Source organism: Palleniella intestinalis, from assembly GCF_013166595.1.
Lineage (GTDB): Bacteria > Bacteroidota > Bacteroidia > Bacteroidales > Bacteroidaceae > Prevotella > Prevotella intestinalis.
Genome location: NZ_JABKKG010000003.1, coordinates 115,343 through 173,013 on the forward strand (window position 1 = coordinate 115,343; position 57,671 = coordinate 173,013).

Genomic DNA, 57,671 nt, shown 5'->3' on the forward strand with positions numbered 1-57,671 from the left:
ACTGGCGTACACATGCGTGGTATGGAATGGGAGAATACCATCCATTCGCACTATATGTGCCTTTGTATCAATGGATGTTGTTCTTGTGGCTGAAGCTTATAGGTTTCTCATTGATAAAAGTCAGACTATTTGAATTGCTAACAACGGTTATTCTGGGATGGGCGGTTATAAAAGTCGTGGAAGTGTTGCGTGGATGTAGGTCAGGAAACACTTTCCTGTTGACATTTTCCATTTTATTTTGGTTTTTCAAGGGGATGTGTGCAACTTATCGTCTTGGACGTGTGGATATGTTAGCAGCGCTGATGGCTGTGGCATGCTTCTACTATGTCATAAAATACTATAAGTCAAATAAAGGTGCTATTGGTATAGTACTATTCAGCACACTAACTATGCTTGCCGGTATTCAGGCTGTTATTTGGCTGTTCGCGGCATTCGTATTCTCTTTGTTTATCCTTAGGGCGTATCGTAAGATGCTAAAAATTGCATTGTACTCAGGTGTCGGATTCTCAGCCGGATTTGCTATCGCTTGTATATGGATGTGGGTATATGGTTTCTTGTCACCGTTCTTGTGGAACACTTTTGGCTCTTCCGCTACATTCCTGAAAGTGAAGGATTTCATAAAAGTACATATTATGGGAATGTCTGCATCTGCACAAGAAATCGCTTCTCCTTCATTTTCGCTTGTTGACAAAATAATGGTTGTTTTTGCCGACCACTCAATGGCAACCCTCGTGTTTGTTTCGATTGTCTTGTTTTTGTTAAACAATTCCATGAAATCATTCAGAAATAATAGGAATTACCCCCCCCCATTTTTTAGTACTGTTTGGTATTTTTGCTATCGTGTTCTTTAATCTTGCAGGGCGTTTTTCCGGATATTATTGGTGGGCTTCTATTATTCCTATGATTGTTTCTTTGTCACTATGGGCAGAGGAGAAGAACAAGATGAATCGCATAATTGTCGGAATAGCCTCAACGGCATTTGTACTGTTGTCATTACCTGTATTTGGAAGTCCCTTTGATAAACAATATAGCAATATAACAGATTTCATTCGAAGACAGAAATTCAAAGATACGGACAGGATTGCTTCACCAATGATGACATTTTATGAAATGCAATCATGTTGTCCCAATACTTTTTACTATAGTGCATACTCCAAGGAACGGATTGGTGATTTGGATTATATCATAGTACTTGGAGACGGAACAGACGAATACAACAAAAGTGGAATGGAAGATTATTTTCATACTTTGAAAGAAGACTCCACATTAAGTATTGAAAGAGTAGATTCATGTGTTGCCCCATCTCTGATTTTGTATTCGGTCAAGAAAAGAAACAAGAAATGAATATTTTCAACAACATAAAAAGCGTAAGTTGACAACCAAATGAGCCAGATAGCAAATTTTTTCACATTGTTCTGGGTTGTGTATTTCCCAACATGCATAGCATATAATGACCTGCCGGGCTTCATGTATGTGGATGAGGTGATGACGGTGATACTGATGCTGTACACTTTCCTGAACAGTGGCAACTGGTCGACAAACAAGAGACCATGGAATGAATATTACGCCTTTCTGGGCATATTGATGCTCTTTACAGTCTATGGACTGACAATAGGACGTAATCCTGATGGAGTATGGCTGGACTTTATCCAGGAGATACGCCCTTACTCAGTGATATTCTGTACATGGATTCTCAACCCTCGGTTTACGGATAAGCAGAAGAAAATCATGCTTGGGACAATGGTTGTCACACTGTTTTCTTGGATAATAGTCCATCCGGAGACAGTCAATGACGCAAATGCTGAGTTTCCAGTTTTGGGACAGTTGGCGATATGTACAGGCATGAGTTGGTTCCTTTTCACGGAGGAAACGCAGAAGAACAAGTTTATAGCCCTTGCGCTGGTTTGCACAGGATTGTTCGCTCCGAAGTTCAAGTTTATGGGCGAGGTTGTTGCGTTTGTGGGTATGCTGTTCTTTATCAAGAAACAGCTTGATTTCAAGTCGCCGAAAACGATTGTGATACTATCGTTGTTGATGACAGCGGTGCTTTATGTCACTTGGGAGCGTGTCGATGCTTATTATGTTTCCGGTTGGAATAATGAAGTGAAGTTGGCGCGTCCGGAGACATACAAGGTTGCATGGGCTATTCTTTGGGATTATTTCCCTTTTGGCTCAGGTATGGGGTCATTTGCATGCAATGGTGCCTGGAAATACTATTCTCCACTTTATCCCGAATATGGCTTGGATGAAGTCTGGGGCTTGAATGCCGGTGGCGGTTTCATTTGTGATGCCTACTATCCGACGCTTGCACAGTTTGGTATCGTAGGAGTGTTGTTCTTTTTCATCTTTTGGAAGCGACGTCTTGTCGCATTCAGCCAGATAAAGGACATGAGATATTACAAAGTTGCAATGATGTCGTTTTTCTGTCTTGCCATGGAGCAGACGGCAGACTCTTCGTTTCTCTCCGGCAAAGGAATGGGATTCTGTATGTTGATAGCCTTGTGCCTTAATGCCAATGACAATATGGAGGAGGAAGAGGATGACGACGAAGAAGAGTGTGAGGAGGAATGTTTGGAGGAAGACGATGCTTTGTGTTGTAAGTCTGTATCATGACAGGATAAAGATTCTACCGGACAATTGTTAAAGAGAGATAGATAAAAATAACCACTGACAAAGGAAAAAATGGACGTAAGTCCAAAATGTAATGTTAAGGATACTTATTAATTCATACGCCTGTTGCCCGGGGATGGGTAGCGAGCAAGGAATGGGCTGGAACTGGATTCTTGCTATAGCCAAGCATAGCGAGTGTTATGTCATTACTGAAGGTGAGTACCGCCCGGAAATAGAAGCATGGATGAGCTGTGCTGAGAATGCTGAACTCGCTTCAAGAATACGTTTCTATTATAATGAGGTGACACCGGAGATTCGCCGCAGATGTTGGAACCAGGGTGATTGGCGCTTTTATTTCAGTTACCGGAAATGGCAGCAGAAGACAGCGGAGATAGCAAGAAGGATAATCAGTGAACAGCATGCAAAGGGAGAGGACATAGACCTGATTCACCAGCTGAACATGATAGGATTCCGTGAACCGGGCTATCTTGCCGGGGTTTCGAAATGTTGTGAAATACCATTGGTATGGGGACCGATAGGAGGCATGAAGCTGTTTCCTATGGCTTATGCCAATGGAGCAAAGGTTAAGCTGTTCCATACAGTAAAGAATGTCGTGAACCGTTTGCAAATGGTGTTTTACCCACGTGTCCGTAGGACATTGTACCATGCATCCGTCCTAATCAGTTCTATCCCTGCCAGCTATGTTGCCATAAAGAAATATTATGGCAGAGAGTCCGCCCTTATTCCTGAGACCGGATTCTATACATGTGACATGGACAATAATGCCACATGTCCGTCACGTTTCAAGGGAGAAATCCTGAATGTAATATGGGTAGGAAAGTTTTCATACAGGAAGCGACTTGACATAGCTTTGAATGCAATGATCTGTGCAGACAATCCAAACATCAGGTTGCGTATATATGGTACAGGCAATGACCGCCAAGTTGCCGAGACCAAAGAATTCCTTAAAGTGCATGGATTGTCAGGAACTGTGGAGATGATGGGGCATGTCAGGGCAAAGGATGTCCATGAAGCAATGCTTGAGTCAGATGTGTTCATGTTCACCTCTGTTGACGAGGACACCTCAACAGTAGTCCTTGAAGCCATCTGTGCAGGACTGCCGGTTGTTTGCTTTGACACTTGCGGTATGGCATCGGTTGTGGATGAAAATGTCGGTGTAAAAATCCCGTTGACATCTCCGAAACAGTCGGCAATGCATTTTGCCGAAGAGCTGAACCGCATGTATCGCGACAGAAGCCTTCTTGACAGATATTCCCAAAACTGCAAGAATAAAGCCGTTGAACTGTCATGGGAAAGGAAATCGGAACAGATTGTAGAACTGTACAAGAAAGCTCTTGAAAGTAAAGAGCATTGAACTTATGGGAATATTTGATATACTTCATAAGATAAGCCTTCTGCCATCATATATTTGGGACAGGATATGGGCACCTGTATGGAAGCGTTGCATGAAAAGTTGTGGCAAAGGTGTGTTCATACGTCCTATGTCAAGCGACATAAAGGGCTTGTGGAACCTTTCCATAGGCGACGGCACATCAATCCCCAAAGGAAGCACGTTTTACTGTACCGACGCACCATTGACGATAGGCAGGAAAGTCATCTTTGGTCCTCATCCGACAATCATTACAGGCGACCATCGTACAGACATCATTGGTAAATATATCATTGATGTGACACGAGAAGAAAAGCTTCCGGAGAACGACCGGCCGGTTGTTATAGAAGACGATGTATGGGTAGGAGCCAATGTCACAATCTTGAAGGGTGTGACGATAGGGCGTGGCTCTATTGTCGCTGCCGGAGCGGTGGTTACAAAGAGCTTCCCTCCTTATTCTGTTATTGGAGGTGTGCCTGCACATCTCCTAAAACGCCGTTTCTGTGATGAGGAGATTGTGAGGCACGAACAGAAATTGAAGATCAAATGAAGAAAGTCCTTGTCGTTGGCTCTGCACGCCAATCTGCAGGAGGTGTCTCGACTGTCATAAAGTTGATGGAGAAGATGCCTGTATGGAATGAATATTCCTGCTATTGGCTGGGCACACAGATACAGCGCAGTTATCTGTGGAAACTCTTTTATGCTGTCCGTTCATGGTTTGTGGCACTGTTTATTATATGGAGATACGATATTGTACATTTCCATACAGTGCCTGACAGAATATGCCTTATGATACAGATGCCGATTTTCCTGCTTGCACTCGTTGGCAGGAAGCGCATCATAATGCACATTCACATGGGAAACCAGTTACGCAGCCATACAGACAACCGGCTGTTCCTGTGGCATCTTAAAAAGGCTGACTTGATAATCCTCCTTGCCAAAAAGTGGGAGAAGCTTTTCAAGGAAGAATATCCTTGCATAAGAACAAGAACCACAGTATTGTACAATGCTTGTGAGGAAGTTCCTCCTGTTGCTCCGGCAGAGAAAGAGAAACTAATCATCATGGCAGCATATTTCACAGATAACAAAGCTCCTGAACTGTTGCTGCAGGCATGGCATAAACTGAAGGACAAATATCCGGATTGGAAAGTTCGGATGCTTGGCAATGGCGAGGTGGAGAGATACAAGCAAATGGCAGAAGAAATGTCTTTGTCTTCTGCAGTAAAGTTTACGGGATATATCACAGGAAAGGCCAAGGACGATTATTTTCGCAAGGCATCAATTTATTGCATGTGTTCCTATGAGGAAGGTTTCCCTATGGTTGTGCTTGAGTCTTGGGCTTATGGCATCTGTGTCGTCACAACACCGGTCGGCGGTCTGCCTGATGTGATAGAGGAGGGAGGGAATTGTCTCACCTTCCCATTTGGGGATTCAGATGCTTTGGCTGAGAAACTTGAACTTCTGATTACTGATGAGCAGCTCAGGAATGACATGATGAAGAATGCTCGCGAATTTGTTCTGAAGACATTCTCCACAGAGAAGATAAACCGTGACATCTGTGGGATATATAAACAGTTGCAGTCTTGAATATAGGCATATATGTGTAGTATGGTTCTGTCTTTGTTTTGCCATATTCCAATATCCAAGTAGACTTGAATTGAATTTTTATTACAAAAAACTTGCGAGAAAGGATGAATACCCTTACCTTTGCATTATAAATATGCCAATATTGGCAAAAATATGATGCATAATATGGAAATAAAAAGAGACAAATATCTCCAACAGTTGATAGAAAGTCGTCAAAACGGTTTTATTAAAGTGGTAACTGGAATCCGCAGATGTGGTAAATCATATCTCTTGAATGTTTTGTTTTATCACTACCTGTTAGAAAATGGTGTAGCAGATGACCACATTATCCGTGTTGACCTTGAAGACCGTATGAACAAGGATTTGAGAAATCCTGATACGATGCTCCATTATGTTTATGATAGAATTAAAGACAAGGATCTCTATTATATCATTATAGATGAGGTTCAACTGATGGATGAATTTGTTGATGTATTGAACAGTTTCCGCCATATAAGAAATGCAGATACATACGTAACAGGAAGTAACTCCCACTTTTTATCATCTGATATTCCTACGGAGTTTCGTGGTCGAGGAGAGGCTATTCATGTAAATCCTCTTTCTTTTTCAGAATTTTACTCTGCTATAGGTGGGGACAAGCAGGACGTATGGCGCGAATATTATACCTATGGTGGCTTGCCTCTTATTCTTTCTTTTGACACCGAACAAAAGAAGATAAACTATTTGAAGAATCTGTTTGAGACTGTCTATCTGGCAGATATTATAGAGAGGCATAAAATTAAGAATGACAATGAAATGCGTGAGTTGGTGCTTATTATGGCATCATCTATAGGGACACCGTGCAACCCAACAAAGTTGTCGAATACTTTTAAGAGTATTAAAAATGTAAAGATTGGCAGCCAGACTATTTCTAATTATCTCACTTACTTATCAGAATCTTTCCTCTTGAATAAGGCAATACGCTATGATATAAAGGGAAAGAAGTATATCAACACGCTTTCTAAGTATTATTTTGCAGACATTGGTTTGAGAAATGCAATTCTTGATATGCGCCAGCAGGAGGAAACGCATATCATGGAGAATATAATTTACAACGAACTGATTGTCCGTGGTTATAGTGTTGATGTCGGAATTGTGGAAATAAAGAAGCCTGACAAGGATGGAAAGTGGATTCGTATCCAATTGGAAGTGGACTTTATAGCAACTCTTGGCAGTAAGAAGTATTATGTACAATCAGCCCTGTCTATCCCCAATAGGGAAAAGGAAATACAGGAATCTCGTTCGCTGACAAACATCAATGATTCTTTTAAGAAGATTATTGTTGTCAAAGACCATATTATGCCTCGTCGCAATGAGGAAGGTATACTGACTATTGGATTGTTTGATTTTTTGCTCAAAGAGAATAGTCTGGATATATGAGAAATAAACTCTCAATGCCGTTCTGTTCTTTTATGGGGTATTTGAAGAATGTTGTTAAGAATGGAATCTAACCAACAACTATTTCGTATATAAATAGAGCATATTGCTCCGAATATAAAAACTTATTCCAATGAAAAATAAACTCAGTATCGTTATTCCGTGCTACAATGCAGAGAAATACATAAGCAAATGCTTGGATTCTTTGCTCGTTGCAGCTGACAAAGTCGGCAGAAAGAATTGCGAGATTATTGTTGTAAATGATGGGAGTACGGACAGCTCTCTTGATATACTGCAACAATACCAAAACGACATTACCATTCTGACAACTGTAAACCAAGGTGTCTCCGCCGCACGCAATTATGGTATAGCGAATATCCAAAGGGGGGGGGGAGTACGTTTGGTTTGTTGATGCGGATGATGAAGTGGATGAGTATAGCCTTCTGTATATTCATGAATCATTGCGCCAGAATCCCGCAGATTGTGTTTTCCTTGGATATGAATATGTCTGGGGAGAAAAACGGGCGCAAGTAGCCAAAAAGGAACTCTCGCCAAGCGAATTATTCTATGTCTTGAGTGGGAGTGAAATAATTGAAAAAGTAATGATTCCTTTATTTTGATTGTCACAAGCAAATGTGGATAGATTTTTTGAAGGCTTATCTCCCTATACAAATGATTTCTTTATATGTGGGTATGTGTGCCGTTATGTCCTGAAGCGCTCAATATTGTTAGAGAATAGTTTATCTTTCAGGTCGGATATGAAATTGGGAGAAGATGCTATGCTGTTTCTCCGATATTTGTATTATGTTAAAGAGATGAATGTTATAAAGGAAGGTCTTTATTACTATTATGTACGTTCAACAGGTGCATTAGAGAGCTTAAAAGCAAATCCAAGTTTGTTGTTTCAATGTAAGATGCAGTTGGCGGAGGAAAGGCATAATATAAATGAGTTATACATGCAGAAATATGGTAAGGATTTGTCGCAATATTATGATGGCTCGTTATTGTTCTCAGCTTTGGAGATGTGCATTAAACTTTCACGTGAGGGATATTCTGTGAATTATGGGTTGTTCAAACGTTACGCATCTTATCCTCCAGTGAGGAAGGCGGTGGCGAGAATCGACCTTACAAAAGCTCCTTTGAAGTACAAACTGCCGATAAAACTTCTTCAGCTTAATTGCTTGCGCCTACTGTACTCTTTAATGTATATAGCTCAAAGAATAGGGTGCAAAATCAATGTATAAGATAGTATGTCAAAGTCAAATGTAAAGAGATTGCTTTCTGCAATGAGCAGGGAGGAAATAATCGAAATGGTCCTCGAACTTTATGATGCACGTAAAGAGGCTAAGGAATATCTGGATTATTATGTCAATCCTAATGAGAAGGCAAAATTAGAGGAGTATAAGACTGTCATAAAGAATGAATTCTTTCCAAAACGCGGAGAAGAGAAGTGCCGTTTCAGTGTTTGCAGGAAAGCCATTGCCGATTACCGCAAGCTCCATCCCTCACCGGAGAACCTTGCCGACCTGATGCTTTTCCTTGTAGAGCAAGCCACAGAATTTACAGCCACGTATGGAGACATGTGGGGACAGTACTATACCTCTGTCGAGAATAATTTCGATGCCGCAATGAAGTTCATCAGCAAGAATAATCTCGTAAGGAATTTCCTTCCAAGGATTAACCAGGTATTGGAATGGAGTTCACAATGCGGATGGGGATTCGGAGATTCGATGCCTGGCATTTTCTATGCCTACTGTAAGGAAATGTATGACGACAGGGAATAGATGCAGGTGTATCTGTTCTGAAAAAGTTAGTCCACAAAGCTGACAGACATTATCTTTCATTCGTTATTTATGTATTTGTTTCGTAGTAATGGCTATACATCATTTCATACTGACACGTTTCAATCTTACTCTTTGGACAAGGGACAAGAATGGCAGCAGCATAGACCGTAACGAATGGTTGCGGGAAAGGCTGAAGTTGTTCGAGACCTATTGCCTGCCGTCTGTAAAGGCACAGACATGCCGGGATTTCACATGGGTATTGTTATGTGAGAAAGAAACCGGCATTAGTGGGGATGATAAATGGATAGAGGAAAAAATGGAGGAATACAAGCGGTTGTGTCCTCAGATACGTCCCATATGGGTGCGGAACAAATATGGCAGGGCTTTTGCCTCCATTTTCCGTAATGCTACCATCAAGTTGTTGCGAGAGCGAAGTCTGCAGAATGATGACCTTTGCCTGACAACCTATCTTGACAATGATGACATGCTGCATCCGTTGTATGTTCAGTTCGTACGACAGGAAGCCGCAAAATCAGGCGTAGGCACTGCCATCTCTTATGACTACGGTCTGCAATATTTCACAGAACTTAACCTTGCGACACGAGTGTCCTATCCGAACAATCATTTCATGACCTTTGTCGAGAATGTCCGCAATGTCCGTACATGCTACGGTTATGGCAGCCATTTTCTTTTGGAAAAGACCAAGGTCATAAATGTATGCCATATCAAAAACATAGGATGGCCTATGTGGGTGGAGGTTGTCCATGGCTCGAATGTGGACAACGATGTGAAGATGACATTTGACACATCTGTACTTGATACTGGAAGTGAGATGGCACGCGAGTTCGGGCTTGATGTTTCTGGATGCAGAAGGAAAGATTATTACAAGCGTTTTGTACAGCAGGTTATACGGCGTCTGCATGATAAGATTATACCAAGGAAATGGGAATGAGCAGTATTTGCTTTTCTAATGGAAACGGTTACTCAGTGAGAAGAATTGAAAGCATCTTCTTTGAACTGTTACAGGTCGCTATCGGCTGCCGTACAGAGCTCTCCTGCGTATTGACGGCGGAAGAGTGGGAGCGACTGTATGCCATAGTGCAAAAACAGGCAATGGTGGGAATCGCTTTTGCAGGTGTGGTGCGCCTGCCCCATGAGCAGCTGCCTCCACGCAATCGCCTTATACCGTGGAAAGTGCATGCCGACAAACTGGCATTACGTAACAAAAGGGCGAATGAACTCTGCCGTATATTATATAAAGGTGTTGTACAGGCCGGTTTTCATGCCATGATATTGAAAGGGCAGGGCAATCTTTCCTATTATCCGTCACATTTGCGTCTTTCAAGGATGCCCGGCGATATAGATATCTTTGTGTACAATGACACGAAACATTCTGTCCGTGATGTGATAGAATATTGTACCGCCCGCAGGAAAGGGCAATTCGTATATTATCATAACCTTGACTGGCCTGTGTTCAAGGACATTCCTGTTGAGGTCCATTACAGACCGACCTGGCTGTTCTCACCGTTTAGAGACAGAAAACTGCAACGGTGGTTCCGTTCTCATCGTTCTATTGTGGAATATGACGGGTATGGTGTGCCGACAGGAGAGTTCAATGCTGTGTTCCAGCTGATACATCTCTACAAACATGTCTTTGAGGAGGGAATCGGTTTGCGCCAGCTGCTTGACTACTATTATGTCTTGGAAAACCTTGACATCGGCAAATCCGGGAAGGATAGCCTGTGTCATACATTGGGGACACTTGGACTTGAGAAATTCGCCGGTGCGGTTATGTATGTCATGCAGCAAGTGTTTGCTATGCCAGACGAAAAGGCTTTGTTCCCTCCCTATGAGTCGGAAGGAAAAATGCTGCTTGCAGACATCCTGAATGGAGGGAACTTCGGCAGATATGACACTGGTAGGGTATGGAATCTGCAACCGGATTCGGACATCATGACGCGCATGCGATATGCTTGGCAGAAATTACGGCATAATTTCAGGTATCTCCGCAGCTATCCTGAGGAGGTGCTGTGGGAACCTCCGTTCCGCCTGTACCATTGGATGTGGCGCACTTTCCGTTTGTGGCGCTTCTGATATTTTGGTGCGGCTTGTGTGTTTATGGTAAATATGTCAAAGAACGCTTTTCTTTTGCAAAGGTACAATAATTCACATGCTATTCCAAATCCCAATGGGGTATAAATAGGGGTATCAAAGTATGCAAACAAGACATATGTTGCCGTTAGAGCATATTTTAGATTTTCAACGGTTTGGCACAACCGTTTGAGAAATAAACATTTAACTGAGTATTTGAGAAATGCAGGTAACGACTTGGCAACAGTGCGATTTTCAGCGTTTTGCGGTGCTATGCTGTCAAATAACTCTTTCAGTTGCAAAGATATTATTTTTTATTGGAATATACACTTTCTCAATATAATATTCGACAAAAAAGTCTCTAACAAATATCAGCAGTTCTATTGGAACGTATCCTTTCATGCCCAAATCTGATATCGTGAGACCCCACTATTAGTTTATTCTTGCCAGATACACAATCAAGCATGGCTGATTTGGACGGTTGCGAGGCAAGAGTTTGAAGAAAAATCACTAATTTTGCAGTTGAAATTATGTCTTGGAAGGAGACGCCGGATATTGCCGCAGCCCTCAATTGGACACTTTTGTGAATATGAATTGGATTATTCTCGTCATTGCCGGCTGCTTTGAAACCGGTTTTGCATTTTGCCTTGGCAAGATGAAGGGATTGTCAGGCATCCCTTGGTTGCTTTGGGGAATGGGGTTCTTGTTATGCCTGACATTGAGTATGGTGCTTCTTTCGCGGTCTGTGCAGACAATCCCCATTGGCACTGCCTACCCCGTATGGACTGGAATAGGCGCGGTAGGCACAGTAATAGTCGGCATCCTCTGCTTCAACGAACCTGCTACATTTTGGCGGCTGTTTTTTATTACCACGCTGATAATCTCAATTATCGGTCTTAAATTCATGCATTGATATGGAAAGGAAAATGCGACGTTTTAAACAGCAGTTATCTGAATCGGAAACTATCGAACTGCTTAGAAGTACGACTGCGGGTGTTCTCGCACAATGTGGCGAAGATATGCAGCCGTATGGTGTGCCCTTGAGTCACGTTTATGACAACAGAAAATTGTATTTCCACTCTGCACTGAACGGACACAAACTCGACTTGATTGAAGAAAACTCCAACGTGTGTTTCACGGTTATTGTGCAAGATGAAATTCATCCCGAAACATACACCACATATTATCGCAGTGTGATTGTATTTGGGAAAATATCTATTATTGACGATGAGGAAGAAAAGCGCAAAGCACTCGAATTGTTGGGACAACATTACAACCCCACCGATGCAATAGGTTTGCAAAAAGAGATTGCAAGCGGATTCCACCGTTGCAAGATGCTCATAATGGAAATTGAACGCTTAACAGGTAAGCAGTCAATAGAATTGGTTAAGCGATAATTATTCGTTACCCACTATGTCGGGCTTAATCGTCTCGAATAATAAACTTTCCAGTCAAAGGGGTATTTTCTTGGGCTTATTGGGGAATTTTCAGCGTTGTTTGCAATGCGGCACGGAAAATTCCCTAATAAGCTACGGTATTTTCCATGCAAATACCTGTATGGGGTGTCTGTGATTAGACCTGCTTCAGTCCGTTTACTTATATACTTTATGGCATTTGGTGAATGGTGGTGGTTGCCATTTCTTGGATGACCGCCTTTGCCCGTTGCCTACGCTCGTTTTTAAGTGCAATCATTGTAACTGCTGTATAGACCAACGGGATGCCCCTCCCTATGATTAGGGAGAGGGTGGCAAAGGGTTTCGGGCAGACCGAAACATAAACTTGCTACTCTCCAAAACAAAGGAAACCGATTTTGAGCAACTCAAATTGTATGGACAAGGAACAAGCGTTAGGGAGCCAAAATTAAGGCGAGAATCCATCCGAAGCGAAAGAGCAATGCAGCATAGCCATCCAACCTTGAAACCGTCAAGTCCGTATGCCTACTTTGCAAATGGAAATAAATGCATTTCTTCTGTGTTTCTTCTGCTATGGGAAATTATCCTCATATATTTTCCCTGTGAACTGATGATGGATGAATAATCCGATGATTTGATGAATTGTATATTCAATCCATTGTTATTAAATTACTTATATCCTCATCGAGCTCTCATCAAACCACTTGCGAAAAGAGAAACTCATCATTTGCAGGTCGGCTTGCCTTGTCTGTCATCTTTCTCCTTCTTTTCATCGGTAAAATACTTCTGATAAGTATTTGATGAGAGCATAAGTATCTATATTTCAATATGATTATATTCTTATTCATCAATTCATCAAAAATAAAAGTATATTTTTCCGAAAAGCATTGCTCTTGGTTCGCTTCATGCGCACCGTACTAACAGCTCCATCCACCTCTGAATGGCAGTGTGAGCAGGTATGTTTTTTCTTTTCGCCGGTACATAATCTTTTCCAACAGCATATTACGGACTTTCGCAGCTCCGAATGTATTGATATGGAAAGCAAGGGCGACAACCATATCAAGATTGTAAATATCCAAACCGCAGCCGTTCGCCAAATGCAGGTGGCGTTTTGCTTCGTATTCTTTCAGAACTCCGCTCTTATGAACAGCCCTTATCCCTGCACGGACTGTCGGGGCGATAACCCCGAACAGTTCCACAAGTTCAAATTCGGACATCCATATATTGGCGGTATCGGTCGGCAGGGCGATATTGCCCTGCCCGTCCATTGTAATGACGCTTCTTCTCTCTTTCATCGGTATTCGGTTTTATAGGTTATCAAATGACACTGCAAATACTTTTCTCCATATCCTCCAGCTTGTGCGACAGGGTTTCCATGTTCTGACTAATCTTCTGGTTCGTTATTTTGGCGTATATCTGCGTGGTCTTTATGTTGGTATGCCCTAACAAGCGGCTGACGGTTTCAATGGGCACACCATGCGATAAAAGCACGGTTGTGGCATTCGTATGTCTTGCAACGTGTGTGCTTAGCCGTGTCTTGAAACCGCATTGCTTACCGATTTCTTTCAGTACCTTGTTGCAACTGCCGTTACTCGGTACTGGGAACACACGGTTATCCCTTGTCAGCCCCTTGTACTTCTCGATTATTCGCAGGGGAACTTCCAACAGGCGGATATTGGATTCCGTGTTGGTTTTCTTTCTTCGGGTAATAATCCACAGATTGCCGTCAAAGAATGTTTGCAGGTTATCGGTGGTTAGGTTCTTCACATCGGAATATGCCAACCCCGTGAACACCGAAAACAGAAACAAGTCCCTTACAAGCTCGTGTGTCTTGTTCTTCATCGGAGCGTCCATGAGCGTCTGTATCTCCTGTTGGGTAAGATACCCCCTGTCCACACTTTCGGGAGAGTTGATATACCCTGCAAAGGGATTGAACGGCAGACGTCCGTCCTTCCTCGCTATCGAAATGATGTGCTTCAACACAATCATATACCCCCACACGGTATTGGTGCGGCACTTCTTCACCGTGCGCAGGAAATACTCGAAGTCATTGATGAACGTGAGGTTCAACTCTTTTAGGGGAATATCCTCACGCCTGTAGGTATGGGGCAGAAACTCCCGAATATGTTTGCAGACCGTTTGATAACGGTTAAATGTCCCTTTGGCTCGGCTGTGTCCGACTTTCTTCGCAAACTCGGCATTGTGCTGCTCAAAGAGTTTAAGCAAGGTCTCCTGCTTGATACCGATACCGAGATAGGCATCTTTCAGTTTGGTAGCGGTTACATATCCGTCCGTCTGCATCAGTTCTTGGTATCGGCGGTTCACCTCCACCCGAATCTTGTCAACGGCACGGTTGATTCTCTGCGCTTCGGCACTCTTGCCCGAAGCACGGCTGTTCTTCACGTCCCACAAATGGGGCGGAACTTCCATCTTGCAGCTGAATTGTTTAATCTCTCCGTCCACCGTAAGGCGGCACATAAGTGGCAGGTTGCCGTTGGGCTTTGCACTGCCTTTCTTCACGTAGAATAAGACCTTGAATGTACTTCGCATAACTCACATTTTTTTTGTGACAAAATTAGTTTACTGTGAGTTACCGACAGCTACGCAGAATTACGCAAATCGCAGAAAAACAGATGCTTATTCTGAAAGTTCACACATTGCGGCAGTAATGATGTGGTAACTGAACTCTTGCGCTGTGTGGCTTTTGGATGTCTTTAAACGACTTTTTCCACATCAAAAACAAAAGCGTAACGACCACTCTTTCAGTTGAATCGCTACGCTTTTTTCAAATTTGCTTTTTGGCTATCTGTTTATTTTATACTATAGCTTTATTCTGCAACAGGTCTCCGCAATTTTGATAGACTTCATCAAAGATTTCACGGCAACTCTTTTCGCTCATCTTCGTTTTCATGCCTACCGCAATAAAATCTTTTAGTGCGGGGAAGCCTGTTTTGTTGACAGATGTAGCGTGCTGACCATTATAGCCTTCGGTACATAATGTGAGGTCATAAGCCGGAGCCAGCTGCCATCGCCATTTGCCTGTGGCGTCCTTGCGTATCAGGAAACTGAAGTTCTTGCAATGGTCATCCTTGTTGTTGGTCAGATAGTTGAACACCATACGACGATACATCTCTTCAACATCCTTGGGGTTCTTGGTCAGGTAGCCGGTAAGTGCCAACAGATTGGTATAGTCAAGCACAGGTTCAGAGAGTGAGATGCAGAGCAATCCTCCTGCTGTTGCCGTATGGATTCGTTCGCCGTCATTGGTTAGGTCGAAACGCCGTGTGGTAAAATACTTTCCTGCTGTTAACCTGAAATCCGGCACATTGATACCACAACGTCGGGCAACCTCGTTGTAATGAAACTCTTGCACTCCCATGTCCTTCGGGTCGTATGTATGACGGAATTTGACCAGCCAATGACCTTCATTGTCTGAGAAAACAGCTTTTGGGCGGCATCCGCCACTGTTTCCACTGTTGTAGAGTAACAATCCCGCATCTGTGTCCTGCTGCTCTTTCAGCACCTCCAATGCTTTTCTTTGCAACAAGTCAAAGTCTGTGCTCTCTTTGCCGAGAAGTGTTCCTTGCCTGCCTTCGGTGATTCCTGTTGCCGGGTATTGATCAAACATGTTTGGCATCGTTGTAGCTTCGCCTGTAGGTTCATAGCAAAGAGCTCCCATGCCATTGTTTCCCACCAAGCACAATCGGTCAATGGAAGTCAGACTTCTGTCATCGATACCTTCGTGTAGCAAGGCTCTGTGAAGCAGATATCTGCCATATCCATCAGGAAGACTGTCTTCAAAAATGCCAAAGTTTCCATAGAAAGGTGTAGGATTGGCAATGAACAAACCGGGTTTCAACGGCAATTCAAGTGGGGACAGGCTGAATCCCTCTGTTAGCCATGCTTTGTCATATTCAAAGGCACACAGCCGGTTGTCGGGAGTCAATGAGAGTGTGCCGACCGCTTTGTTGTGATATTTTACTGTAAGTCTGTCAATCATAAATTCGTTTTGTAAGCCCTGCTTTTGCCGGTGTTTTTGCGAATCTGTGTCAGTTCTTCCATTGTGGAATATTTGGGTTGGCTGAAAATGTTTTTAATCTCCGAAGTGTAGTCCATAGCCATTGCCAAGGCAATCAGGTTTTTTAGCGAGATTAATCCCTTCTGTTCAAATCTGACGATGTTGCTCATTGCAACTCCTGAACGTTCCGCTATCTGCGCGCGAGTCAGGTTCTTTTCAATTCTGCGTTTGCGGAAATCATCGGCTAACCCTTTGGCAATGTCGTCGGCATTGTCAAATGTGTAATTCTCTAATACTGATAATATATTGTTCATATCTATTGTGTTTGTATGGATAAAGATAAAATATTATCAGTTGCAAAGGTAATTATTTTATTTCAAAATTGAGTGCTTATCTTGTGAAATCAGATGTTTTGGTGCATAATTTAACTATTCTTGGTTTTTGGTAGACATTGAAAACTACGTGAGTGCGATGAATTGGCAACTATTCTGCAGAATTATAAAAACGCTACCAAGGCACCGTGAAACGGTGGCTCTTCGTTAACCGCCTATGGAGCGAAGCGACATGGGCGGCAACCTCAGTACATCAGCTTGCACCGTAAGACGGTGCCTCATGCCGTAAACACGCCCATGACAATCCCCTTTCGTGTGAGGCACCGTCTTACGGTGCAGAATTACTCGCCCTGAGACACCCTGCATGTTCGGCTACGCCTCCATACAGGGTTAACGAAGAGTCACCGTTTCACGGTGCTTTTTATAGCATTTTTTTTGGGTATCAGATAACGCAAATTCATCGAACTCAAGTTAATAACTGCAAACAACAAGTACCCCGGCTATCATCAAGTCATGATAGTCGGGGTACTTGCTTTATAATGTCAGCCACAGCTTTTGCATTGTTTCCTATGCGAGAATGCCGTGACGACCATGCTGTTAAAGCCTGTCATTGATGACTGTGCGTATCTTGTTGGCAAACTCGTCGTATGTTCCTGACGGCTTCACGATAGGGAGATACTCCACATCGATATGGCTTGTGTTCACAAAATGCTTGCCGCGAGGCAGAGCATCGTAAGCACCGCGGATACATACCGGCAGCACAGGGATGTCAAGCTCTACGGCGAGGATGGCAAACATCTTCTTGAACTTTCCTATCTCACCGGAGTGGGTGCGTGAGCCTTCAGGGAAAATCACCACGTTCTTGCCCTGTTTCAGCACCTGAGCGAGTTTCAGGATGGAGTTTTTGAGATTCCTTTTCTCCATAAGGATGATGTTGTTGTGGCGGGCAAGGTATTTCACAACCGGATGCTGCACATGCTCCTCTGTGGCGTAGAAATAGTAGTCTTTTATCCTGGAGAAGTCAACTCCCGACATCACGAGCGGCCCGTCCATGAAGCTCTGGTGGTTGGCTGCAAGGATGAACGGCCCTTTCTTCGGAATATTCTCTGTGCCTCGCACTTTCAGACTGTTATAGACCTTGAATGAGCCTTTGAACATCTTGCCGGCAACAGGCAACATCGGCGATGTCTTTGGCAGTACAAGGTTCATCACTGTGTCATCGTTGAGCAATGTCTTCCAGTCGGTCTCCTCCATGACAGCCCTTGTCTTGTGGTGCGCGATGTGGTCTGCCATAGCCTTGATGTTAGGGAAATCAGCCATTTTGTCCGTCATCACGGTCATGCCGAAGCTCTGCTCTATGAAGCCCTGAAGGCTGACTTTGTCAAGGGAGTCAAAGGCAAGGTCAGTCTCGATGTGGGATTCCGGGTGCACAGGGAGCTTCTTCTCAGCCTCGATGTATTTTTTCAGAATCATGAATTCCTCGGAATAAGCAACCTTCTCTGAAGGATTCTGTGCTTCTGCTGACGAGGCTTTCCTGTCGGTGCACTCCTTTACAATGTCCTTGAGCTTGTACCTCTGAATCTTGTCCAGTCGTGTCCTTGGTATGTCACCATGGTAGACAAGGATGCGCATCACCTTCTTGTAGTTCTCCACGGTAAGGTTGTAAGGTTCGATTACCTCGCGTTTCAGCGTTTTCTCGATGTCACTGTCTGTCTTGCCCTCAGCCCACAGCTCCTGTGGTACTATAATGGCAAGGAGCATATCGTCCTTTTCCGTTACGGCGCACTCCTTTACCTTGTCGGTGTACCTCTCTATATAGAACTCTATCTCGTTAGGCTGCACATTCTTGCCGTTGGAGAGTACTATGATTTCCTTCTTTCGTCCTGTGATTACGATACGGCCTTTTTCGTCAAAATGTCCAAGGTCGCCTGTATGGAGATAGCCGTCCTTGTCGATTACCTCGGCAGTCTCTTCCGGGCGGTTGTAGTAGCCCGGCATGAGGTTAGGGCCTTTTGCGCAGATTTCTCCGTCGATGATCTTGCAGTCCACCGTAGGCAGAGGCAGTCCGGCACATCCCGGAATGATGTCATCGGGGCGTGTGAATGAAATCATCGGAGCTGTCTCTGTCATGCCGTAGCCTTCAAGGACGTCAAGGCCGAGAGTGCGCAGCCCCATACCGATTTCCTTGTCAAGGGCGGCTCCGCCACACACGCAGTAGTCGAGATAGCCACCCATTTTCTTATGAACCGACTGGAATACGAAGCGTGACAGACGGCGGCTGTTGGCCTTGCGGCACATGTTGAACAAGCCGCGTGTGACAGCTTTCTCGTCGATTTTCTTCTTTATGCCAACATAGAGCATCTGCCACAGGCGCGGAACACCGATGAAGATGCCCACTCTTCCACGGCACAGCGTGTCCATAATGTCAGGACCTGTCATGGAAGGGCATATCGCCACACCTCCGCCACACACTATCGGAGCCACGAGAGTGCCGATAAGTGGGAACACATGGTGCAGAGGCAGGAGAATCATTGTCCTGCGCTCGGTGTTGAAGATAGGCACATCCTTGGATACGCTGTCGATGTTGGCATAGATGTTCTTGTAGGTAAGCATCACACCCTTTGGCGAGCCTGTCGTGCCGGAGGTGTAGATTATTATGGCAACGTCGTTTGATTGAGGGTTGGGCGTTAACGATGATGTGTTGACAGGGGCACTGCTGACGCTTGCCTGCTCATGGTCGTCAATGATGATAATCTGCATTTCAACCGCTGCCTCGTCCATTGCTTTGCGCAGTGTCTCGACGTGTGACAGTGATGTCCATACCGCAACAGGCTTGCAGTCGTCAAGGATGTATGCCACATCCCTTACTGTCGCAGCGGCATCAACCGGCACGGCGATGCACTTGTTCTGCCACACTGCAAAGAAAGCGTAAACCCATCCTTCACGGTTCTCGCTGAAAATGACCACCTTGGGGACTTCGTTGACCATGGTCTGCCAATCCTTTCGTTTCGGTGTGTAGGATGCAAAGTGATTGATGCGCTGTGCCATCTCCTTGTATGACACATAGTGCTCACCGGCGATAATTGCGGTTTGTTCAAGATTTTCTATCATTGTCTTGTCGCTGTTGATATGGTTGTTTTTATTTAGCGAATAGTTTATTTTGTTCACAAAATTACAAAAATTGTTCCAAATTTCCGTAAAATATGTAACGAATTATATATTGTTAACAGAGAAGCTGTGCATTGTCGTTGCTTTGGTGCAGATAATGCAAACCGAACGTAATGGAACTTGTTCCAGACTGCCGAGTTGCATCTTATGTTATGCAAAGTTACATAAATATTTTAAATAAGGTGCATTCTTGGTGAAAAAATGATGCCGGAACTATGAATTTTTGTTTATTTGCCTATGCGTTTGTGCCGTTTCACCGATTACGCAAGGACAGTTGGCTTAATGTGCTGTGATTAAGGGCGTTGCGAAAGGTTACCTTTTACAAGGTGAAGTGTTACCTTTTGTATGGTCAACCGTTACCTTTCACCATGCAAAAGGTTACCTTCCGTATGCCAGTCACTCCTTTACGGCAAATAATTGAGTGGCAAAGTGAAGAGTTTTCAGATATTTGCTGTGTTTTTCTGATAACTTTTTGTACCTTTGCAAAAGATAACCGATTGGAGTTTTTGCAGACAAACGATATAATATTATAGGTAATGGAAATTGTATTGAAGAACAACAGACTGCGTGTTGTCGTTGATACGTACGGAGCGGAAATAACTAAAGTTGAGAACTTTACGGACGGAGAGACCGTGAAAGACTGTGTTTGGGACGGCAATCCGCGGTGGTGGAAGCGCCATACACCTGTGCTCTTCCCGATTGTCGGTTCGTTGTGGCATGGCGTCATGCGCCATAATGGCTGCGAATACGCCATGAGCCAGCATGGTTTTGCGCGCGACTCTGAGTTTGAAGTGGTGGCAGCGACAGACACTTGTGTGGAGATGCGCCTGGCAAGTTCGGACGAGACATTGAAGGTCTATCCATTCCATTTTGAGTTATTCATGAAGCATGAAATCTTCGACGACGGCACAATTACGACCTCATGGCGCGTTGTGAACACAGGTTCTGAGGAGATGCATTTCCAGATTGGCGGTCATCCGGCATATCTTCTTTCCGTTTCCGAATCGGGAGAGTACGAAGGCACGGTGAGATTGTCCGGCGGCAAGCTGCCTTATCGTCTGACAACGATTGAGGCAGAAGGATGTGTCGCTTTGGGCGAGACGGTTTTTGAGGGGGATGCAATCACGATAACTCCTGACACTTTTGCCCATGACGCTTTCATTTTCGAGGCTCCGTGTCCCGGCACTGTCACGTTGTGCGACGGCAACGGCAAGGAAATTCTTGTGTTCCGTTCTGACTGTCCTGCGCTTGGCATCTGGGCACCGGGTAGAGGCGAGACCGCTCCCTTTGTCTGCATAGAGCCTTGGTGGGGACGCACTGACCGTATGGGTTACACAGGTGCCGCTGCTGACCGCGAATATATGCAGCACCTTGCACCGTCAGCTTCTGCAACAGGCTGCTGGTCAGTGACGTTTAGGTGATATGGTGGTGTCTCTAAATTCGCCAATTTGAAGAATCGTTATAAATAAAATGTCCCTGAACCTCAATTCAAATATGACGGTGGCGGACTGTGGACAACTTTCTTTTTCAGCGAAGAATACCAAAAAAGTATTGATAAGCGACCAGAAAGCGACCAGAAAGCGACCAGAAAACAGTTTGCAAGAACAGGAGGACGCCATTGTGGAACTTATTCTGGTCAACCCCTATATTTCCAGAAAAGAGATTGCTCGACAGCTGGATATGCATGACAGTAGCGTGAAACGCCGTCTGGCATCACTTCAGGATCGCAATGTGATACGGCGTGTGGGGGCTGCAAAGGGCGGTTATTGGCAAGTAATAAAGTAAAAGAAATGAACAGGAACGAACTGAATAACACTTTACTGCGTGGAGAACGCATATCCTTGGAGTGCAAGAAAGCAAAGAATGAAGTCCCGAAGTCCGTTTGGGAAACTTACTCTTCGTTTGCAAACACACTGGGCGGTGACATATTGCTTGGTATGGAAGAGGACTTGTCGGCTGAGGATAATGCCGGACGCTTCACTGTTGTGGGTGTTGATAATCCGGGCAAGATAAAAACGGATTTGTGGAATACGCTGAACAGTGACAAAGTCAGTTGCAATGTGCTTGTGGATGACGACGTGTCAGAGATAAATGTGGATGACAAGGTTGTGGTTTGCATTCATGTTCCGCAAGCCGATTTCACACAACGCCCTGTATATATTAATGGTAATCCGATAAAAGGTTCGTTCCGCAGAAACCATGAAGGAGACTATCATTGCACGGAAGAAGAGGTTAGGGCAATGATGCGTGATGCCAATGCAGAAGGCAACGACAGTATGCTGGTGGAGTACTATGGCATGGACGATATTGACCCGGATTCACTGCGCCAATACCGCACAGAGTTTCGTGTTCTCAACAGTGGGCATACTTGGAACAATTTGGACGACAAAGATTTCCTTAAGCAGTTGGGCGGCTATGTGATTGACAGGCGCAGTGGAAAAGAAGGACTGTCTTTGGCTGGGCTGCTGATGTTCGGCAAAGGGCTGCCTGTCAGGGAACGCTTTTCAAATTTCCGTATGGATTATGTGGATATGAGTCATTTGGTGGGTGACGAACGTTATCATGACCGTCTGACTTACGATGGACGCTGGGAAAACAATCTTTATCAGTTTTTCCATTTGGTGAACTCCAAACTGACCATGGATTTGCCGCGTCCTTTCAAATTGGAAGGTGTCCGGCGTGTAGACGATACTCCTCAGCATAAGGCTGTACGAGAAGCATTTACTAATTCCATTATCCATTCAGATATGTTCTTGTCAGGCGGGATTCTTCGTATAGACAAATACGATGACCGGCTGTGTTTCCGCAATCCGGGTATATTGAAACTTCCGATGGAGCAGGTCTATGCCGGTGGCAGTTCCAAAGCGCGTAACCCTAAAATGCAGAACATGCTCCGTATGATAGGTTATGGTGAGAATCTCGGTTCCGGTTTTCCTAAAATCCTTGCAGCATGGAAAGAGGCAGGCTGGCAGGAACCGGTGTTGGAAAACCGTTTTGAATTGGATGAGGTAAGGCTTACATTGTTTATTCCTTTTGTGGAGACCATACAAAAAACTACCCAAGAAACTACCCAAGAAACTACCCAAGAAACTACCCAAGAAACTACATATAGGAGGACTGAACTTCAAAATGCAATCATGGAATATCTTGTGTGTAATCCATCTGCTACACGAAAAGAACTTGCAGAAGCTATACCGAATTGTACTGTAGATGGTATTAAATATAATTTGGGGAAGTTGCAAAAAATGGGTGTGATTACGCGAGTAGGAAGTACAAAATCAGGACATTGGAAGGTGTTGGTGGACTTAAAAGGAAATTCTTATGATTCATAGAGCTTCGGCACAGTTTCGGTCAGCGTTCCGTCCTGCTACAAAGACAACGTTGTGGCTGTTGAAGATAATGCTACCTATATCGTTGGTGGTGAGGCTGTTGCAGTACTATGGCGTGATAGCATGGCTGGCTCAGTATCTTGATGCCGTCTTCCAGTATCTCGGGTTACCCGGAGCGTCAGCGATAGCATTCCTTACGGGTGCTTCGGTGACAACATACGCCGGTCTTGCCGTAATGCTTAGCATGGAACTGACCATGCGCGAGGCTACGATAATCGCGATAATGATGCTCCTTTGCCATGCCCTCCCGTTGGAGTGTGCGGTAGTGAAGCGTGTTGGCTCTAACCCTTGGAAAATGGCTGTGTTGAGAATCGTGGCAGCCTTTGCCGCAGCCCTGTTCCTGAATGCTGTGCTTCCGGAGATGACCAGTCCATTTGTGGCTCATCCGGAGGCTGATGCAGAGGGGGCGGTGTGGACAGTTATGGAGTTGTGGCTGCTTGCCTCGCTGAAGCTGTCTTTGATGATTTATCTGCTGATTTACAGTCTCATGGTTGTGCAGCGTCTGCTCAGCGAGTTTGGTGTTATGCCTTTGCTTGACAAACCGTTGCGTCCGGTGATGCTCCTGTTCGGTCTGCCGGAAAACTCAGCTTATCTTTGGCTTGTCGGCAATGTCCTTGGAATCAGTTATGGGTCGGCAATGATGCTTGACCTTGAGGATTCCGGTGCGATAACCAAGGAAGAGGCGAACGAAGTGAACTACCACCTGATCATGAACCATTCGATGCTTGAGGACACTCTTGTGTTCTCGGCGGTAGGCATATCAGCGTTTTGGATACTTTTTGTCCGTATGCTCTTTGCCTTTCTTCTTGTTTGGAGCCGTAGACTTCTTGGATTGTCCTTCAGAAAATGCAAAACAGTCTCTAAAAAAGGTTAATCTCTTGCGCGCGTGGTTTTTTTTGAGTAACTTTGCACATTATTTTGTAAATTGGATAAAAGTGGCAAAAAATAAACGCAAGAAGAAATGTGGTCGTCATGGTGGTTTGCAGGTGGTAACACTGTGCATAAGCACATCACTCGTGCTCATACTTTTGGGTATGGTGGTTTTCTCTGTCCTCACGGCTCACAACCTGTCAAGCTATGTGAAGGAGAACCTTACCGTGACTGTCATGCTCAGTGAGGAAATGACGCAGTCGGAAGCCTATAAACTTTGTGTGAAGTTGAATAGCCGCCCTTATATAGCACATACAACGTATATCAGTCCCGAGCAGGCTCTTAAGGAGCATGTGAAGGCTATGGGGTCAGACCCTACGGAGTTTCTTGGCGGCAACCCTTTCGTTGGAAGCATAGAGATGCAGATGAATGCCGATTATGCCAACAGTGATTCCCTGAAATGGATTACCAAAGAGCTGAAATCCAACGCGAAAGTTACGGACATAACATACCAGAAGGACTTGATGGACCAGGTTAATGACAACCTGAAGAAAACCAGCATCGTGCTTCTTGTGCTTGCTGCGCTGCTGACGTTTGTGTCATTCTCTTTGGTGAACAACACTGTGCGCCTCAGTGTCTATGCACGCCGCTTTTCCATCCATACAATGAAGCTTGTCGGTGCGTCATGGGGATTCATCCGTTGGCCTTTCATCCGGCGCGCCCTTCTCATCGGTTTGCTGGCAGGTGTCGTTGCTGATGTTGTCCTTGCAGTATGCCTGTATGGACTGTACACTGTTGAACCGGGCATACTTGTAGTTGCCGATTGGGTGGTTATGGCTGTCACTGGAGGGGCGGTGCTTGTCTTCGGGCTTGTGATCACATCAGTATGCTCTTCGCTTTCTGTCAACAAGTTCCTGAAAATGAAAGCCGGGGATTTGTACAAGATTTAGCGTCAGGCAGGTAAATGTTTGTATTTGAGGTAAACAAAATATTTTTTTATACATGGATAAGAAAAATCTTGCATTCGGCAAAGAAAATTTCATAGCCCTTGGAATTGGTTTTGTCATTGTCGTCATCGGATTGCTGCTCATGTGTGGCAGCAGTTCCACAGTGGAACATTACAATGCGGACATCTTCAGTGTGCGTCGCATAAAGGTTGCTCCGGTTGTGACAGTAATTGGTTTCGTGTCAATAATTTATGCAATCATACGCAAGCCAAAAGACACAGTAGAATAGAGAATCGGCAAAAAAGCATAACGTTAAAAAGAAACTATGGATTGGTTACAAGCACTTGTCCTTGGCATTGTCCAGGGACTTACGGAGTATCTTCCTGTAAGTTCGAGTGGTCACCTTGCCATCGGCTCATACCTTTTCGGTATTGAAGGAGAAGAGAATCTTGCATTCACGGTCGCAGTTCATGTGGCGACAGTGATGAGTACTTTTGTCATTTTGTGGAGCGAGATAGCATGGTTGCTGAAAGGCATCTTCAAGTTTGAGATGAACGACGAGACGAAATACATGCTGAACATTTTGGTAAGCATGATACCTATCGGCATTGTCGGAGTGTTCTTTAAAGATACTGTGGAAGAGATTTTCGGTTCAGGACTGCTCATTGTGGGAATAATGCTGCTGTGCACTGCCACGTTGCTGACATTTTCCTATTATGCAAAGCCTCGCCAGAAAGCAAAGATAGGGCTTCGCGACGCCTTTGTCATCGGTCTTGCCCAAGCTGTTGCCGTGATGCCGGGTCTCAGCCGTTCCGGTTCAACGATAGCTACAGGTCTGCTTCTTGGCAACAAAAAGGAAAACCTTGCACAGTTCTCGTTCCTTATGGTGATACCTCCGATACTTGGCGAGGCGTTGCTTGATGTGCTCAAGGCTGTCAAAGGCGATGAGGCTTTTGGAGGGATAGAGGCACTGCCGCTTGCTGTCGGTTTCATTGCTGCTTTTGTCAGCGGATGCCTTGCATGCAAGTGGATGATAAACATTGTGAAGAAGGGCAAGCTCATCTATTTCGGAATCTATTGCGCGATAGCGGGAGCAATCACCATTCTGTGCAATTTTATCTAATACAATATTGATATAAAGCATAATGAACTTTCACGAAGGAGAGTATTTATACATAAACAAGCCTTACGGCATATCAAGCTTCGGAGCTTTGGCACACATTCGTTATGTTGTGTCAAAGCATCTTGGCGTTAAGAGGGTCAAGATTGGGCATGCCGGAACTCTCGACCCTCTTGCCACCGGTGTGCTGGTGCTTTGCACAGGCAAGAAGACAAAGGAGATAGAGTCTCTGCAGCTCCATACTAAGGAATATGTTGCCGGGGTACAGTTCGGATGTTCCACACCGTCTTACGACCGTGAGCATACTGTGGACCATACTTATCCGAAGAGCCATATCACACGCCAACTTCTGGAAGAGACACTGAATACTTTTGAAGGTGACATAATGCAGGCTCCTCCGGTTTACAGTGCCATAAAGATAAATGGCAAGCGTGCCTATGAGTTAGGAAGGGCAGGCAGAGATGTGGAGATTGCTGCAAAGCCGGTGCATATAGATGAGATAGAACTTTTGGAGTTTGACGATGCGAGGAAATGGGCAAGTATCCGTGTGGTATGCGGAAAAGGGACATATATCCGCTCTCTTGCCAGGGACATCGGCGAAGCCATAGGCAGTGGAGCTTATCTGACATCACTGTGCAGGACACAGTCCGGCAATGTCCGCATTGAGGATTGTCTGGACTTTGACCGGTTTAAAGAGTGGCTTTCGCAGCAGGAAATAGAGCCTTACCCTTGCGAAGACAACAATGGAAATGCCGATGGCGGTCATTCCAAGCACCGTAAGCGTTATGGAAAGAATGTAAAACAAAGAAAAGAAACAGGAAAACAATAAAACAACCAAATATGAAGTTAAGTAATTTCAAATTCAAGTTGCCGGCAGAGCAGGTGGCACTTTATCCTCACATCGAGGAGCATACATTGAAATCAGGCGTGACATTCAAGCTGAAGCGTCCGGACCAGTGCCGTCTGATGGTTCTTCATAAGAAATCGCAGACAATAGAAATGTACCGCACAGATGCAGATGGAAATCAGATGAAGGATGCTGACGGCAATCCGGAATACCTTCGCTTTGTGGACATTGTAAATTACTTTGATGAAGGAGACACATTCATTTTCAATGATACAAAGGTGTTCCCGGCACGCCTTTATGGCACAAAGGAAAAGACTGATGCAAAGATAGAAGTCCTTTTGCTCCGCGAACTTAAAGAGGAAATGCGACTTTGGGACGTGCTTGTAGAACCGGCGCGTAAGATACGTATTGGCAATAAATTGTTCTTTGATGAGTCCGGAACAATGGTTGCTGAGGTTATTGACAACACAACGAGCCGCGGACGTACATTGCGCTTCCTTTACGATTGCCCGCATGACGAGTTCAAGAGAGAGCTTTTTGCTCTTGGCGAAGCGCCATTGCCACGATACATCATCGACCCGGCTCTCAACGGAAAGCGTGAACGCCCTGTCACAGAAGAGGATCTTGACGATTTCCAGTGCGTGTTTGCAAAGAATGAGGGTGCTGTCACAGCTCCTGCAACCGGACTTCATTTCACACGCGAGGTGATGAAGCGCCTTGAGATAGCCGGTGTAAACACGGCATTCATTACGCTGCATTGCGGTCTTGGCAATTTCAATGACATTGAGGTGGAAGACCTGACAAAGCACAAGATGGACTCGGAGCAGATGGTTATTACAGAGGAAGCTTGTGAATTGGTGAACAATACAAAGAAAGCCGGACATCGCGTGTGCGCTGTCGGTACAAGTGTTACAAAGGCGACAGAGTCATCTGTTGGTACTGATGGCTTCCTGAAACCTTTTGAGGGCTGGACAAGCAAGTTCATCTTCCCTCCGTATGAGTTCGGACTTGCCGACTGTATGGTTTCTAATTTCTATCATCCGCTTTCAACACTCATCATGAATGTTGCCGCTTTCGGAGGCTATGACCTTGTATGGGAAGGTTATAAGAAAGCCCTTGAGCACGGCTACCAGTTCGGATGTTTTGGTGATGCGATGCTGATTCTTAACGACTAACCCACGAGGAAGGACTGCTTTATGCCGTTCTGCCTGTAGGCGGGCTTGAAAGAAAACCAGGCAAGTATGACGCATACTGTCTATCTCGGATTGGGAACAAACCTTGGTGACAAGGAGCATAATCTCCGTATCGCCATTGATAGGATAGGGGAGAAGGTCGGCGCTGTGGTGCGCCGGTCTTCGTTTCTTGTGACAGAACCTTGGGGATTCTGCTCCGATAATACGTTTGTCAATGCTGTTATAATGGCAGAAACGCAGTTGTCGCCAATCGAAGTCCTGCACGCCACACAGCAGATTGAACGTGATATGGGCAGGACGATGAAGTCTGTCGGCGGAGAATACCATGACAGGGTGATAGACATTGACATACTGCTTTATGATGACATCACATTGGAGACGGAGGATCTCACCATTCCCCATCCGCTGATGCATGAACGTGATTTTGTCATGACTCCTCTCAGGGAAATCATGGCAAAGAAAGAATAAAGAAACAATACTGATATATGAAACTATACTCTGACGACGAACTTGCAGAGAAACTGGACACTCCAATCTTTCATCTTGTTGGTGAAACAGCCGACGAGTTAGGATTGGAGTGTTATGTCGTTGGTGGATATGTGAGGGACATCTTCCTCGAACGCCCGTCAAACGACATTGATGTCGTTGTCGTAGGCAGCGGAATCAGTGTGGCACAGGCTTTGAAAGACAAACTCGGACGGAAGGCGCACTTGTCCGTGTTCCGTAATTTCGGCACCGCACAGGTCAAGTTCCGCCAGCGTGTCGAAGGAAACGGCACAGAGAAACCGACATATAAGGAGATAGAGGTGGAGTTCGTTGGAGCGCGCAAGGAAAGCTATCAGCGCGGCTCACGGAAACCGGTTGTTGAGGACGGCACACTTGAAGATGACCAAAACCGACGCGACTTCACAATAAACGCTCTTGCAATCTGCCTCAACAAAGAACGCTTCGGAGAACTTGTCGACCCGTTTGACGGAATCTATGACATGGAGGACGGAATCATACGCACTCCATTGGATCCGGACATAACATTCTCCGATGACCCTTTGCGCATGCTGCGCTGCATACGTTTTGCGGCACAGCTGAACTTCTTCATCGACGATGAAACTTTCGACGCTCTCGAACGCAACCGTGACCGGATAAAGATAATTTCCGGTGAGCGCATACAGGAAGAACTGAATAAGATAATGATGACACACACACCGTCAAAAGGTTTGATGGACCTTCACCGGTGCGGTCTTCTGCAGCTTATCCTTCCGGAAGTGTCAAACCTTGACATCGTGGAGACCAAGAACGGGAGGGCGCACAAAAACAATTTCTACCATACTCTCGAAGTCTTGGACAATGTAGCGCGTGCCACCTCCGGCTCTGATGCTACCGAAATGGCTCTGTGGCTTCGCTGGAGCGCACTGCTTCACGACATAGGCAAGCCAAAGTCAAAGCGCTGGGAACAGCCGATAGGCTGGACATTCCACAACCATAACTATCTCGGTGCGAAAATGGTGCCCGGAATTTTCCGCAGGCTGAAGCTGCCAATGGACATGAAGATGAAGTATGTGCAGAAACTTGTTGACTTGCACATGCGTCCTATTGTCATTGCCGACGAAGAGGTGACCGACAGCGCTGTACGCCGTCTGATAAGCGATGCCGGAGACGATATCGATGACCTCATGACATTGTGCGAGGCGGACATAACTTCCAAGAATGAGGTGCGTAAAAAACGTTTCCTTGATAATTTCAGACTTGTGCGCGAGAAACTTGCGGATTTGAAAGAAAGGGATTTCAGGAGATTGTTGCAGCCTGTCATCGACGGCAACGAGATAATGGAGATGTTCCACCTTACACCGTCACGCGAAGTGGGAACACTCAAGCAGACATTGAAGAACGCTGTGCTTGACAATGTCGTGCCCAATGAGCGTGAACCTCTCATCGAACTTCTCATGAAGAAGGCAAAAGAAATGAAATTGGTATGAAATACAGAATATCAGCTCCAAACATAATAAAGGCAGACGTGAAACTGCCATCTTCAAAGAGCATCAGCAACCGTGCGCTTGTCATCTCTGCCATGGCAGGTGATGTCAGCAGGTTGGAAAACCTTTCCGACTGTGACGATACGGATGTCATTGTGCGCGCTCTGAACGATATGCCTGAGACCATCGACATCAAGGCGGCAGGAACGGCAATGCGTTTCCTTACTGCCTATCTCAGTGCTTTGCCCGGAGAAACTCATGTCCTTACAGGGACTGAAAGGATGAAGCACCGCCCGATAAAGATTCTTGTCGATGCCTTGCGCCGCCTTGGTGCACAGATCGAATATGTCGGAGAAGAAGGCTATCCTCCGCTACGCATTACCGGCAAGAAACTCGCAGGCGGAAAAGTGTCACTTCCAGGCAATGTCAGTTCGCAGTATATATCGGCCCTGATGATGATAGGTCCATTGATGCAGGACGGTCTCACACTGCTGCTTGAAGGCAGCATTGTCTCTCATCCCTACATAGATCTGACATTGTGCACCATGCGTGATTTCGGTGCAGAGGCAGACTGGACTGGCGTTGACACGATAGTTGTGAAACCTGTGAATTACAAGCCGTCACCTTATTATATAGAGAGTGACTGGAGCGCATCAAGCTATTGGTACCAGATGATGGCGATGTATTGCAACGAGGATTGCCATGTCAATCTTCACGGAGTCATGGACGGTTCGCGTCAAGGTGACTCGCAAGTGAAGTACATATTCTCAATGCTTGGCGTGAAAACAAAATTTGAATCGACAGAAAAACTTGTCCCTACAACGGCATCACTCACTTGCCATGACCGCACACTGCCACGTATGGATTTCGATTTCACACATCAGCCTGACCTCGCACAAACACTTATCGCAACCTGTTGCGCATGCAATATCCATTTCTATTTCCGTGGACTCGCTTCCTTGAAGATAAAGGAGACCGACCGCATAGAGGCTATGAAGACAGAGATGAGCAAACTCGGCTTTGTGCTTCATGATTTCAATGATTCTGAATTGCGTTGGGATGGTGAACGGTGCGAAAGGGATGCTGATGCAGTGATGGAGACCTATGACGACCACCGCATGGCAATGGCAATAGCACCGATGTCAATAATCCTCGGACCACTGACGATAAACAATCCTGAGGTTGTAAGCAAATCTTATCCGCATTTTTGGGAAGATTTGTCAAAGGCGGGCTTCCGCATAGAGGAGGTGGACTAAGAGAACTGTCTGTCATGCGTCATTGTGTTGCGAATACCGAAACATAACGACGGGCAAAGACAAAAGGTGGGCTTTGGACAGGTGCAGCATACAATATTCCGAATGAATTGCCGTTATATACAATAAGGCGAAGTCGCTCATAATGTGATGATTTCATATAATACAAACCTCAACAAACCAGCATCCAATTGCTAATACTTGCAGTCGCCATAATAGTGCTTGGCGCGCTGTGCGCCCTTATGGGATTCCTTGCCAAAGGCGGCGAGGAACAGCCTGCCAATGCAGAGCCGACATGCGCCACATGCACCGGTGAAAATGCAAAATGTGAGCAGGAATGCATGCTTGAGGCGGCTGTCAAGGACATAGAATACTATGATGACGAGCAGCTTGACAGGTTTCAGGGGCGTGACTCCGACAGTTACGATGACGATGAGGTGGAGGAGTTTGCCGATGTCATGTACACACTGAAGGAGGATGAAGTGGCAGGGTGGAACCGCAGCCTTATCCTCCGTAATATAAATTTCCCTAATCAGTTGAAGGATGAACTCATTGCGCTGCTCTCAAAGGCGTCGGTCATCCTTGCCATAGTCTTTGTGTTTGTAGGCATACAAGGATGTTCCACCCAAAAGAACACGTCTGCATCACGCTGGTGGCACGGCTTCAATGCAAGGTACAATACGTATTTCAACGGCTCTCAGGCATATATCGAAGGTTCTTTGGAAAAAGAGAACGGCAACAAGGATAACTATACCGAGATGCTGCCGCTTTACTATGTCGGCAACAAAGCAAGCCGCGAACTTGGAAAGTCGAACTTCGAGACTGCTGTGACCAAGGCGCAGAAAGCCATCAAGCAGCATTCCATAAAGAAGCGACCGCAATGGACAAAAAGCCGCAAGAAGACGGAACGTGATATAGAATGGCTCAACCGCCGCGAATATAACCCTTTCTTGTGGAAGGCTTGGATGCTTATGGGACGCTCACAGTTCCATACCGGAGCATTTGATGAGGCTGCCGCAACCTTCTCGTATATGTCAAGGCTGTACAAGACGCAGCCTGCCATTTATGGCAAAGCGCGTGCATGGCTGGCAAAATGCTACATCGAGCAGGACTGGCTCTATGACGCTGAGGATGTCATACGCAACATGTCGCGTGACTCGATAGACTGGCGCGCAAGGAAGGAATGGGACTATACTCTTGCCGACTACTACCTTCGCACCGGTGATCTTGAGCAGTCGGTTGTGTATCTGCGCAAGGTCATACGCCACGAGATGCGCTCCAAACAGCGTGCCCGTGAATGGTACATCCTCGGACAGGTGTATGCCGCTTTGGGCAAAGGCGCAGAAGCCTATGACGCTTTCCGCCGTTGCGTCCGCCAGAATCCGCCTTACGAACTTGAATTCAATGCGAGAATATCCATGACGGAGGTTCTGCCGCACAACCAGGCGAAGTCTAAGATAGGAAAACTCAAAGCCATGGCGCGCTCGGACAAGAATGCGGAATATCTTGACCAAGTGTACTATGCAATGGGAAATGTCTATCTTGCCGAGAAAGACACCATGAACGCCATAGCTGCATACGAGAAAGGAAACAGGGAGGCAACACGCTCAGGCATAGAGAAAGGTGTGCTGCTGTTGCATCTCGGTGACCTTTATTGGGCTGTGGAGAAGTTTGGCGACGCCCGCCGTTGCTATGGCGAGGCGATAGGTCTGCTTGACAAGGACCGCCCTGACTACGAGCAGTTGGCGGAACGCTCAAAAATACTTGACATTCTTGCACCGCATACGGACAACATACATTTGCAGGACTCACTGCAAAGTCTTGCGAAAATGGACGAGAAAGAGCGCAATGCTGCCATCGACCGTGTCATTGAAGCTTTGAAGAAGAAGGAAAAGGAGGAGCGTCTCAACAAACTTGAAGAGGAGGCGCAAAAGAATGCTGCCCAAGGAAACGTGGTGGGCAATACGACACAGAAGACACCTCAATCGCCGGCATTTGGCCAGGCGAGCACATTCTATTTCTATAACCCCATGGCTGTGCAGCAGGGAAAGCAACTCTTCTTCCGCCAATGGGGCAAGCGAGAGAATGCCGATGACTGGCAGCGTGCCAATAAGACAGTTGTGGCTTCAGCGTCTTGGGACAACGAGGGGGAGGCCGGTATGGACACCGACAGTGTTGATGTGGCAGGCAATGACTCTATTGCCGCCGGAGATGATATGGCGGAGAAGGCTGATTCTGCTGCCCTTGACCCACACAAACGTGAGTATTATCTGGCACAGATACCTTTTACAGAAGAGCAGCTTGCCGCTTCCAATCAGATACTTTCCGATGCACTTTTCAATGCAGGTGTGATATTCAAGGATAAACTTGATAATCTTCCATTGTCGGAAAAGGAACTGAAACGACTTGCAAGGGATTTCCCTGATTTTGAGAAGAACGACGAACTGTACTATCATCTGTTCCTTTTGTATTCACGCAAAGGAGAATTCTCAGAGGCAGGGATTTACAGGAGTCTGCTGGCGGAACGCTATGCGGATTCGCAATGGTCAAAGATTGTCAATGACCCGAATTTTGCGGACAACATGCGTTATGGCACACACAAGGAAGACTCACTGTATGCTGAAACGTATGACGCTTTCAAGGCGGATGACTTTGTGACAGTATCGCGCAACAGCCTTATCTCTGAGAAGCGTTATCCTCTTGGTGGACACAGGGACAAGTTCCTCTTTGTGGGCGGCATGACACGCTTGAACCAGGGCGATGCCGACAGTTGCCTTCATGCCATGGAGCGTGTGGTCAATGAGTACCCGCAGAGCGAGGTGTCGCCGTTGGCGGGAATGATAATCAATGGTGTCAAGGCAGGACGGAAACTGAGAGGTGCCAAGTTTGACATCGCCAATATATGGGACTATCGCTCCACAGTGCTGACAGAAGATGCCGACACTGCAGTCTCATTTTCTCCTAACCCTGACGAGGAGTTCATATTCCTAATGACATACAATCCTGACTCCTTGAATGAGAATCGGTTGCTGTACAGTCTTGCGAAATATAACTTCACAAGCTATCTTGTGCGCAATTTCGACATTGAGATAGAGAATTTCAGTGACATGCACCGCCTTGCTGTCAGTGGTTTCCGTAACTTTGGCGAAGCACTTGTGTATGCCCGTGAACTGTATCGCAACACCTCTATCATGACGATTGCCAAGGGCAGCCGCAATGTTGTCATAAGCAGGACGAATCTTCCGCTCCTTGGGGCGCAGTTCAGTTATAATGATTACGACAAGTTCTATTCAGAACATTTCGCTCCTTTGCCAAGGCCGTCGATAGCTGTCCTTGAGGAGCAGACTGTCTCACCTGAGCAGTATGACCCGGAATTGACACCGGACTCCGGTAAAAAGGATGATGGTGAAGGCGAGGAAACTCCTGCTGCAACCGGTGAAGATGACGGTATCATAGTGCCGGAAGATGTCCCGACAGAAAATGAAAGTACGGAGATCGTGACGGACACTGTTACCGAAACTCCTGCAACAGAAGAAACTCCTAATAATGATAACAGTATCATTGTCCCTGTTGAACAGCCAAGTCAGGAGAGTGGGCAGCCACAGGAGATTCCGGACAGCCCATCAACGGAGATAAAGGATGATGACACTGTCCGGGAAGATTCGGCAGGCAATGAAGGTGTGGTTGCCACACAACCTAAGGAGAACGCTGCAAAGACGGAAAGTCCTGTAAATGCAGTAATGGAAAAGGTGCAACAGCAGAACAGCGGCAACACTGTCCGTATGGACATCAACAGCGATATTCTTGAGATTATCGATGAGGATGCAGTGAAGAACGATGCCCCCTCCAATAGTGGCAATGTCTCAAAAGAGCCTGTCGAAGATGATGATGAGTACTTTGACTTTGACGGCTTCTGATAGTAGTGTTCAAATGTAACTTCTTATAACAGATTATATTCATAGATGACAAACGGCAAAATTCTCTGGGTTGACGATGAAATAGAACTTCTTCATGCCCACATCATATTTCTTGAAAAGAAAGACTATGAGGTCATTACCGTGTCAAATGGTACTGACGCCATAGAGCAGTGCCAGCAGCAGACCTTTGACCTGATTCTGCTTGACGAGATGATGCCGGGAATCACCGGTCTTGAGACTCTCCAGCAGATAAAGGACATACAGCCGCAGACTCCTGTCGTTATGGTCACGAAGTCGGAGGAGGAGAACATCATGGACCAGGCGATAGGGCAGAAGATTGCCGACTACCTTATCAAGCCTGTCAATCCTTCGCAGATTCTCCTTGCGCTTAAGAAGCACATCCATCGGCGTGAGATTGTTACTGAAGTGACACAGACACAGTACCGGCAGTCGTTTGGACAACTGTCGATGCAGATAATGGACTGCCGTACACTTGATGACTGGAAAGCAGTGTACCACCGTCTTGTGCTTTGGGAACTTGACCTGTCGGAGACGGATTCGCAGATGACGGAAATGCTTGCCTCACAGAAGGAGGAAGCTAACATAGGGTTCGCAAAGTTCATAAAGCAGAACTACATGTCTTGGGTTGACCCGAAGACATTCCTTGATTATGAACGGCGGCCGGTGCTGTCGCCGGACATCTTCCGCAAATACGTTTTCCCGGCGCTTGACGGAAAATATTCGCCTTCCGGCAAGCCGGAGAAAGTGTTCTTCATCGTTGTGGACAATTTCCGCTATGACCAGTGGCGCATTCTGTCAAAGGAGATTGGCGACATGTTTGACATAGACGAGGATATGTACCTCACCATACTTCCTACTGCAACCCAATATGCACGTAATGCCATATTCTCAGGACTTATGCCTGAGCAGATAGAGAGGATGTTTCCGGAACTGTGGGTTGACGAGGACAGCGAGGAGGGGAAGAACCTTAATGAGGCTCCGCTTATACGCACGCAGATAGAAAGATACCGAAGGGGCTATTCATTCTCTTATAACAAGGTCAATGACTCTCAGGGAGCAGAACGTTTCCTTGACAAGCTGCCCAATCTTTCGCAGAATGACCTGAATGTCCTTGTTGTCAACTTCATAGACATGTTGTCACATGCGAGGACAGAGTCAAAGATGGTGCGTGAACTTGCCAACAATGAGTCAGCCTACCGTTCCATAACGCTCTCGTGGTTCCGCCATTCTGTCCTTGCAGAGCTGTTCCGCCAGCTTGCCCAAAGCGATTATAAGATTGTGCTGACAACAGACCATGGTTCTATCAGGTGTGGAAAGCCTGTCAAGATTATCGGGGACAAGAACACGAACACGAACTTGCGGTACAAACTTGGCAAGAACCTTAACATCCTTGCCAACGGAAACGGCAATGTGAAGGAAAAGGATATATCGAAAGAGCTGTTTGTCATAAAAGAGCCGGGCAAGGCACAGCTGCCTTCTCCGAATATCTCAACAAACTATGTGTTTGCCACAGGCAACTCTTTCTTGGCATATCCCAATAACTATAATTACTATGTCTCCTATTTCAAGGACACTTTCCAACATGGTGGCATCTCGATGGAGGAAATGCTTGTCCCTATCATAACAATGAAACCGCGCAAGCGCTGAAGCATGATTGTGGATAGGCAGAGTTAATAGATAATGGACTTTTGGACGAACTTTTTAGTACAGCTATCCAAATATGATTACTTTCATAATATGTAGCCTTGAACCTGCCAAAGCGTCTGCTGTAGAGAAGAATGTACGGGAGACGGTAGGTGTGCCATGCGAGTTTGTCATAGAGGACAACCGAATCAAAAAAAATGGTATATGCTCTGTATATAACCATTGCGCCCGGAAAGCACGTGGTGAATATCTCTGTTTCCTGCATGAGGATGTCGTGTTCCATGGAAACGGTTGGGGACAGTCTGTCATAGCACAATTGCAAAAGAAGGAGACAGGTATTATTGGCTTTATGGGCAGTATATATAAGAGCAAGGCACCATCAGGCTGGAATGTGTTGCCAAGACTCAACCGTTGTCATTTTATCCAGACGGATAAGTCCGGAGGGATGCGTAGAAGTGACGAGGGGGCAGGAGACTTCCGTCCTTGCCTGCTACTGGATGGGGCATGCCTGTTCGTAAGGCGTGAGGTTTGGGAAGAGATTCCGTTTGATGATGTTCTGCTGGATGGTTTCCACTGCTACGACATAGACTTCTCCTTGCAGGCTGTGGCAAAGGGCTACCGTAACTATGTCTGCGGAACGGTATGGCTGGAACATCTCTCCTGCGGAGCATTCTCTGATGCTTGGGGCGATGCTACGTTACGCCTTTATCTTACAAAATGGCAGCAGGCAATGAGTGCAAAAGGGTTGGATGAAGAAGAATTGTCTTACATTGCAGGACACCGTTCATTCATCGAGGCACGCAGTTTCTATGTGTTTCTGAAAAACCAGAAGCATAGGAAGTGGGATAAAGAAGAACGCAGAAAACTACGCTCGTTCTTGTTCCGGCATATGGCACACCCTGTGCTTTGTTTGAAATGCTTGCCTTACCTGATTTAATAAACGCTATCACAAAACAATAGAAAAAACTTAATTGCAAAATATGATTTCCATTATAATTTGTTCTCGTTATTCTTCACTTTCCCAAGAACTCCAGAGCAATATTCATGCGACAATCGGTGCTTGTGAATACGAACTGGTTCATATTGATAATTCTGAAAACAAATATAATATTTTTGAAGCGTACAATCTTGGTGTCCGCAAAGCACAGGGAGACATACTTTGTTTCATGCATGAGGATATTTTGTTTCACTCAAAAGACTGGGGTGGGAAAATGGCAAGATGGCTTGCTAACGACGAATATGGCATAATGGGTGTTGCCGGCGGTTATGCTGTCCTTGCCCAAAGCGATTGGCGGCTGTATGGCAAATGCCTTGTGAATCTTATACAGGGCTATAACACAATAGAGGAGAACTGCAAATATTATGTTTTTCCAAACTCTTCCCGCAAGGCGAAGCGGAAATTGAAGGAGCCTGTTGAAGTGGCAGCGCTTGACGGGGTCTGGTTCTGCATAAGGAAAGAATTGTTTGACAAGATTTCCTTTGATGAAATCACTTATGATGGATTCCATATGTACGATACGGATATATGCATGCAGATTCACAAACTCGGAAAGAAGGTGATGATATGCCCGGATGTGTTGCTGGAACATCTGTCGGTAGGGTCATATACTCCTGCTTTTGTCACAGGGCTTTCTGCTTTTCATGCAAAATGGAAAGATTACCTTCCGGTAATAAAGACAATAACCTTGACTGATGAACAGATAGAAGCGTTGCATCAGCGTGGTGAGTCGCGCCTTAAAGAATACATTATCCTTGACGGTGTGAAAAACGGATTGAAGCAGCTGTTTTCCGAGAAAGCAAAAGGGTTGCCCATACGTCCTTTCACTGACAAGGAAAAGAGTGTGATGAAAAAGTCCAAGTACACTTACTGTAAGGCGACGATTAAGAACCGTAACCTGAGCTTTTCTGAAGTGTATCGCAGTGTCCGCCCTTATCTTATGGATCATTATTGTCCTAATAAGCACAAAATAGTCCTCAAATTCATATGGTACAGAACCATGATAGGGCTGAAACGCAGGACTTATGACTGATCAGAAGGTAAACTGTACTGTAAAAGAGAAATGCCGGAATTTGCTTTGATGCTCGGACATGAAGGCTATGAAATGCGTAGATATAAGGAAATTTGAGCGGAAAAAGAAAAAAAACGTAGAATTATTTGGTCGTTTGGAAAAAAATGACTACCTTTGCACTCGCTTTTGAGATGATGGGTTGAAAATGTTTCTAATGACAGTGATTCTCTTTCTTGATAGCAAAAGACATAAATGGTGCCCGTAGTTCAGTTGGTTAGAGCGTCAGATTGTGGTTCTGAATGTCATGGGTTCGAGTCCCATCGGGCACCCAAAGTTGAATGAGGTTAAAATCGAAAGGTTTTAACCTCATTTTTTTATTGGCTAATTTTTTTTGGGGGGGGACAGCCGGAAAGTATATGGGTGTATGGCAAGGAAGCGGTTCTTGGGGGCAGAGAATGCAGGCTTTGACCTTTTGTAAGTAGAATATCTGTTTTTGCTTGCAAAAGGATGGGCGTTTCAATGCTTTTGGTGAACTGAAAAATCAACAAACGTTAAAGTGCTGTTGGTTTTGTGAAAGGTGACACTTTGCTTGGTAAAAGGTAACCTTTCGCAAGGCAAAGCGTTATCTTTTGCAATGTCAAAGGTTATCTTTCATTCTGCCATTCATGTTTTATGATGTTATGGCAGCAATTGAAGTGGATGCTTTCCGAATGCTGTTTGGAGAGTGTAGGGAAAAGAAAAAGGAATTGCAAACCTGCAACTCCTTTTTGTAGCGGGAGGGGGGCACGATCCCTCGACCTCCGGATTATGAATCCGACGCTCTAACCAGCTGAGCTATCCCGCCATACCGCTTGTTCTTAAAAGCGAGTGCAAAGGTAGTCATTTTTTTTGAATTGACAAAGAGTTTTGCGATTTTTTTATCAAAAACATTGAAAATTTCTTTTATTCGAGATTTTATTACTACCTTTGCACCCCGAAAGTATATAATGTACGCGTAAATGTGTGTGTGAAACGTTTATGTTCAGAATAAAGAAACTCGATATATTCATAGCCAAGCAATTCGGACTGCTTTTCGCAGGAACGTTCTTCATTTGCCAGTTTGTGCTGATGATGCAGTTCTTGTGGCGTTATGTTGATGAACTGATAGGTAAGGGACTTTCGCTGGATGTGCTGGCGAAATTCTTCTTCTATATGGGTCTGATGCTTGTGCCGCAGGCCATTCCTCTTGCCATTTTGTTGTCGTCATTGATAGCTTTCGGCAATCTTGGCGAAAGTTCGGAGCTGACGGCGATAAAGGCTGCCGGCATATCACTCATGCAGGCGTTCCGTTCGCTGATCGTGATAGCACTGTTTATCACTGCCGGCTCATATTTCTTCCAGAATGACATTGCGCCGGAATGCCATAAGAAGATGGCGCAGCTTCTTGTCGCGATGAGGCAGAAGAGTCCGGAACTGGAAATTCCGGAAGGTGTGTTCTATGATGGTATTCCCGGCTGCAACCTCTATGTCCAGAAGAAAGATGTCGGGACAGGCATGCTATACGGTGTGATGATTTACCGCATGACAAACTCTTTTGAAGATGCGGCGATAATACTTGCTGACTCAGGGCGCCTGCAGTCTACGGCAGACAAGCACCATATTGTGCTGACACTGCATTCAGGCGAATGGTTCGAGAACATGAAGTCACAGGAGCTGGCCGGAAACTCGAATGTCCCTTACCGTAGGGAGACCTTCGTGGACAAGCGTATAGTCCTTGACTATAATGACGATTTGGAAGTTGACGACAATGTCTTTGCCGGTGATGCCCGTGGCAAGAGCATCTATGCCATAAAGGAGGGACTTGTTAAGACACGGCATGCCATCGACAGTGTTGGCATGGCGGTGAAGAAGGATATGGACAGGCAGTATTTCGCGAAATATATGCCGGAGAAGCGTGACACGGTTACCGGGGCGCGTCTTGCAAAGGCAGGCAACAAGGCGTATGACCCGGACAGCGTGTATTCCCGCCTTTCTTCTGAGGAGCAGCGGACAGTCATGGCGCAGACCGCCAGTGAGGTGAGGATGGCGAAGGATTTTCTTTCGTTTGGAGGGCTGATGGCGAAGAATGGCCATCAGATTGTGCGTGAGCATTATCTTGAATGGATAAACAAGTTTACCACAGCGTCACTCTGCCTTATATTCTTTTTTATAGGTGCTCCGCTCGGTGCCATTATCCGAAAGGGAGGTCTTGGTGTGCCTGTGATAATCTCTGTTTTTGTCTTCATTGTCTTTTACATCCTTGACAATACAGGCTTCCGCATGGCACGAATAGGCGACTGGCCGGTATGGTTTGCCAAAGGCATAGCCCCTGCAGTCTTAATCCCTACAGCCGTGTTTTTCACGTATAAGGCCAATAAGGATTCCGTTGTCTTCAACATGGATATGTATGTCGACGCTTTCAGGAAGATTTTTGGGCTTAGGCTGCAGAGGCGTATTGCAATGAAGCAGGTTGTCATAGAAGAGCCGGATTATGCAAGTGACACGACGAGGCTGCAACAGGTCACGGAAGATGTTGCAAGCTATAATCAGGCGCATCGTCTGTGGCTGATGCCTAATATAATAAAGGTGTTCTTTGTATATGTCCCTGACAGGGAAATAGAGCGTATAGTTTTGGAACTGGATAGCGTTATAGAAGACCTTGGGAATACTCGCGACAAGGGGATTATGAAACTGTTGAGGCAGTATCCGGTTGTGTCCATAAAAGCACATACGCGTCCTTTCGACCGTCGTTGGATGAATATTGTGGCTTTCGTGCTCTTTCCTGTCGGAATCTTCCTGTATCTGCGAATGTGGCGCTTCCGTCTTCGACTGTTTGGTGATTTGAAGAAAATTCACGAACTCAATGATGCTGTGATTAAGAGAATAGAGGGGGTGGCTGTGCGGTAAAAGGTCGCTCAGGATGCTTGCAGCTATGGCTGTGCCGTGCAGTTACGAATGCAAGTGTCAGTCATTTGGGTGGTTATACGTTAAAAGAACAAAAGAGAAATTGAAAAGTGTAACAAATGTTCGCCTAAATGAATAAAAATGACTAATTTTGCACAGATTAACAAATGAACAATAAGTAAAAAACGGAATTGCTATGTCAAATTTATCAGAACGCTTGAACCGTCTGGCGCCATCTGCAACTCTTGCTATGTCACAGAAGAGCTCCGAGATGAAATCACAAGGGATTGATGTCATCAATCTCAGTGTTGGTGAACCTGACTTCAACACTCCGGATCATATCAAGGCGGCCGCAATAAAGGCTGTTGAGGACAACTGGAGCCGTTATAGTCCTGTGCCGGGATATCCTGAGTTGCGCAAGGCTATTGTCAACAAGCTGAAAAACGAGAACGGCCTTGATTATGAGCCATCCCAGATCCTCTGTTCCAATGGTGCCAAACAGTCTGTATGTAACGCTATAATGGCACTTGTCAATTCCGGTGATGAAGTGATTATTCCTGCACCGTACTGGGTGTCCTATCCTCAGATGGTTCTTCTTGCAGAAGGAACTCCTGTTTTCGTGGAAGCCCCTATAGAGCAGGATTTCAAGATTACTCCGGAACAGTTGGAGGCTGCCATCACTCCAAAGACACGTGCTATAATACTGTGCTCTCCGTCAAACCCTACAGGTTCGGTGTACAGTAAGGAAGAACTGAAAGGATTGAAGGATGTGCTTCTGAAGCATGAACGTGTGATTGTCATCGCGGATGAAATCTATGAACATATAAATTATGTGGGCAAGCATGCCTCTATGGCAGAGTTTGCTGACATCAAGGACCGTGTGGTTGTTATTAACGGTGTGTCAAAGGCTTATGCCATGACAGGCTGGCGTATAGGTTTCATCGCAGCACCGGAATGGATAGTCAAGGGATGCAATAAGCTGCAAGGACAGTACACGTCCGGACCATGCTCTGTTTCGCAGAAGGCTGCAGAGGCGGCTTTTGCCGGTGACCAGCAGTGTGTGGAGGACATGCGTCAGGCTTTTGAACGCCGCAAAGACCTTATTGTCAGATTGGCTAAAGAAATCCCGGGACTTGAAGTCAATGACCCGCATGGCGCATTCTACCTGTTCCCTAAATGCTCAAGTTTCTTTGGAAAGGAATATGAAGGCAATGTGATACGCACATCGACCGATCTTGCACTTTATCTTCTTGAAAAAGCACATGTGGCAACAGTTGCCGGTGATGCGTTTGGCTCGCCAGAATGCTTCCGTATGAGCTATGCGACAAGTGATGAGAATATCATGGAGGCAATGCGCAGAATAAAGGAAAGCCTTGCGTTACTCAAATAATAAAAAGTTTTTTGGCTGCAAATGTGGTTAAAATTCCTTAAACGCGCAGTTTATTCTAATAAATTGCGTATCTTTGCGAGGAAAAACAATTGTAGAGACTTATTTCTAATCAATATTTATAATTAAATCTAAACAAAAATCAATTATGGCAAATTCACAGAAAGCAGCTCCTGCTCAGAAGAAGCAGGGCTTCACAGGTGTTCGCGCAGCGATTTGGATTATCGTACTCTGTTTCATCGCAGGTGTATGCTTCTTCGAGTTCGTACTCGGCAACCCAGACAATTTCCAGGGCGGTGACAACGCAAACGCTCCTCTTCCAGGTAACCTTCTCGGTACAATCTACAAAGGTGGTATCGTCGTTCCTGTGATTATCACACTCCTCTTCACCGTGGTTGCTCTCTCAGTAGAGCGTGCTCTTGCACTCTCAACAGCTCACGGTAAGGGCAAGCTCGCTAAGTTCGTTCAGGAGGTGAAGGCAGCTCTTGCAGCTAACGACCTCGCTAAGGCTCAGCAGCTCTGCGACAAGCAGCAGGGTGTTGTAGGTAACGTCGTTTCTGCATCTCTCAAGACTTACAAGGAGATGGAGACTGCAACAGGTATCAAGAAGGAGCAGAAGATCTCTAAGATCCAGCAGGCTCACGAGGAGGCTGTACAGCTCGAGATGCCAACTCTCCAGATGAACATGCCTATCCTTGCAACTCTCGTTACTCTTGGTACTCTGACCGCTCTCTTCGGTACCGTTGTGGGTATGATCAAGTCATTCGCAGCCCTCGCAGCTGGTGGCGGCGGTGACTCTCTCGAACTCTCTACAGGTATCTCTGAGGCCCTCGTAAATACTGCATCAGGTATCTTGACTTCTTGGTGTGCTGTTATTGCTTATAACTTCTACTCTAACAAGATCGATAAGCTTACTTACGCTCTTGACGAGGTTGGTTACACAATTGCTAAGACATACGAGGCTAACCACGAAGAGGCTTAATCTTTTTACTAACCCTTTAAAACTTTTATCGCTATGGGTAAAGTAAAAATTAAGAAAGCCGACGTCTGGATTGATATGACCCCGATGTCAGATGTCATGGTCCTTCTTCTCACCTTCTTCATGTTGACATCAACATTCGTGAAGAATGAAGTCGTGAAGGTCAATACACCTGGCTCCGTGTCTGAAATCAAAGTCCCGGAAACAGAGGTTCTGCAAATCCTTGTAGACAAGGAAGGCAAGATATTCCTCAGCCTGGACAAGCCTGGATACATGAAAGAAATGCTTGAGAACGTTCAGAGCCAGATGACTGGTCTTGACCTTGCACCACTGCAGGTGAAGAACTTCGTAGCTCTCGCATCTTTCGGTATGCCGGTGTCAGAAATGTCAAATGTCCTCAAGCATGAGGCTTCTGATGTCAACGAACTGCAGAAGAGCATGGGCGTTCCTACCGACAGCATCAATGGAGGTATGAGCGAGTTCCAGATGTGGGTGGATGCCGCTCGCAGCTCATCATTCGGTTCTGACATGAAGATTGCTATCAAGGCTGATGCTGCGACACCTTATAAGGTTGTCAAGAAGATGATGTCTGAGCTTCAGGACATGAGTGAGAACCGTTACTATCTTATAACATCGTTAAAGAAGGAGGGCGAATAATATGGCAAAGAAAAAAGCAAGCCGCCAGAAAAAAGCGGAGACCCGAGTGGACTTCACTCCGATGGTGGATATGATGATGTTGCTTATCACCTTCTTCATGCTGTGTACATCTTTGAGCAAACCTCAGTCAATGCAGTTGACGATGCCAAGTAACGATAAGAATGTCGCAGAACAGGATCGTGGTGCAACAAAAGCGTCACAGACTATCACACTGTATCTTGCAGGAAATGATGCTGTATATCATGTTGACGGTATTCCTGATTATGATAACCCTGCTTGTCTGAAAAAGACCACATGGGGAGCGGAAGGTCTCCGTGATGTGCTTATCAACCACAAGACAGAGGAAGGCTACACACCTGTAAAGAACATCAAGGCTTCCAAAGCCCTTCTTGATGCAGAGCGCGCAAAAGACAAGTCTATGACAGACTCAGTTTATAATGCACGTCTTACAAAAATCAAGAATGGTGAGCTTGAGACCGGCAAGGTTCCGGTTCTTACAATCATCATCAAGGCTCTGGACACAGCTTCATACAAGAACCTTGTTGACGCACTTGATGAAATGCAGATTTGCGCAATCGGTAAGTATGTTATTGACCAGGTTAATGATGACGACATGCGTCTTCTGAACGCAGCCGGTATCAAGTAATCTGTGATATGGCAAATTGTTAAACCATAAAAAGAAAGAACAGAACTATGTCAAAAATAGATCTTATTTCAAACGATTGGACTGAGATTGTCTTCTCAGGTCGCAATCAGGCCTATGGTGCTTACCAGTTGCGTAAAGGTACAGGCAGACGTAACCTATGGTCAATGGTGTTCGTTGCTGCCGTTGCTGCGTTGGCGTATGTAGGTCTTTCAATGTACAACTCTTATCAGGAATCACAGAAGGCCAAGTTCGAGGCTGAGATGGAGGCATCTCTCCTTGAGCAGAAGAAGGAAGCTAAGGTTGAGAAAAAGACTGAGGCTCCAAAGATTGAGCAGGTTAAGCAGGTAGAGAAGGTCAAGTCTTCTATTGCCTTCACACCACCTGTCATCAAGAAGGACTCTGAAGTGAAGCCTGAGGAGGAAATGAAGACTCAGGAAGAACTTAACGAAAGTAAGACAGCCGTTGGTGCCTTCACTGTTGAGGGTAACGACGAAGAGGGCGGTACAGTCCTCAAGGCTGTCGAGGAAATCGCTGCACCGGAACCTCCTAAGCATGAGGAGGAGAACAAGGTGTTCGATGTAGTGGAGCAGATGCCTGCATTCCCTGGCGGTCCGGCTGCCCTTATGCAGTATCTTTCTTCTCACGTTAAGTACCCTGCAGTTGCTGAGGAGAATGGCATTTCAGGCCGTGTTACTGTCCAGTTCGTCGTAGAACGTGACGGTAGTGTGACTGACGTTAAGACAATGAAGTCTGTTGACCCATCACTTGACAGGGAGGCAGAGCGCGTTGTCAAGTCAATGCCTAAGTGGATTCCTGGTAAGCAGAACGGCGCACCTGTTCGTGTGAAGTACTTCGTACCGGTTGTATTCCGTCTCCAGTAATATGTGATATAAAAACTATGTAATATATGAAGAGTAGGGCGAGGCTTCTCAAAGAGGGGTTTTCCTCTACTCTTCATTGTCAACGGAAGTCAATGCATATTTGCCACAAGTGCTGACAAATCTTTGTTCTTGACAGTTGCATTGTTGGTTTTCTGCAAATATAGTTGCCGAAGTCCAAGAATGACTAACAATTTATATGTGGAAGAATCTGTTATTCGTAGTAGCGAATATACAGTATAGAACAGAGGCGAGTCATGTTATATGTGCAGAAAAGAAGGTTGCAAGATGCAGGCAATCGGAGCTTTCCTTAGGTGGAGAAATGCTTGATGTACGATAGGTTATCCTTAAATTAATACCATAAACAATGAAGAAAATAATATATATATCCCTCATAGCCATTACATCCCTGATGGTTCTTGGAGCATGTAAGAAGAAATCCGCTAACGGAAGAACCGACACATACGCCTCAGGAGAGATGACCGTGATGTGTGATGAGAGCTTCAGTCCCATTATCAATGAAGAGATAAAGGTGTTCCATGCCACTTATCCGGATGCGAAAGTCACTCCGAAATATACCAATGAGCTTGATGCGTTCAATGCCTTGATGGAGCAGAAGGTCCACCTCATCATCACTGCGCGCAATTATAGTGCAAAGCAACTGAACTACTTCAAGACTAACGGCTTGCAGCCACGCTATTTCCCTCTCGGTTATGACGGGCTTGCATTCATAATCAACAAGGACAATGTTGACTCCTGCATACATGTTAACGACATCAAACGCATCCTTAGTGGTAAGGTGCGTAATTGGAATGAGGTTAACAAGGACTCCAAATTAGGTGAAATAGACGTCGTTTTTGATAACGCAAAATCCGCAGCAGTCCATTGGGCTGTAGACTCAATCCTTGGAGGAAAGCCTATCAACAGCCCTAACATAACAGCTGTAAATACAAGTGCGGAGGTCATCAACTATGTTGAGAAAACGAAGAACGCAATAGGAATCATCGGCAGCAACTGGCTTAATGACAAGCGTGACACGACAAATGTCACCTTCAACAAGAACATAAATGTCATGTCCGTCTGCCAGGTGGAAGGCGCAAAGGCAGATGAAATGAACTCATGGAAGCCATATCAGCTATACCTCCTTGACGGCCGCTATCCTTTCGCGCGCACTGTCTACGCTTTGCTGGTAGACCCATATCACGGTCTTCCTGTCGGCTTTGCGAACTTCATGCAGTCACCAATAGGGCAGAAGATTGTCCTCAAGTCAGCGCTTCTTCCTTATCGTGGAGACTTGCAGTGGCGCAAGGTGCAGACAGATTAGTCAGATGCGCGGACACATAATGTGCGCAAAGGCAGGAAAGCGAAACGCCAAGTGCGGTTTGGGATATATCTCCATTTGTTGACACTTTTATGCCAGATATTGACACATGTTTTGCACATCCGAAAAATAGTCTTAATTTTGCATACGGAAATAAAAACAGTAAGATAAATCACTAACACAAATACAAATAACCAAGCTAATACAAAAAGATTTATGAATACAATGAAATATCTTTTGGCTGGTGCCCTGATGGTTGTCAGTGGCTCAGCAATGGCTCAGTCTTTCGATGAAGCAGTGAAAGCAGTTAAGTCCGGACAGTCCCCAAAAGAGGTGGAATCCCTTGTCAAGGATGTCAAGGACTGGAAGAAAAATGCAGCAGGTCTGGCTAAGGTAGGCCGTGCTTATCTTGATGTGAAGGACACCCTTAACACACGTAAGTATGCCAATCTCGCCGTTGATGCAGAGAAGAAGTTGAAGGAAGGCAAGACAGCCGTGGGCTATATCCTTCTTGGTGACCTTGAGGTCTACAATGATAATCCGGGCGATGCAGCTGCTTGGTATCAGAATGCCATATACTTCAACCCGAAGGCAGCAGAGGCATACAAGAAGTATGCTTTCATCTATCGTGGCCGTGACCCAAAGCAGGCTGTTCAGACACTTGAACAGCTCCGCACTGTAGACCCTACTTATCCTGTTGATGCAGAGGCAGGACACATCTATTATATGTCTGCAACAAAGAACTCTGACTATATGCCGCTTGCCCTCCAGGCTTACCAGAAGGTTCAGCTCGAAGACCTTTCCAAGCTGGAGCCATACTATATGACAGAGTATGCCCTTGTAGCATTCGCTTCACAGAAGAACGAACTCTCAAAGAAGATTGCAGAGTTCGGCCTCAAGTCCACACCACGCAATGCCGGCTACAACCGTCTTGCAATGTACAACTCTGTCGAGTTGAAGCAGTTTGAGGATGCGGTGAAGTACACAAACAAGCTTTTCAATGAGAGCGATACTGCCAAGTTCACTCCAATGGACTATAAGTATGCCGCACTTGCATACGAAGGCATCAACGACCTTGACAACGCTGTAGCAAACTACAAGAAGCAGATAGATTGCTGTACTTCTGAAACTCAGAAGATTGCAGCTTTGAAAGACCTCTCTGACTGTTACAAGGCAAAGGGTGACCTTGTCAACTCACTTGCAACTTACGAGGAGTATCTGAAGCTCAATCCTAAGGCAAGTGCAAATGACTATGCAGGTTTTGCAAATATCTACCGCAACATGGCTGCAGAGCAGACCGGTGCAGAGCAGAAGGAATCCGTGGACAAGGCACTTGCCATCTATAAGGACATGATAGAGAAGTTCCCTAATTCAGCTGACTACTCCAATTTCATGGCAGCTCGTACAAGCTCTATCATCGACCCTGATCAGAAACTCGGACTTGCACGTCCATACTATGAGGCTCTCTTCAACTCTATCAGTGCTGCCGGCATCAAGGACAACAGTGACAAGGCACGTATCGTAGAGGCTTGCCAGTACCTTGGCATCTATTTCTTCAAGATACAGAATGACAATGAAGCCGCTAAGCCATATTTCGAGAAACTTCAGGAGATTGACCCTGAGAACGCTCTTGCAAAGCAGGTTCTTTCAATAATCAAATAAAATATAGAATATAGACTGAAATGTAGAAAGTAGGGACAGACTGACTTCAGTTTGTCCCTATTTTCAGTTATGCAGAGCGGCAGCCTCTTTCCTTATGCAGCAGTTACGGCGCAGGCTTTGGCATCTCGTTGCATTGTGAGAACTGTATAGTAATTCCATGGAGTATGATATTTTCTCTGTATAGATGTCTCCTCTACAAAACAATGAGATTATAAGTGGCAAAATGAAAGATAACACTTTACCGTGCGAAGGGTTACCTTTGACAGTACAAAACGTTACCTTTCACCAAGTAAAGCGTTACCTTCCGCCAAATCAATGATGTTTTAACATTCATTGTTGTTTGAGTTTAGGAAAATGCCTGTATATGTGACATTTTGAAAGTAATTGTCATGTTTGGCTTACATATAGGAATTTGTGCTAACTGTACGATAGATGCACTTACATCCAATCCACGCACGATAAGGTTCAAATGTAGAATAATTTGCATGACTACTGATAACATTACAATTACAAACTGACACTCTATGACAGACGACGAGAGATTCATGCGTATGGCATTGAAAGAGGCAGAGCAAGCTGCCAATGACAATGAAATCCCCATAGGAGCAGTCATTGTCAGCAATGGCAGGGTGCTGTCACGTGCCCATAACCTAACAGAAACATTGTGTGACGTCACCGCCCATGCTGAGATGCAGGCGATAACCTCTGCCGCCAACACTCTCGGAGGCAAGTACCTGCAAGGCTGCACGTTGTATGTCACAGTAGAGCCTTGCCCCATGTGTGCCGGTGCCATAGGGTGGGCACAACTCTCACGCATTGTCTATGGCTGTCCCGATGCGAAGCGCGGCTATCGTGAGTATGCTCCCAAGGCATTCCACCCTAAAGCTACAGTCACGGAAGGTGTGCTGTGCGAGGAATGCAAGGCTCTTATGCAGTCTTTTTTCAAGAAAAGACGCTGACGGTCTTCCGCACAACCATGAACCATGCTTTACCATAAGTACGGCATGACATCTGTATATTGCTCATTTTATATATAATATATGAATAACATCAAACGAATAGTTCTTACAGGCGGCCCTTGTGCAGGCAAGACAACAGCCCTTGTAAGGATAAGAGAACATTTCTCAAGTCTTGGATACAAAGTGTTCACAGTTCCGGAAGTTCCTACAATGATTACTCAGACCGGCTGGAACTACCTTACGGACAACAAGAAATTCTACTACGAAGGCGAACTTGTCATCCTACAGATGCAGCTTGCCCTTGAGGACAGTGTGCAGAGAATGGCAGAGACTGTCGCGCCTGACAAACCGTGTGTCATAATCTGTGACCGTGGCACAATGGACATCTCCACCTACATCTCTCATGAGATCTGGGAGGACATCTGTGGCAAGGTAGGTTACACCACCGAGGAGTTGCGCAACCGTTATGACGCTGTCCTGCATCTTGTCACTGCTGCCGATGGGGCAGAGGAGTTCTATACCATTGAGACAAATGCCAACCGATATGAGCAGGCAAACGAAGAAGGGCTGAAGATAGCACGCATGCTTGACCATAAAGTGTTCGATGCATGGTTCACCCACCCACATGTGCGTGTCATCGACAACAGTTCCGACTTTGACCTAAAGCTCAACCGTGTGCTGACCGAAATATCCCAAGTCCTTGAACTCCCGTTGCCTGTAAAGGAAGAGCGCAAATACATTGTGGAACTTGCCGGAGAGTTGCCGGAATGCATTGAGAGTGAGATAGTCCAGACTTACCTTGTCGCCGATCCGGGACGCGAAGTGCGTCTGCGCCGCCGCTGGCAGGATGGACAGGCGATAAACATCCATACGACGACAAAGATGATTTCCCCACAGGAGAAGATTGTCACAGAACGTCAAGTGAGCAACAGCCTTTACGAATCACTCTTGCAGCAGGCAGACCCTTACCGTGCCACGATACGCAAGCAGCGCCGCAGCTTTATTTGGTGCGGCCAGTACTTTGAGTTGGACACTTATCTTGAACCTGTCTCCGGCCTTATGATTCTTGAGACAAAGGAGAAGACCTGCCATGAGGAAGTCAAATTCCCTCCGTTCCTGAAGGTTGTAGAGGACATAACAGGCAACACAAAGTACTACAACTACAACCTTGCCTTGAAGAAATAGGCAGCCATCTGCCACACTGCCACAGCTGTCACATTTTCTGTCTGCTGCTTTTGCAGACGGAAATGTGGCAGCATAACCCTCAATCTTCAGCCACTCTTCGCTGTATGTGCAAGTGTTGCCATGGTGATAAACCGCCTTGCTGCCCAAAGGAAAACAATCTTTCAGGCTGTCATCCATCCGAATCCATGTAACATTCTTTTCCCACATGAAATTTTCAGTACACAGCACGACCCTCGTTTTTGACCTGTTCTTCTGCCTTGTCTTCGTGCCGCTCATCGTCATTCTCGGGCCTGCACGCTACTGGCTTGTGCGCTGGACCGGCTTTTTCTTCCTTGCATGCGCCTATCTTTATATGTGCTATTTCACGATAAAGTATTTGAATTTCCCGAAACTGATGATTGCAAGAAAGTACAAGAAGATAGGTATCTCCATTGCACTCTTCATCCTTTCCAACATTCTTATCTCCCACTTTCCCCTGCCTGACGTGGAATTCATCACCCCGGCAATGACAGAATATCAGACCAGTGTCCGTGACCAAGGCATAATGCTGAACATGTGGCTTATGTTTTCCTTGGTGGTAGGCTACTCCCTCACGGTCTCTTTTGCCAATGAACTCTATGAGCAGCTGTTGCTGAAAAAGAGGATTGAAAACCAGAAGAACAAGGCGGAGATGGCTATGTTCAAAGCCCAGATAAGCCCGCATTTCCTTTTCAACACGCTCAATTCGCTGTACAGTCTTGTCATAGGGACGTCGCAAAAGGCTGAGGACGCATTCATAAAATTCACGGAAATACTGAGATATACATACGTCACGATAGAAAACGAGTCTGTGACATTGAAAGATGAGGTGACCTACATACAGAATTACATAGACCTTCAGGCATTGCGCCTCAACAAGCACACCACCGTGGACTGGAGCCATGACATCGATAACGATGGCGTGACGGTGCCTCCGATGATATTCCTCACCTTCGTTGAGAACGCTTTCAAATATGGCACATCGCCAAGCCACGACTGCTCCATCGTCATACGCCTTACCGTGAAGGACGGAACCCTTTCGTTCAAGACGCAGAATAGTGTGATGAAGCATGCCCATGAGTTCCGCCGCGATTTGCCTGTGGGCATGGAGAACTGCCGTGCGCGTCTCGAAGCATTGTTTCCGGGAAAACATACGCTTGAAGTCTCGGAAGCAGACAACAAGTTCAATGTATCACTCACCATACAGCTCTTCTGACCATACGTTGCTCCGCAGAGCCAACAATCCACGGCAAACAGGCGTTTGCCATAAACCAAACATAAAAGCACTACGCAACAATAAGCAATAATGAACAGTAATGTAAACTGCATAGCCATTGACGATGAGCCATTGGCACTGGAGATTATAGAGAAATTCTGCACACGGATGGACGGTTTCGCGCTCCGTACATATTCTGACCCGGAAGAGGGGCTTGCCGCCATTCTCCAAGAAAGGCCTGACATAGTGTTCCTTGACATAGAAATGGAAAACATCACGGGACTTGCCATTGCACGCCAGCTGCCTAAGGAGATTTGCGTCATTTTCACGACTGCTTATCTCAACTACGCACTTGAAGGCTTCAATCTTGATGTCGTCGACTATCTTCACAAGCCATTCGCATTCAGCCGTTTCCAGGCCGCCTGCACAAAAGCCTTGCGCAGAATCGAATTTAATGCGATGAACTCCGCAAGCCAGAATCTTGTGGTCAAGCAGGAATATAGTAATGTAAGCATCCCATTGAGCGACATCCTTTATATAGAAGCCATGGAAGGCTATTCCAGGATACACAGGCTCAGCGACAAGCCAATCATGTCGCGTGGCGTGCTGAAATCCTTTGGCGACAGGTTGTCCCCCACAGAGTTCATACGTACACACCGCTCATATATTGTGGCAGCGGGTAAAGTGAAGAGTTTCACAAAGCAGTCCGTCACACTCGTTAACGGGGCAACACTGCCTATCAGCAGGCAGTATTCGGAGAATGTGGTAAGGCTCCTGAGCGAATAATCGGTCACTTTTGCGCAATACATCTGTTTTTGCGTGTCAAACAGACAGTGTTTAATGATTTTTCAATCATGAACACTGTTTTATTATGGATTTAACTTTATGAAAGAATGTCTTATAAAAAATATTCTTACATGTTCAAAAAAACGCAAAAACAATTGTTGGTTATGCAATTTCTTAGTACTTTTGCCACCGAGATTTTCAACCAAGGCTGCCGACAGTGCCGGTGACTGGCTCAGGACCAAGACCACGGGAAGTGCATTATTGGCAGGCTTAAAAAGTTAAACCCTTAAAAACACACTTATTATGAACAAAAGTATTAAAGGGACTCAGACAGAGAAGAATCTGATGTCATCATTTGCAGGTGAGTGTCAGGCCAGAATGCGTTACACTTATTTCGCATCAAAGGCTAAGAAAGAAGGATTTGAACAAGTGGCTGCCATTTTCGAGGAGACAGCCAACCAGGAGAAGGAGCATGCGGAGCGTATGTTCAAGTATCTTGAAGGCGGCACATGTGAGATTTGTGCCTCATTCCCTGCCGGAGTGATTGGAACAACCGTTGAAAATCTGCAGGCAGCAGCAAAAGGCGAGCATGAAGAAGCGGAAGTTGACTATCCGAAGTTTGCCGACATAGCAGAGGAAGAGGGCTTTGACGAGATAGCAAAGATGTACCGTAACATTGCTATTGCGGAGCGTGGACACGAAAGCCGATACAGCAAACTGCTGAAAAACCTTGAGGAAGGCACTGTCTTCAAGAAAGATGGCAAAGTCTATTGGCAGTGCCGCAACTGCGGATACATTGTTGAAGCAAGTGCCGCTCCGAAGGAATGCCCGGCATGTCTGCATGCACAGGCTTACTTTGAGGTGATGAAAGACAACTATTGATGTAAAGTCAAATATGGCACAGTGGCAGTAATGGCGGTGCTTGTTGCCGGAAGACAGGCGGCTGTGCCATACAAAGTCCCCAATCTGACCCTTTGGTCTTAAACTTTTAATTCGCTTACAACTATGGATAACATGAGATTTCAAATGCCCGCACTCGGCTATGCCGCTGACTCACTCGCGCCGGCTATCAGCGCAGAAACTGTCAACCTGCATTACGGAAAGCATCTGCAGACTTACGTAGACAACCTTAACAGGCTTGTTGCAGGAAGCGGGTTTGAGGACAATACATTAGAAGAGATTGCGGCAAAAGCCACAGGGCCGCTCGGCAACAATGCCGGACAGGTAGTGAACCATACACTGTATTTTGAACAGTTGTCACCCAATGCCAAGTCAACCGAACCGTCGGCAGCGTTTATAGAGAAGATAAACCGCGCTTTTGGAAGCATGGAGGGCATGCGCGAAAAGCTCAGCGAAGCCGCCATAGGGCTCTTTGGCTCCGGCTGGGCATGGCTGGCAATGGACGAGAATGGTGAACTTTCAATCCTTCAGATGCAGAATGCTGACAACCCATTGCGTCACGGACTGCGCCCGTTGCTGACCATTGACGTATGGGAGCATGCTTACTACCTTGACTATCAGAACAGGAGGGCAGAGCATGTAAAAGCAATATGGGACATCATTGATTGGAATGTTGTCTCTGCTCGTGCAGAGCAATGATGAAATAAGCCTGTACAATCAGTGCCGGCTTGTCTGGCTCTGATGTACGGAAGATGCAATAATCAAATATAAAACGTGGTGACACAACCTTTATTTTTGGTCGTGTCACCACGTTTTATATACTTGCCTTTCCGGCAAACCAAAGGAAGCAATCACATCTCCTCAAGCTCTCCGGTCTCTGAGTCTATGATGAAACCGCGCACAATGATGTCCTTCGGAACCAGTGGGTGGGTTCTTATCGTCTCCACAGTTCTGCGCACTGACTCCGGTGTGTCCTTGAATCCTTCAAGCCATGCATCAAGGTCAATGCCACATTTGCGTATGGTTGCCAGTGTGCTGTCTGTCACTCCGCGGGCTATCATCTGCTCATGGAAATGCTCATAACTCATGTGGCATGCACCGCAATGGGAATGGGCGACAACCATAATCTCCTCAACTCCAAGTTCGTAGATGGCGACAATCAGGCTGCGCATCGCTGAATCGAATGCGGAAATCACCAGTCCTCCGGCATTCTTTATGATTTTCGCGTCACCATTCTTCAGACCTAACGCCGCTGGAAGCAGCTCTGTCAGGCGCGTGTCCATACAACTGAGCACGGCAAGTTTCTTGTCAGGATACTTGTCGGTAACAAATTTCTCGTACTCCTTGTTCGCAACAAAACTTTTGTTGTAATCGATAATTTGGTCTATCATAATTATATAGTTGTTTGTATCAATAGGCATATCAAAGATTTGCGTATAATGAAAGCGCAGGACAAAAATACGGAAACTTATTGAGAAAACAAAATATTTTAAGTCTTTATTGCAATTTTCTCCTTTGGCGCACAATCCAAAGCCTATACCATATTCCTTATATAATGTGAAAGTTCTTGCCATTATTGGATATGGAAGTCAAGAAAACGGAATCTTTTGTGATGATTTCTTTCTTTGTGTTAAAAATACTTTCTGTGTCCGCACACAAAAATCATGACACAAAAAACACAGTCAAAATACTTGCAACTCTCAGGAAAAGTGCTTATCTTTGCACTCGTTATCCTGAAAACAATCTCTTTACCTTAGAAAAAGACTAATACCTATTGAAGTTAAGAGCGGTAGCCTGTGAAGGTCATCGCTTTTTTTTTGCTCATATTTCAAGTTAAAAAGAGCAACAGTAAAGAGAAATTCCGGCTATGCAAGCAAGTTCGGCAAGAGAAGTTGCTTGTCATTCCATCTGTTTCCACAATATCTTATACCTGACCTTGTCAAGCCATGATATTATTTTAGGGAAAGTGCGAATGCTGCCACACTTTGTGCATTTCACCGGTGTAATCAAATTGGTGTTTTTCCATTGTATTCCCATCTCGTCAAATTCTTGTCCACAATCAGTGCAGACAAACGTGATATTTCCTTTCAGCATGGTTGGTTCATAGTTTATGAATTAGATTTCTGGTTAAGTGCCTGCAAGCCATGTCAAGCATGCCGCAGCTCCTTTGATGGCAATGATAGAGTATGGGATTGTCATGCTAATGGTTTCCGGCTCTGTGTTCATCATTCTTCATGATAGGAAAAGAGCCCCTGAAGTCCTCAGACTTTCTGGGGCTCAAATTCTCTCTCTGCATTATTACTATTCAAATGAATCTCAAACCATGACTCTCGTACTTTGCCAATATTCTGTATAGAGACTTTACTGATAGTAATGTTATTAACCACTCGTAAAGCACTCCTTAATATAGTTCTCTAATGCAAAGATAATAATTTTATTGTATTTTAACTGCAATTTCGGGGGGGTAACATCCTTTAACAAAATAAAACTGAAATTTGCACATCAGGGTAAGTGCTGTGTTGTCTGTTAAAATGTGGCGAAAGGCGTCTGAAAGCCGCTTAAACACGCCTCTTTTGTCTATGCCGGCTTGCGGTGCAGTTCCATTCGTTGACACATTTATGTCAGATATTGACACATATTTTGATTATCCAAGAATAAGTCATAATTTTGCCGGCAGTTAATAACCAAAATAGGAGAAACATTATGAAAAAGCAAATCATCACATCACTTGCCGCATTGGCACTGCTTTGTGCTTGTGGCAACGACAAGCAGTCAAAGGAACAGCAAAACCTCATGGAAGCCTCAAAGCAGGAACTTGCAGAGGCTGTCAGTGAGCGTGACCAACTTTTACGCCTTGTGGGCGAAGTGTCTTCGGGAATGGAACAGATAAAGCATATTGAGAACATACTTACGCTTTCCAAGTCAGGGGAGAACAAGTCACAACGCGCTCAGTTGCTTGCTGACATGGAGACCATACAGAAGACTTTGCAGGAAAGAAGGGAACAGCTTGAACAGCTTGAGGCTAAGTTGAAGAAATCAACACTTTTCAACAAGGAACTCCAAACAACCATCGAGGCGCTTCGTGCACAGATAGAGGCACAAACAACAGAGATTGAAGACTTGCGCACACAGCTTACTGCTGCAAAGGAGCGTATTGGACAGTTGAA

General features: G+C 45.5%; 53 protein-coding genes and 2 tRNA genes (2 of these 55 running past the window's edge). 47 read left to right on the top strand and 8 right to left on the bottom strand.

The window, feature by feature from the left end:
- From HPS57_RS05175 to HPS57_RS05245, 15 genes are all read left to right on the top strand, one after another.
- Nucleotides 1-851, top strand: partial view of an ArnT family glycosyltransferase gene (locus HPS57_RS05175; RefSeq protein ID WP_172180875.1) — the 3' portion only. The gene continues 169 nt to the left of window position 1, outside the view; the window shows 851 of its 1,020 coding nt (coding positions 170-1,020); its start codon lies beyond the left edge, outside the window; it ends in the stop codon at nt 849-851.
- Between the two features lie 91 nt (nt 852-942).
- A complete protein-coding gene (locus tag HPS57_RS05180; protein WP_172180877.1) occupies nt 943-1,344 on the top strand; it encodes a hypothetical protein in 402 nt (133 codons plus the stop codon).
- A 39-nt stretch (nt 1,345-1,383) separates the two neighbouring features.
- Nucleotides 1,384-2,613, top strand: a complete 1,230-nt coding sequence (locus HPS57_RS05185; RefSeq protein ID WP_172180880.1) for a hypothetical protein — start codon at nt 1,384-1,386, stop codon at nt 2,611-2,613.
- A gap of 91 nt (nt 2,614-2,704) precedes the next feature.
- Nucleotides 2,705-3,985, top strand: a complete 1,281-nt coding sequence (locus HPS57_RS05190) for a glycosyltransferase family 4 protein (RefSeq protein ID WP_172180882.1) — start codon at nt 2,705-2,707, stop codon at nt 3,983-3,985.
- A gap of 4 nt (nt 3,986-3,989) precedes the next feature.
- Complete coding sequence (locus HPS57_RS05195; protein ID WP_172180884.1) at nt 3,990-4,550, top strand: acyltransferase; 561 nt, start codon at nt 3,990-3,992, stop codon at nt 4,548-4,550.
- Complete coding sequence (locus HPS57_RS05200; protein ID WP_172180886.1) at nt 4,547-5,587, top strand: glycosyltransferase family 4 protein; 1,041 nt, start codon at nt 4,547-4,549, stop codon at nt 5,585-5,587. Before HPS57_RS05195 ends, HPS57_RS05200 begins: the two co-directional genes overlap by 4 nt.
- A gap of 165 nt (nt 5,588-5,752) precedes the next feature.
- Nucleotides 5,753-7,006 (top strand): ATP-binding protein, encoded by a 1,254-nt coding sequence (locus HPS57_RS05205; RefSeq protein WP_172180888.1) that lies wholly within the window; start codon nt 5,753-5,755, stop codon nt 7,004-7,006.
- A gap of 130 nt (nt 7,007-7,136) precedes the next feature.
- Nucleotides 7,137-7,415, top strand: coding sequence for a glycosyltransferase family 2 protein (locus HPS57_RS05210; RefSeq protein ID WP_172180890.1), 279 nt, complete (start codon nt 7,137-7,139; stop codon nt 7,413-7,415).
- Between the two features lie 13 nt (nt 7,416-7,428).
- Nucleotides 7,429-7,623, top strand: a complete 195-nt coding sequence (locus HPS57_RS14500; RefSeq protein ID WP_369811449.1) for a hypothetical protein — start codon at nt 7,429-7,431, stop codon at nt 7,621-7,623.
- A 15-nt stretch (nt 7,624-7,638) separates the two neighbouring features.
- Nucleotides 7,639-8,247: a hypothetical protein gene (locus HPS57_RS05220; RefSeq protein ID WP_172180892.1), complete on the top strand. Its 609-nt coding sequence runs from the start codon at nt 7,639-7,641 to the stop codon at nt 8,245-8,247.
- Between the two features lie 6 nt (nt 8,248-8,253).
- The gene (locus HPS57_RS05225) at nt 8,254-8,787 is read left to right on the top strand and encodes a DUF6155 family protein (protein ID WP_172180894.1); all 534 of its coding nucleotides are present in this window, start codon (nt 8,254-8,256) and stop codon (nt 8,785-8,787) included.
- Between the two features lie 88 nt (nt 8,788-8,875).
- Complete coding sequence (locus HPS57_RS05230) at nt 8,876-9,739, top strand: glycosyltransferase (protein ID WP_172180896.1); 864 nt, start codon at nt 8,876-8,878, stop codon at nt 9,737-9,739.
- A 35-nt stretch (nt 9,740-9,774) separates the two neighbouring features.
- Entirely contained in the window at nt 9,775-10,881 is a 1,107-nt protein-coding gene (locus tag HPS57_RS05235; RefSeq protein WP_172180898.1) for a nucleotidyltransferase family protein, read from the top strand.
- A 586-nt stretch (nt 10,882-11,467) separates the two neighbouring features.
- Nucleotides 11,468-11,791: a DMT family transporter gene (locus tag HPS57_RS05240; RefSeq protein ID WP_172180900.1), complete on the top strand. Its 324-nt coding sequence runs from the start codon at nt 11,468-11,470 to the stop codon at nt 11,789-11,791.
- Nucleotides 11,787-12,275, top strand: a complete 489-nt coding sequence (locus HPS57_RS05245) for a pyridoxamine 5'-phosphate oxidase family protein (protein ID WP_172181402.1) — start codon at nt 11,787-11,789, stop codon at nt 12,273-12,275. The genes HPS57_RS05240 and HPS57_RS05245 overlap by 5 nt, the downstream gene beginning before the upstream one ends.
- Before the next feature lie 932 nt (nt 12,276-13,207).
- Here HPS57_RS05245 and HPS57_RS05250 read toward each other — a convergent pair.
- From HPS57_RS05250 to HPS57_RS05270, 5 genes are all read right to left on the bottom strand, one after another.
- The gene (locus HPS57_RS05250; RefSeq protein WP_172180902.1) at nt 13,208-13,585 is read right to left on the bottom strand and encodes a virulence RhuM family protein; all 378 of its coding nucleotides are present in this window, start codon (nt 13,583-13,585) and stop codon (nt 13,208-13,210) included.
- A gap of 22 nt (nt 13,586-13,607) precedes the next feature.
- On the bottom strand, nt 13,608-14,840 hold the full coding sequence (locus HPS57_RS05255) for a site-specific integrase (RefSeq protein ID WP_172180904.1): 1,233 nt from the start codon (nt 14,838-14,840) through the stop codon (nt 13,608-13,610).
- A gap of 265 nt (nt 14,841-15,105) precedes the next feature.
- Nucleotides 15,106-16,290 carry a type II toxin-antitoxin system HipA family toxin gene (locus HPS57_RS05260; protein ID WP_172180906.1) on the bottom strand — a complete coding sequence of 395 codons (1,185 nt, stop codon included), beginning with the start codon at nt 16,288-16,290 and terminating at the stop codon, nt 15,106-15,108.
- Nucleotides 16,287-16,622: a helix-turn-helix domain-containing protein gene (locus HPS57_RS05265; protein ID WP_172180908.1), complete on the bottom strand. Its 336-nt coding sequence runs from the start codon at nt 16,620-16,622 to the stop codon at nt 16,287-16,289. Before HPS57_RS05265 ends, HPS57_RS05260 begins: the two co-directional genes overlap by 4 nt.
- A gap of 615 nt (nt 16,623-17,237) precedes the next feature.
- On the bottom strand, nt 17,238-19,751 hold the full coding sequence (locus tag HPS57_RS05270; protein WP_172180910.1) for an AMP-binding protein: 2,514 nt from the start codon (nt 19,749-19,751) through the stop codon (nt 17,238-17,240).
- Between the two features lie 593 nt (nt 19,752-20,344).
- Here HPS57_RS05270 and HPS57_RS05275 point away from each other — a divergent pair.
- The 17 genes from HPS57_RS05275 (at nt 20,345) to HPS57_RS05355 (ending at nt 39,317) form a co-directional block, all read left to right on the top strand.
- Entirely contained in the window at nt 20,345-21,229 is an 885-nt protein-coding gene (locus HPS57_RS05275) for an aldose 1-epimerase family protein (protein WP_172180912.1), read from the top strand.
- Between the two features lie 49 nt (nt 21,230-21,278).
- A complete protein-coding gene (locus HPS57_RS05280) occupies nt 21,279-21,593 on the top strand; it encodes a winged helix-turn-helix transcriptional regulator (protein WP_253946471.1) in 315 nt (104 codons plus the stop codon).
- Nucleotides 21,594-21,598: 5 nt separating this feature from the next.
- On the top strand, nt 21,599-23,140 hold the full coding sequence (locus HPS57_RS05285; protein ID WP_172180914.1) for an RNA/DNA-binding domain-containing protein: 1,542 nt from the start codon (nt 21,599-21,601) through the stop codon (nt 23,138-23,140).
- Nucleotides 23,130-24,071: a nucleoside recognition domain-containing protein gene (locus tag HPS57_RS05290; protein WP_172180916.1), complete on the top strand. Its 942-nt coding sequence runs from the start codon at nt 23,130-23,132 to the stop codon at nt 24,069-24,071. The genes HPS57_RS05285 and HPS57_RS05290 overlap by 11 nt, the downstream gene beginning before the upstream one ends.
- 61 nt (nt 24,072-24,132) lie before the next feature.
- Nucleotides 24,133-25,017, top strand: coding sequence for a cell division protein FtsX (locus tag HPS57_RS05295; protein ID WP_369811450.1), 885 nt, complete (start codon nt 24,133-24,135; stop codon nt 25,015-25,017).
- 52 nt (nt 25,018-25,069) lie between these two features.
- Entirely contained in the window at nt 25,070-25,303 is a 234-nt protein-coding gene (locus HPS57_RS05300; RefSeq protein ID WP_172180918.1) for a DUF3098 domain-containing protein, read from the top strand.
- 36 nt (nt 25,304-25,339) lie between these two features.
- Nucleotides 25,340-26,137, top strand: coding sequence for an undecaprenyl-diphosphate phosphatase (locus HPS57_RS05305; RefSeq protein WP_172180920.1), 798 nt, complete (start codon nt 25,340-25,342; stop codon nt 26,135-26,137).
- Between the two features lie 22 nt (nt 26,138-26,159).
- A complete protein-coding gene (gene truB, locus HPS57_RS05310; RefSeq protein WP_172180922.1) occupies nt 26,160-26,963 on the top strand; it encodes a tRNA pseudouridine(55) synthase TruB in 804 nt (267 codons plus the stop codon).
- An 11-nt stretch (nt 26,964-26,974) separates the two neighbouring features.
- The gene (queA, locus tag HPS57_RS05315) at nt 26,975-28,156 is read left to right on the top strand and encodes a tRNA preQ1(34) S-adenosylmethionine ribosyltransferase-isomerase QueA (protein WP_172180924.1); all 1,182 of its coding nucleotides are present in this window, start codon (nt 26,975-26,977) and stop codon (nt 28,154-28,156) included.
- Between the two features lie 66 nt (nt 28,157-28,222).
- Nucleotides 28,223-28,642, top strand: a complete 420-nt coding sequence (gene folK, locus HPS57_RS05320) for a 2-amino-4-hydroxy-6-hydroxymethyldihydropteridine diphosphokinase (protein WP_172180926.1) — start codon at nt 28,223-28,225, stop codon at nt 28,640-28,642.
- Between the two features lie 17 nt (nt 28,643-28,659).
- Nucleotides 28,660-30,147, top strand: a complete 1,488-nt coding sequence (locus HPS57_RS05325; protein ID WP_172180928.1) for a CCA tRNA nucleotidyltransferase — start codon at nt 28,660-28,662, stop codon at nt 30,145-30,147.
- Nucleotides 30,144-31,400 (top strand): 3-phosphoshikimate 1-carboxyvinyltransferase, encoded by a 1,257-nt coding sequence (locus HPS57_RS05330; RefSeq protein ID WP_172180930.1) that lies wholly within the window; start codon nt 30,144-30,146, stop codon nt 31,398-31,400. The genes HPS57_RS05325 and HPS57_RS05330 overlap by 4 nt, the downstream gene beginning before the upstream one ends.
- A gap of 188 nt (nt 31,401-31,588) precedes the next feature.
- The gene (porW, locus tag HPS57_RS05335; RefSeq protein WP_253946472.1) at nt 31,589-35,314 is read left to right on the top strand and encodes a type IX secretion system periplasmic lipoprotein PorW/SprE; all 3,726 of its coding nucleotides are present in this window, start codon (nt 31,589-31,591) and stop codon (nt 35,312-35,314) included.
- Between the two features lie 45 nt (nt 35,315-35,359).
- The gene (gene porX, locus HPS57_RS05340; RefSeq protein ID WP_172180932.1) at nt 35,360-36,982 is read left to right on the top strand and encodes a T9SS response regulator signal transducer PorX; all 1,623 of its coding nucleotides are present in this window, start codon (nt 35,360-35,362) and stop codon (nt 36,980-36,982) included.
- A gap of 73 nt (nt 36,983-37,055) precedes the next feature.
- Nucleotides 37,056-37,916, top strand: a complete 861-nt coding sequence (locus HPS57_RS05345; protein ID WP_172180934.1) for a glycosyltransferase — start codon at nt 37,056-37,058, stop codon at nt 37,914-37,916.
- Between the two features lie 43 nt (nt 37,917-37,959).
- Complete coding sequence (locus HPS57_RS05350) at nt 37,960-39,009, top strand: glycosyltransferase (protein WP_172180936.1); 1,050 nt, start codon at nt 37,960-37,962, stop codon at nt 39,007-39,009.
- Between the two features lie 234 nt (nt 39,010-39,243).
- A tRNA-His gene (locus HPS57_RS05355) sits at nt 39,244-39,317 on the top strand.
- 441 nt (nt 39,318-39,758) lie between these two features.
- Here HPS57_RS05355 and HPS57_RS05360 read toward each other — a convergent pair.
- Nucleotides 39,759-39,832 (bottom strand) — tRNA-Met (locus HPS57_RS05360).
- A gap of 173 nt (nt 39,833-40,005) precedes the next feature.
- On the opposite strand from HPS57_RS05360, the gene HPS57_RS05365 reads away from it, so the two are divergent.
- The 14 genes from HPS57_RS05365 to HPS57_RS05430 all read left to right on the top strand — a co-directional run bounded on the left by HPS57_RS05365 (nt 40,006) and on the right by HPS57_RS05430 (nt 55,203).
- Nucleotides 40,006-41,913, top strand: a complete 1,908-nt coding sequence (locus tag HPS57_RS05365; protein WP_172180938.1) for an LptF/LptG family permease — start codon at nt 40,006-40,008, stop codon at nt 41,911-41,913.
- A 193-nt stretch (nt 41,914-42,106) separates the two neighbouring features.
- Nucleotides 42,107-43,300: a pyridoxal phosphate-dependent aminotransferase gene (locus tag HPS57_RS05370; RefSeq protein WP_172180940.1), complete on the top strand. Its 1,194-nt coding sequence runs from the start codon at nt 42,107-42,109 to the stop codon at nt 43,298-43,300.
- Between the two features lie 145 nt (nt 43,301-43,445).
- Entirely contained in the window at nt 43,446-44,279 is an 834-nt protein-coding gene (locus tag HPS57_RS05375; protein ID WP_172180942.1) for a MotA/TolQ/ExbB proton channel family protein, read from the top strand.
- 33 nt (nt 44,280-44,312) lie between these two features.
- Nucleotides 44,313-44,933, top strand: a complete 621-nt coding sequence (locus HPS57_RS05380) for an ExbD/TolR family protein (RefSeq protein ID WP_172180944.1) — start codon at nt 44,313-44,315, stop codon at nt 44,931-44,933.
- 1 nt (nt 44,934) lies between these two features.
- Nucleotides 44,935-45,579: an ExbD/TolR family protein gene (locus HPS57_RS05385; RefSeq protein ID WP_172180946.1), complete on the top strand. Its 645-nt coding sequence runs from the start codon at nt 44,935-44,937 to the stop codon at nt 45,577-45,579.
- A gap of 47 nt (nt 45,580-45,626) precedes the next feature.
- Nucleotides 45,627-46,460, top strand: coding sequence for an energy transducer TonB (locus tag HPS57_RS05390; RefSeq protein ID WP_135939986.1), 834 nt, complete (start codon nt 45,627-45,629; stop codon nt 46,458-46,460).
- 364 nt (nt 46,461-46,824) lie between these two features.
- Nucleotides 46,825-47,781 carry a PstS family phosphate ABC transporter substrate-binding protein gene (locus HPS57_RS05395; RefSeq protein ID WP_172180948.1) on the top strand — a complete coding sequence of 319 codons (957 nt, stop codon included), beginning with the start codon at nt 46,825-46,827 and terminating at the stop codon, nt 47,779-47,781.
- A 213-nt stretch (nt 47,782-47,994) separates the two neighbouring features.
- Complete coding sequence (locus HPS57_RS05400; RefSeq protein ID WP_172180950.1) at nt 47,995-49,440, top strand: tetratricopeptide repeat protein; 1,446 nt, start codon at nt 47,995-47,997, stop codon at nt 49,438-49,440.
- A 524-nt stretch (nt 49,441-49,964) separates the two neighbouring features.
- Nucleotides 49,965-50,399: a nucleoside deaminase gene (locus HPS57_RS05405; RefSeq protein ID WP_135939989.1), complete on the top strand. Its 435-nt coding sequence runs from the start codon at nt 49,965-49,967 to the stop codon at nt 50,397-50,399.
- A 90-nt stretch (nt 50,400-50,489) separates the two neighbouring features.
- The gene (locus HPS57_RS05410) at nt 50,490-51,584 is read left to right on the top strand and encodes an AAA family ATPase (protein ID WP_369811462.1); all 1,095 of its coding nucleotides are present in this window, start codon (nt 50,490-50,492) and stop codon (nt 51,582-51,584) included.
- Nucleotides 51,585-51,789: 205 nt separating this feature from the next.
- Nucleotides 51,790-52,818 (top strand): sensor histidine kinase, encoded by a 1,029-nt coding sequence (locus tag HPS57_RS05415; RefSeq protein ID WP_172180954.1) that lies wholly within the window; start codon nt 51,790-51,792, stop codon nt 52,816-52,818.
- 90 nt (nt 52,819-52,908) lie between these two features.
- Nucleotides 52,909-53,604, top strand: a complete 696-nt coding sequence (locus HPS57_RS05420) for a LytR/AlgR family response regulator transcription factor (protein ID WP_172180956.1) — start codon at nt 52,909-52,911, stop codon at nt 53,602-53,604.
- A gap of 303 nt (nt 53,605-53,907) precedes the next feature.
- Entirely contained in the window at nt 53,908-54,486 is a 579-nt protein-coding gene (gene rbr / locus HPS57_RS05425; protein ID WP_172180958.1) for a rubrerythrin, read from the top strand.
- A 123-nt stretch (nt 54,487-54,609) separates the two neighbouring features.
- A complete protein-coding gene (locus HPS57_RS05430) occupies nt 54,610-55,203 on the top strand; it encodes a superoxide dismutase (RefSeq protein ID WP_172180960.1) in 594 nt (197 codons plus the stop codon).
- 152 nt (nt 55,204-55,355) lie between these two features.
- On the opposite strand, the gene HPS57_RS05435 is transcribed toward HPS57_RS05430, so the two are convergent.
- A complete protein-coding gene (locus HPS57_RS05435; protein WP_172180962.1) occupies nt 55,356-55,895 on the bottom strand; it encodes a beta-class carbonic anhydrase in 540 nt (179 codons plus the stop codon).
- Between the two features lie 508 nt (nt 55,896-56,403).
- Nucleotides 56,404-56,598: a hypothetical protein gene (locus tag HPS57_RS05440; RefSeq protein ID WP_172180964.1), complete on the bottom strand. Its 195-nt coding sequence runs from the start codon at nt 56,596-56,598 to the stop codon at nt 56,404-56,406.
- Between the two features lie 609 nt (nt 56,599-57,207).
- Between HPS57_RS05440 and HPS57_RS05445 the strand changes: the two genes are divergently transcribed.
- Nucleotides 57,208-57,671 carry the 5' portion of a Cbp1 family collagen-binding glycoprotein adhesin gene (locus tag HPS57_RS05445; protein ID WP_172180966.1) on the top strand. 394 nt of this gene lie beyond the right edge of the window, so the window shows 464 of its 858 coding nt (coding positions 1-464); it begins with the start codon at nt 57,208-57,210; its stop codon lies off the right edge, out of view.

Coding starts and splice junctions, on each gene's coding strand:
- HPS57_RS05180 (WP_172180877.1), top strand. CDS start 943: ATGAATCGCATAATTGTCGGAATAGCCTCAACGGCATTTGTACTGTTG.
- HPS57_RS05185 (WP_172180880.1), top strand. CDS start 1,384: ATGAGCCAGATAGCAAATTTTTTCACATTGTTCTGGGTTGTGTATTTC.
- HPS57_RS05190 (WP_172180882.1), top strand. CDS start 2,705: ATGTTAAGGATACTTATTAATTCATACGCCTGTTGCCCGGGGATGGGT.
- HPS57_RS05195 (WP_172180884.1), top strand. CDS start 3,990: ATGGGAATATTTGATATACTTCATAAGATAAGCCTTCTGCCATCATAT.
- HPS57_RS05200 (WP_172180886.1), top strand. CDS start 4,547: ATGAAGAAAGTCCTTGTCGTTGGCTCTGCACGCCAATCTGCAGGAGGT.
- HPS57_RS05205 (WP_172180888.1), top strand. CDS start 5,753: ATGGAAATAAAAAGAGACAAATATCTCCAACAGTTGATAGAAAGTCGT.
- HPS57_RS05210 (WP_172180890.1), top strand. CDS start 7,137: ATGAAAAATAAACTCAGTATCGTTATTCCGTGCTACAATGCAGAGAAA.
- HPS57_RS05225 (WP_172180894.1), top strand. CDS start 8,254: ATGTCAAAGTCAAATGTAAAGAGATTGCTTTCTGCAATGAGCAGGGAG.
- HPS57_RS05230 (WP_172180896.1), top strand. CDS start 8,876: ATGGCTATACATCATTTCATACTGACACGTTTCAATCTTACTCTTTGG.
- HPS57_RS05240 (WP_172180900.1), top strand. CDS start 11,468: ATGAATTGGATTATTCTCGTCATTGCCGGCTGCTTTGAAACCGGTTTT.
- HPS57_RS05250 (WP_172180902.1), bottom strand. CDS start 13,585: ATGAAAGAGAGAAGAAGCGTCATTACAATGGACGGGCAGGGCAATATC.
- HPS57_RS05255 (WP_172180904.1), bottom strand. CDS start 14,840: ATGCGAAGTACATTCAAGGTCTTATTCTACGTGAAGAAAGGCAGTGCA.
- HPS57_RS05260 (WP_172180906.1), bottom strand. CDS start 16,290: ATGATTGACAGACTTACAGTAAAATATCACAACAAAGCGGTCGGCACA.
- HPS57_RS05265 (WP_172180908.1), bottom strand. CDS start 16,622: ATGAACAATATATTATCAGTATTAGAGAATTACACATTTGACAATGCC.
- HPS57_RS05270 (WP_172180910.1), bottom strand. CDS start 19,751: ATGATAGAAAATCTTGAACAAACCGCAATTATCGCCGGTGAGCACTAT.
- HPS57_RS05275 (WP_172180912.1), top strand. CDS start 20,345: ATGGAAATTGTATTGAAGAACAACAGACTGCGTGTTGTCGTTGATACG.
- HPS57_RS05280 (WP_253946471.1), top strand. CDS start 21,279: ATGTCCCTGAACCTCAATTCAAATATGACGGTGGCGGACTGTGGACAA.
- HPS57_RS05285 (WP_172180914.1), top strand. CDS start 21,599: ATGAACAGGAACGAACTGAATAACACTTTACTGCGTGGAGAACGCATA.
- HPS57_RS05290 (WP_172180916.1), top strand. CDS start 23,130: ATGATTCATAGAGCTTCGGCACAGTTTCGGTCAGCGTTCCGTCCTGCT.
- HPS57_RS05300 (WP_172180918.1), top strand. CDS start 25,070: ATGGATAAGAAAAATCTTGCATTCGGCAAAGAAAATTTCATAGCCCTT.
- HPS57_RS05305 (WP_172180920.1), top strand. CDS start 25,340: ATGGATTGGTTACAAGCACTTGTCCTTGGCATTGTCCAGGGACTTACG.
- truB (WP_172180922.1), top strand. CDS start 26,160: ATGAACTTTCACGAAGGAGAGTATTTATACATAAACAAGCCTTACGGC.
- queA (WP_172180924.1), top strand. CDS start 26,975: ATGAAGTTAAGTAATTTCAAATTCAAGTTGCCGGCAGAGCAGGTGGCA.
- folK (WP_172180926.1), top strand. CDS start 28,223: ATGACGCATACTGTCTATCTCGGATTGGGAACAAACCTTGGTGACAAG.
- HPS57_RS05325 (WP_172180928.1), top strand. CDS start 28,660: ATGAAACTATACTCTGACGACGAACTTGCAGAGAAACTGGACACTCCA.
- HPS57_RS05330 (WP_172180930.1), top strand. CDS start 30,144: ATGAAATACAGAATATCAGCTCCAAACATAATAAAGGCAGACGTGAAA.
- porX (WP_172180932.1), top strand. CDS start 35,360: ATGACAAACGGCAAAATTCTCTGGGTTGACGATGAAATAGAACTTCTT.
- HPS57_RS05345 (WP_172180934.1), top strand. CDS start 37,056: ATGATTACTTTCATAATATGTAGCCTTGAACCTGCCAAAGCGTCTGCT.
- HPS57_RS05350 (WP_172180936.1), top strand. CDS start 37,960: ATGATTTCCATTATAATTTGTTCTCGTTATTCTTCACTTTCCCAAGAA.
- HPS57_RS05365 (WP_172180938.1), top strand. CDS start 40,006: ATGTTCAGAATAAAGAAACTCGATATATTCATAGCCAAGCAATTCGGA.
- HPS57_RS05370 (WP_172180940.1), top strand. CDS start 42,107: ATGTCAAATTTATCAGAACGCTTGAACCGTCTGGCGCCATCTGCAACT.
- HPS57_RS05375 (WP_172180942.1), top strand. CDS start 43,446: ATGGCAAATTCACAGAAAGCAGCTCCTGCTCAGAAGAAGCAGGGCTTC.
- HPS57_RS05380 (WP_172180944.1), top strand. CDS start 44,313: ATGGGTAAAGTAAAAATTAAGAAAGCCGACGTCTGGATTGATATGACC.
- HPS57_RS05385 (WP_172180946.1), top strand. CDS start 44,935: ATGGCAAAGAAAAAAGCAAGCCGCCAGAAAAAAGCGGAGACCCGAGTG.
- HPS57_RS05390 (WP_135939986.1), top strand. CDS start 45,627: ATGTCAAAAATAGATCTTATTTCAAACGATTGGACTGAGATTGTCTTC.
- HPS57_RS05395 (WP_172180948.1), top strand. CDS start 46,825: ATGAAGAAAATAATATATATATCCCTCATAGCCATTACATCCCTGATG.
- HPS57_RS05400 (WP_172180950.1), top strand. CDS start 47,995: ATGAATACAATGAAATATCTTTTGGCTGGTGCCCTGATGGTTGTCAGT.
- HPS57_RS05405 (WP_135939989.1), top strand. CDS start 49,965: ATGACAGACGACGAGAGATTCATGCGTATGGCATTGAAAGAGGCAGAG.
- HPS57_RS05415 (WP_172180954.1), top strand. CDS start 51,790: ATGAAATTTTCAGTACACAGCACGACCCTCGTTTTTGACCTGTTCTTC.
- HPS57_RS05420 (WP_172180956.1), top strand. CDS start 52,909: ATGAACAGTAATGTAAACTGCATAGCCATTGACGATGAGCCATTGGCA.
- rbr (WP_172180958.1), top strand. CDS start 53,908: ATGAACAAAAGTATTAAAGGGACTCAGACAGAGAAGAATCTGATGTCA.
- HPS57_RS05430 (WP_172180960.1), top strand. CDS start 54,610: ATGGATAACATGAGATTTCAAATGCCCGCACTCGGCTATGCCGCTGAC.
- HPS57_RS05435 (WP_172180962.1), bottom strand. CDS start 55,895: ATGATAGACCAAATTATCGATTACAACAAAAGTTTTGTTGCGAACAAG.
- HPS57_RS05440 (WP_172180964.1), bottom strand. CDS start 56,598: ATGCTGAAAGGAAATATCACGTTTGTCTGCACTGATTGTGGACAAGAA.